The 56502-nt window shown below is 62.7% G+C and carries 51 protein-coding genes and 2 pseudogenes (2 of these 53 only partly in view); 17 read left to right on the top strand and 36 right to left on the bottom strand.

All coding sequences use genetic code 11. The annotated features are described in order from the left end of the window. Nucleotides 1-19: pseudogene (locus ACF8C6_RS16340) on the top strand (cache domain-containing protein) (its annotated part extends 551 nt beyond the left edge of the window); the annotation flags it as partial. Nucleotides 20-133: 114 nt separating this feature from the next. Then, nucleotides 134-1132, top strand: a pseudogene (locus tag ACF8C6_RS16335) (methyl-accepting chemotaxis protein); the annotation flags it as partial. 111 nt (nt 1133-1243) lie between these two features. On the opposite strand, the gene ACF8C6_RS16330 reads toward ACF8C6_RS16335, so the two are convergent. Further along, nucleotides 1244-2554 (bottom strand): hypothetical protein, encoded by a 1311-nt coding sequence (locus tag ACF8C6_RS16330; RefSeq protein WP_392500239.1) that lies wholly within the window; start codon nt 2552-2554, stop codon nt 1244-1246. Between the two features lie 328 nt (nt 2555-2882). Between ACF8C6_RS16330 and ACF8C6_RS16325 the strand changes: the two genes are divergently transcribed. Beyond that, nucleotides 2883-3941, top strand: a complete 1059-nt coding sequence (locus ACF8C6_RS16325; protein ID WP_392500238.1) for an AI-2E family transporter — start codon at nt 2883-2885, stop codon at nt 3939-3941. Between the two features lie 47 nt (nt 3942-3988). On the opposite strand, the gene nuoN is transcribed toward ACF8C6_RS16325, so the two are convergent. From nuoN to ACF8C6_RS16205, 24 genes are all read right to left on the bottom strand, one after another. Further along, complete coding sequence (gene nuoN, locus ACF8C6_RS16320; RefSeq protein WP_392500237.1) at nt 3989-5467, bottom strand: NADH-quinone oxidoreductase subunit NuoN; 1479 nt, start codon at nt 5465-5467, stop codon at nt 3989-3991. A 9-nt stretch (nt 5468-5476) separates the two neighbouring features. Continuing rightward, complete coding sequence (gene nuoM, locus ACF8C6_RS16315) at nt 5477-7006, bottom strand: NADH-quinone oxidoreductase subunit M (RefSeq protein WP_392500236.1); 1530 nt, start codon at nt 7004-7006, stop codon at nt 5477-5479. Nucleotides 7007-7019: 13 nt separating this feature from the next. After that, nucleotides 7020-8867 carry an NADH-quinone oxidoreductase subunit L gene (nuoL, locus tag ACF8C6_RS16310; RefSeq protein WP_392500235.1) on the bottom strand — a complete coding sequence of 616 codons (1848 nt, stop codon included), beginning with the start codon at nt 8865-8867 and terminating at the stop codon, nt 7020-7022. After that, nucleotides 8864-9172 carry an NADH-quinone oxidoreductase subunit NuoK gene (gene nuoK, locus ACF8C6_RS16305; RefSeq protein WP_076429156.1) on the bottom strand — a complete coding sequence of 103 codons (309 nt, stop codon included), beginning with the start codon at nt 9170-9172 and terminating at the stop codon, nt 8864-8866. Before nuoK ends, nuoL begins: the two co-directional genes overlap by 4 nt. Continuing rightward, entirely contained in the window at nt 9169-9678 is a 510-nt protein-coding gene (gene nuoJ / locus ACF8C6_RS16300; RefSeq protein WP_392500234.1) for an NADH-quinone oxidoreductase subunit J, read from the bottom strand. The genes nuoK and nuoJ overlap by 4 nt, the downstream gene beginning before the upstream one ends. Nucleotides 9679-9688: 10 nt before the next feature. Next, nucleotides 9689-10237 (bottom strand): NADH-quinone oxidoreductase subunit NuoI, encoded by a 549-nt coding sequence (gene nuoI, locus ACF8C6_RS16295; protein ID WP_341691062.1) that lies wholly within the window; start codon nt 10235-10237, stop codon nt 9689-9691. Nucleotides 10238-10249: 12 nt separating this feature from the next. Next, nucleotides 10250-11242 (bottom strand): NADH-quinone oxidoreductase subunit NuoH, encoded by a 993-nt coding sequence (gene nuoH, locus ACF8C6_RS16290; protein WP_277690363.1) that lies wholly within the window; start codon nt 11240-11242, stop codon nt 10250-10252. Next, complete coding sequence (gene nuoG / locus ACF8C6_RS16285) at nt 11239-13977, bottom strand: NADH-quinone oxidoreductase subunit NuoG (protein ID WP_392500233.1); 2739 nt, start codon at nt 13975-13977, stop codon at nt 11239-11241. The genes nuoH and nuoG overlap by 4 nt, the downstream gene beginning before the upstream one ends. Nucleotides 13978-14063: 86 nt before the next feature. Next, the gene (nuoF, locus tag ACF8C6_RS16280; protein ID WP_392500232.1) at nt 14064-15416 is read right to left on the bottom strand and encodes an NADH-quinone oxidoreductase subunit NuoF; all 1353 of its coding nucleotides are present in this window, start codon (nt 15414-15416) and stop codon (nt 14064-14066) included. Then, entirely contained in the window at nt 15413-15913 is a 501-nt protein-coding gene (gene nuoE, locus ACF8C6_RS16275) for an NADH-quinone oxidoreductase subunit NuoE (RefSeq protein WP_392500231.1), read from the bottom strand. Before nuoE ends, nuoF begins: the two co-directional genes overlap by 4 nt. A gap of 4 nt (nt 15914-15917) precedes the next feature. Beyond that, nucleotides 15918-17699: an NADH-quinone oxidoreductase subunit C/D gene (gene nuoC / locus ACF8C6_RS16270; protein WP_392500230.1), complete on the bottom strand. Its 1782-nt coding sequence runs from the start codon at nt 17697-17699 to the stop codon at nt 15918-15920. A 55-nt stretch (nt 17700-17754) separates the two neighbouring features. Next, a complete protein-coding gene (locus ACF8C6_RS16265) occupies nt 17755-18432 on the bottom strand; it encodes a NuoB/complex I 20 kDa subunit family protein (RefSeq protein WP_392500229.1) in 678 nt (225 codons plus the stop codon). A 10-nt stretch (nt 18433-18442) separates the two neighbouring features. Further along, nucleotides 18443-18856, bottom strand: coding sequence for an NADH-quinone oxidoreductase subunit A (locus tag ACF8C6_RS16260; protein ID WP_021700254.1), 414 nt, complete (start codon nt 18854-18856; stop codon nt 18443-18445). Nucleotides 18857-19293: 437 nt separating this feature from the next. Beyond that, nucleotides 19294-20889 (bottom strand): isocitrate lyase, encoded by a 1596-nt coding sequence (locus ACF8C6_RS16255; protein ID WP_392500228.1) that lies wholly within the window; start codon nt 20887-20889, stop codon nt 19294-19296. Between the two features lie 463 nt (nt 20890-21352). Beyond that, on the bottom strand, nt 21353-22162 hold the full coding sequence (locus tag ACF8C6_RS16250; protein WP_392500227.1) for a secretin N-terminal domain-containing protein: 810 nt from the start codon (nt 22160-22162) through the stop codon (nt 21353-21355). Then, entirely contained in the window at nt 22159-22791 is a 633-nt protein-coding gene (locus ACF8C6_RS16245) for a histone acetyltransferase HPA2 (protein ID WP_392500226.1), read from the bottom strand. The genes ACF8C6_RS16250 and ACF8C6_RS16245 overlap by 4 nt, the downstream gene beginning before the upstream one ends. 9 nt (nt 22792-22800) lie before the next feature. Beyond that, nucleotides 22801-23226 (bottom strand): GNAT family N-acetyltransferase, encoded by a 426-nt coding sequence (locus ACF8C6_RS16240; RefSeq protein ID WP_392500225.1) that lies wholly within the window; start codon nt 23224-23226, stop codon nt 22801-22803. After that, nucleotides 23219-24385: a JmjC domain-containing protein gene (locus ACF8C6_RS16235; protein WP_392500224.1), complete on the bottom strand. Its 1167-nt coding sequence runs from the start codon at nt 24383-24385 to the stop codon at nt 23219-23221. Before ACF8C6_RS16235 ends, ACF8C6_RS16240 begins: the two co-directional genes overlap by 8 nt. A gap of 78 nt (nt 24386-24463) precedes the next feature. Continuing rightward, nucleotides 24464-25834, bottom strand: coding sequence for an adenylosuccinate lyase (gene purB / locus ACF8C6_RS16230; protein ID WP_392500249.1), 1371 nt, complete (start codon nt 25832-25834; stop codon nt 24464-24466). A 76-nt stretch (nt 25835-25910) separates the two neighbouring features. Continuing rightward, complete coding sequence (locus tag ACF8C6_RS16225) at nt 25911-26777, bottom strand: DMT family transporter (protein ID WP_392500223.1); 867 nt, start codon at nt 26775-26777, stop codon at nt 25911-25913. 1 nt (nt 26778) lies between these two features. Then, entirely contained in the window at nt 26779-27399 is a 621-nt protein-coding gene (gene hflD, locus ACF8C6_RS16220) for a high frequency lysogenization protein HflD (RefSeq protein WP_392500222.1), read from the bottom strand. Further along, nucleotides 27396-28514 carry a tRNA 2-thiouridine(34) synthase MnmA gene (mnmA, locus tag ACF8C6_RS16215; protein WP_392500221.1) on the bottom strand — a complete coding sequence of 373 codons (1119 nt, stop codon included), beginning with the start codon at nt 28512-28514 and terminating at the stop codon, nt 27396-27398. Before mnmA ends, hflD begins: the two co-directional genes overlap by 4 nt. Before the next feature lie 80 nt (nt 28515-28594). Further along, on the bottom strand, nt 28595-29041 hold the full coding sequence (locus ACF8C6_RS16210) for an NUDIX hydrolase (protein WP_341693203.1): 447 nt from the start codon (nt 29039-29041) through the stop codon (nt 28595-28597). Nucleotides 29042-29125: 84 nt separating this feature from the next. Next, nucleotides 29126-31351 (bottom strand): NADP-dependent isocitrate dehydrogenase, encoded by a 2226-nt coding sequence (locus ACF8C6_RS16205; protein ID WP_392500220.1) that lies wholly within the window; start codon nt 31349-31351, stop codon nt 29126-29128. Nucleotides 31352-31694: 343 nt separating this feature from the next. On the opposite strand from ACF8C6_RS16205, the gene icd reads away from it, so the two are divergent. Further along, nucleotides 31695-32951, top strand: coding sequence for an NADP-dependent isocitrate dehydrogenase (gene icd / locus ACF8C6_RS16200; protein ID WP_277690380.1), 1257 nt, complete (start codon nt 31695-31697; stop codon nt 32949-32951). A gap of 61 nt (nt 32952-33012) precedes the next feature. Here icd and cspD read toward each other — a convergent pair whose 3' ends face one another. Next, on the bottom strand, nt 33013-33276 hold the full coding sequence (gene cspD, locus ACF8C6_RS16195) for a cold shock domain-containing protein CspD (RefSeq protein ID WP_277690381.1): 264 nt from the start codon (nt 33274-33276) through the stop codon (nt 33013-33015). Nucleotides 33277-33506: 230 nt separating this feature from the next. Here cspD and clpS point away from each other — a divergent pair, with 230 nt between their 5' ends. Both clpS and clpA read left to right on the top strand, forming a co-directional pair. Beyond that, nucleotides 33507-33869, top strand: a complete 363-nt coding sequence (gene clpS / locus ACF8C6_RS16190) for an ATP-dependent Clp protease adapter ClpS (protein ID WP_392500219.1) — start codon at nt 33507-33509, stop codon at nt 33867-33869. Nucleotides 33870-33899: 30 nt separating this feature from the next. Beyond that, nucleotides 33900-36170 (top strand): ATP-dependent Clp protease ATP-binding subunit ClpA, encoded by a 2271-nt coding sequence (gene clpA, locus ACF8C6_RS16185; RefSeq protein WP_277690383.1) that lies wholly within the window; start codon nt 33900-33902, stop codon nt 36168-36170. Between the two features lie 70 nt (nt 36171-36240). Here clpA and infA read toward each other — a convergent pair whose 3' ends face one another. From infA to trxB, 4 genes are all read right to left on the bottom strand, one after another. Then, on the bottom strand, nt 36241-36459 hold the full coding sequence (gene infA / locus ACF8C6_RS16180; RefSeq protein ID WP_002553999.1) for a translation initiation factor IF-1: 219 nt from the start codon (nt 36457-36459) through the stop codon (nt 36241-36243). A gap of 165 nt (nt 36460-36624) precedes the next feature. Continuing rightward, a complete protein-coding gene (locus tag ACF8C6_RS16175; RefSeq protein WP_392500218.1) occupies nt 36625-37332 on the bottom strand; it encodes an arginyltransferase in 708 nt (235 codons plus the stop codon). 67 nt (nt 37333-37399) lie between these two features. After that, the gene (gene aat / locus ACF8C6_RS16170) at nt 37400-38080 is read right to left on the bottom strand and encodes a leucyl/phenylalanyl-tRNA--protein transferase (protein ID WP_392500217.1); all 681 of its coding nucleotides are present in this window, start codon (nt 38078-38080) and stop codon (nt 37400-37402) included. A 37-nt stretch (nt 38081-38117) separates the two neighbouring features. Beyond that, nucleotides 38118-39065, bottom strand: a complete 948-nt coding sequence (gene trxB, locus ACF8C6_RS16165; protein ID WP_392500216.1) for a thioredoxin-disulfide reductase — start codon at nt 39063-39065, stop codon at nt 38118-38120. Nucleotides 39066-39274: 209 nt separating this feature from the next. Here trxB and ftsK point away from each other — a divergent pair, with 209 nt between their 5' ends. The 6 genes from ftsK (at nt 39275) to cysG (ending at nt 46851) form a co-directional block, all read left to right on the top strand. Continuing rightward, on the top strand, nt 39275-41680 hold the full coding sequence (gene ftsK, locus ACF8C6_RS16160) for a DNA translocase FtsK (RefSeq protein WP_392500215.1): 2406 nt from the start codon (nt 39275-39277) through the stop codon (nt 41678-41680). 15 nt (nt 41681-41695) lie between these two features. Further along, nucleotides 41696-42322, top strand: coding sequence for an outer membrane lipoprotein chaperone LolA (gene lolA, locus ACF8C6_RS16155; RefSeq protein WP_392500214.1), 627 nt, complete (start codon nt 41696-41698; stop codon nt 42320-42322). A gap of 9 nt (nt 42323-42331) precedes the next feature. Continuing rightward, nucleotides 42332-43654: a replication-associated recombination protein A gene (locus tag ACF8C6_RS16150; protein WP_392500213.1), complete on the top strand. Its 1323-nt coding sequence runs from the start codon at nt 42332-42334 to the stop codon at nt 43652-43654. After that, nucleotides 43651-44025, top strand: coding sequence for a fluoride efflux transporter CrcB (gene crcB / locus ACF8C6_RS16145; RefSeq protein WP_277690390.1), 375 nt, complete (start codon nt 43651-43653; stop codon nt 44023-44025). Before ACF8C6_RS16150 ends, crcB begins: the two co-directional genes overlap by 4 nt. Nucleotides 44026-44114: 89 nt before the next feature. Further along, a complete protein-coding gene (serS, locus tag ACF8C6_RS16140) occupies nt 44115-45395 on the top strand; it encodes a serine--tRNA ligase (RefSeq protein ID WP_392500212.1) in 1281 nt (426 codons plus the stop codon). A 70-nt stretch (nt 45396-45465) separates the two neighbouring features. Then, on the top strand, nt 45466-46851 hold the full coding sequence (cysG, locus tag ACF8C6_RS16135) for a siroheme synthase CysG (protein WP_392500211.1): 1386 nt from the start codon (nt 45466-45468) through the stop codon (nt 46849-46851). On the opposite strand, the gene ACF8C6_RS16130 is transcribed toward cysG, so the two are convergent. The 3 genes from ACF8C6_RS16130 to ACF8C6_RS16120 form a co-directional block, all read right to left on the bottom strand. After that, on the bottom strand, nt 46848-47708 hold the full coding sequence (locus ACF8C6_RS16130; protein ID WP_392500210.1) for a pirin family protein: 861 nt from the start codon (nt 47706-47708) through the stop codon (nt 46848-46850). The genes cysG and ACF8C6_RS16130 overlap by 4 nt on opposite strands. Next, on the bottom strand, nt 47705-48103 hold the full coding sequence (locus tag ACF8C6_RS16125) for an OsmC family protein (protein WP_392500209.1): 399 nt from the start codon (nt 48101-48103) through the stop codon (nt 47705-47707). The genes ACF8C6_RS16130 and ACF8C6_RS16125 overlap by 4 nt, the downstream gene beginning before the upstream one ends. An 85-nt stretch (nt 48104-48188) precedes the next feature. Then, the gene (locus ACF8C6_RS16120) at nt 48189-49079 is read right to left on the bottom strand and encodes a substrate-binding periplasmic protein (RefSeq protein WP_392500208.1); all 891 of its coding nucleotides are present in this window, start codon (nt 49077-49079) and stop codon (nt 48189-48191) included. 87 nt (nt 49080-49166) lie between these two features. Here ACF8C6_RS16120 and ACF8C6_RS16115 point away from each other — a divergent pair, with 87 nt between their 5' ends. Next, the gene (locus ACF8C6_RS16115; RefSeq protein WP_392500207.1) at nt 49167-50189 is read left to right on the top strand and encodes an amidohydrolase family protein; all 1023 of its coding nucleotides are present in this window, start codon (nt 49167-49169) and stop codon (nt 50187-50189) included. A gap of 62 nt (nt 50190-50251) precedes the next feature. After that, the gene (locus ACF8C6_RS16110) at nt 50252-50713 is read left to right on the top strand and encodes a DUF3859 domain-containing protein (protein ID WP_392500206.1); all 462 of its coding nucleotides are present in this window, start codon (nt 50252-50254) and stop codon (nt 50711-50713) included. Nucleotides 50714-50922: 209 nt separating this feature from the next. On the opposite strand, the gene fabB is transcribed toward ACF8C6_RS16110, so the two are convergent. The 3 genes from fabB to ACF8C6_RS16095 all read right to left on the bottom strand — a co-directional run bounded on the left by fabB (nt 50923) and on the right by ACF8C6_RS16095 (nt 54748). Next, the gene (fabB, locus tag ACF8C6_RS16105; protein WP_392500205.1) at nt 50923-52140 is read right to left on the bottom strand and encodes a beta-ketoacyl-ACP synthase I; all 1218 of its coding nucleotides are present in this window, start codon (nt 52138-52140) and stop codon (nt 50923-50925) included. A gap of 11 nt (nt 52141-52151) precedes the next feature. After that, nucleotides 52152-52667 carry a 3-hydroxyacyl-[acyl-carrier-protein] dehydratase FabA gene (gene fabA / locus ACF8C6_RS16100; RefSeq protein ID WP_277690399.1) on the bottom strand — a complete coding sequence of 172 codons (516 nt, stop codon included), beginning with the start codon at nt 52665-52667 and terminating at the stop codon, nt 52152-52154. Between the two features lie 146 nt (nt 52668-52813). Next, nucleotides 52814-54748 (bottom strand): ATP-binding protein, encoded by a 1935-nt coding sequence (locus tag ACF8C6_RS16095; RefSeq protein ID WP_392500204.1) that lies wholly within the window; start codon nt 54746-54748, stop codon nt 52814-52816. 223 nt (nt 54749-54971) lie between these two features. Between ACF8C6_RS16095 and ACF8C6_RS16090 the strand changes: the two genes are divergently transcribed. The 3 genes in view from ACF8C6_RS16090 to sixA are tightly spaced (at most 14 nt apart) and all read left to right on the top strand, a layout consistent with a single transcriptional unit that may run on beyond the window. Then, the gene (locus ACF8C6_RS16090; protein WP_392500203.1) at nt 54972-55994 is read left to right on the top strand and encodes an NAD(P)H-dependent glycerol-3-phosphate dehydrogenase; all 1023 of its coding nucleotides are present in this window, start codon (nt 54972-54974) and stop codon (nt 55992-55994) included. A gap of 14 nt (nt 55995-56008) precedes the next feature. Continuing rightward, complete coding sequence (locus ACF8C6_RS16085; RefSeq protein WP_392500202.1) at nt 56009-56356, top strand: DUF4389 domain-containing protein; 348 nt, start codon at nt 56009-56011, stop codon at nt 56354-56356. Next, a protein-coding gene (gene sixA / locus ACF8C6_RS16080) for a phosphohistidine phosphatase SixA (protein WP_392500201.1) crosses the window boundary here: on the top strand, nt 56353-56502 show its 5' portion. The gene runs 303 nt beyond the window's last position; 150 of the gene's 453 nt are visible here — the first part of the coding sequence; the start codon lies at nt 56353-56355; its stop codon lies beyond the right edge, outside the window. Before ACF8C6_RS16085 ends, sixA begins: the two co-directional genes overlap by 4 nt.

Genomic DNA, 56502 nt, shown 5'->3' with positions numbered 1-56502 from the left:
GGATGGCGTCGAACTGCAGGTGGCCGAGGTCGAGGCCAGCATCGAGGAGCGGGTAAACACCATCCTCACCAGCATCCTGGTGATTGCGCTGATCATGCTGGTGGTGTTTGGCATTATTGGCCTGGCCCTGAGCAATGCCTTCCTGCGTCCGCTGCAGCTGATCAAGGCCAATCTGGACGACATTGCGGCGGGCGAGGGGGATCTGACCCGCCGTCTGCCGGTCACCAGCGATGATGAGTTGGGCCAACTGGCCGGTTCGTTCAACCGTTTCGTCGAGAAGGTGCACGGTCTGGTTCGGCAGATCGCCGAGATGACTGGGCAACTGACCAACCTGGTGGGCGAGGTCGCCGCCCAGGCCCAGCGCTCCGAAGAGGCGATGGAGCGCCAGCGTCACGAAACCGACCAGGTGGCGACAGCGATCAACGAGATGTCCGCCGCAGCACATGAGGTGGCGCGCAGCGCCCAGGGCGCAGCCGAGGCGGCGCAGCAGACCGACACCGAAGGCCAGGCCGCGAAGAAGGTCGTGGACGGCAGTATCGAGCGCATTCACGCGCTGGTGGGCGAAATCCGCGACAGTGGCCAATCACTCGACAGCCTGCAGCAGGACGTACAGTCCATCGTCAGCGTCCTCGACGTGATTCGCTCCATCGCCGAGCAGACCAATCTTCTCGCCCTCAATGCCGCGATCGAGGCTGCCCGTGCCGGCGAGGCCGGGCGTGGTTTCGCCGTAGTGGCCGACGAGGTGCGTGCGCTGGCCAGCCGTACCCAGCAAAGCACCCAGGAAATCCAGGGCATGATCGACCGTCTGCAGCAGGGTACCCAGGCTTCGGTCAGTGCCATGCGCCGTTCCAGCGACGCCGGCGAGACGACCAGCGAGCAGGCCAACCAGGCCGGCGCCTCACTGGATGCCATCGCTCAGCTGATCGGCACCATCAACGCGATGAACGCGCAGATCGCCAGCGCCGCCGAAGAGCAGACCGCCGTCGCCGAGGAAATCAATCGCAGCGTGCACCAGATTGCCGTGGCCGTCGAAAGCGTGGCCGATGAAACCCGTCATGGCGCCGAGACTTCACGCAGCCTGGCGAGCCTGGGGGATCGGTTGGGCAGTCTGGTACGGCAGTTCCGTATCTGATGACGCCGCGATGATGCACAAACGCCCCGTTACATGCGGGGCGTTTGTTTGTGGCGCGCACGAATACCCGGCCTCCGTCATTTGGGCGTGTGCACTTGCCGGCGCCCCCTGCTAGTTCGCTGGGCTTGCTTGTGCTGCTGTAGGCGAGATCAACAGGCGATCTTTCGCCAGCGCCAAGGCCGCGGCGGTCGGTATCTGCACAATCAGAGGATGGTCGGTCACCCGGATTTCCGCCGAGGACACGTTTCTCAGCGACTGGATCGGACCGGTGCCCTCCAGCGGATCATAGATGAGCACAAGAGGCTGCTCAGCGCCGAAGTGGACCATGACCGGCGTCTCCGGGCCCGGGAACTCATCAGGCTCTGCCCACACCAGGATGTTGGTTTCCATATCGCTCTTTTGCACGACGAAGCTTCTGCCGGTTGCGGGCCGACCGCTGGTCGAATACTTGACCAGCGTGGTCGGCGTAAAGGTTCTGGCCTTCTCACCGTCGTCCGCCAGGATCGTGTTCATGTTGTGGATGGCGGTTGCCGCGGGCGTAGGTTGGTTCGTTGTCTTGCTGAACAGTCCCCAACCGTTCCCCTCATCCATCAGCTGGTAGAGGTAGGTGCGGTAGATACCGTTGGCGGCACTGCCAACCAGTAGATTCAGTGTCCAGGAAGCGGCCTGCGCCTCCGAGGTCTTGGGGATCTGGTAGCCGGTTTCCGTGTATACCGCAGGGCCCGCCCCGCTGGGCGTGTTGCCCAGGGCCTTGCTGCGGGCGATCCAGCGTGCGGGCGGCTTGCCATGCAACGGGTAGGGGTGCTGGTTGTTGTAGTGGGAGTAACCGGGGGTGGTGGTCGGGTCAGGCCCTTTGGGAATGCTGCCGGCATCGTAGCCGGTGAAGTAGAACACCTTGGCTTTCTTGAGTACCGGCGATGCCTGTGTCTGCCCATACAGCGATTGCTGGAAGGCCAGGGCCGCATCCAGACCTTTCTGTCCGGTGGGCTCCCATGTCAGCGGGAAGTTGTTGATCTCGTTCGGCCCCTCCACCGCGAATACCGAACCGGGGACAGCCCTTTCCAGCGCGCTGATGTTGTTCAGAAAGGTGGCGATGGTCGTCGGTGAGCGCGTGCCGCCGACGGCGCTGATGAATGTCCACTTCATGCCGGCCTGGGCCAGGTGGGTGTAGTAGCCATAGGCCGGACCGTTCCAGAAGGGATTGAAGCTGTCGCGAACATTGTGGATGCCGAGATAAGCGAGATTGGCGGTCACCATGTCCATCTTCTTGTAGTTGGAGGTGCCCTGGCTGATGTGCAGGTTGACCCCCTGTCTGGCAATGAAGTCTGCGGCGCGCATCGGCGCGGCGCTCGACAGGTTGGCGTCGAGCAGCGTGGCGCCCAGAAGCAGCCCGAGGGCCAGTGTGCGGAGTCGGTTGTTCACGGTTGACCTCCGGAGCATTCACAGTGAAGGCGGTGAGTCAGGCTTACAGGTCTCGGCCTTTGCAGGCTGAAAATGTTCCGCAGTTGTTGTCTTTCTCCGCTGAACGGTGTGTTTTTGAGTTTTCTGCTAGGGCGCAGGTTCAGGCGTTAACGCGTAGCTGCGCCTGGCCGTTTCCGGGTGGCGGCCTCGAGTCGAACACGTGCGGCCGCACGCTCGCATGAGAGTCAAGCACTGCAATGGGCTTCAGGCATCTGCTGGCCGGCAATTAGGCTGCACTTTGCAGGCGATGCGCGGGACTAAGGAGCAACAGTCCTGACCGGGTATTGCCATGTATTCACCGCGTATCGAGCAGAAATCCTTTCTCGCCCTCCTGATTCTAGTGACGCTGGCCTTTGGCTGGATGCTGTTGCCGTACTGGGGAGCACTGTTCTGGGCGGTGGTGCTGGGCGTGCTGTTCGCTCCCTTGCAGCGGCGGCTGGCGCGGCGTTTCGGAGGTCGCGGTAACCTCTCGGCATCATTAACGCTGACAGTGTGTGTGGTGGTGGCGATCTTGCCGGTCACCCTCATCAGCATGGCGCTGGTCAGCGAAGGTTCGGCCATCTACGAGCGTATCGAACAGGGCGAGGTGGACATTGGCGCCTACGTCGAGCGGCTCAAGGATCGGCTTCCCGACATGCTGCAACAGCCGCTCGACCGTATTGGTCTGGGCAACTTCGAGGCGCTGCGCGAGCGTATTGCCCAGGGCGCACTACAGGGCAGCGAGTTTCTCGCGACCAAGGTGTTTGATATCGGCCAGAACACCTTCCAGTTTCTGGTCGGCTTTTTCGTCATGCTCTATCTGTTGTACTTCTTTCTGCGCGATGGTCCAGAGTTGGTGCGTCTGGTACGCACTGCTGTGCCGCTCGAGGATTCGCTCAAGCGCCGGCTGCAGATCAAGTTCACCCGAGTGGTGCGGTCTACGGTAAAGGGCAACTTGCTGGTAGCGGCCATTCAAGGCGCGCTGGGCGGCTTCATATTCTGGCTGTTGGGCATCGGTAGCCCACTGCTTTGGGGGGTGTTGATGACCTTCCTGTCGTTGTTACCTGCAGTCGGCTGCGGATTGGTCTGGGGGCCGGTGGCGTTGTACCTGCTGGCGACCGGCAAGCCGGTGCAGGGTATGACGCTGATCGCGTTTGGTGTGCTGGTGATCGGCTTGGTGGACAACCTGTTGCGACCGGTTCTGGTAGGTAAGGACACGCGAATGCCCGACTACCTGGTGCTCATCTCGACGCTGGGCGGGCTAACCCTGTTTGGCCTCAACGGCTTTGTGATCGGCCCGCTGATCGCTGCACTGTTCATCGCCAGTTGGGATCTGTACCGCATGCGACGGCAGGTGCATTTGCCCTGACTCCGGGCATTAAAAAACCGGCCGGAGCCGGTTTTTTATCGCTGCGATCAGTGCGCGACGGCGACCAGACCGGCTTGCTGCACCAGTTCCAGCAGCGGCTGGGGGTACACGCCGAGAATGAAGGCGAGCAGGGCGACGGCCAATAACATGATGCCGCCGGCGCGCTGGCCCCAGTTGAACGGCGCGTCGTGGCGGGTCAGGCCCGGCTCGACCATGAACAGGGTGACCATCACGCGCAGGTAGTAGAACACACCGATGGCGCTGCCCAGCACCAGGGCACCGAGCAGCCACCACTGCTGCGCCTGCACGCCGGCGGCGACCACGTAGAACTTGCCGATAAAGCCGGCGGTCAGCGGAATGCCGGCCAGCGACAGCATCATCACGGTCAGCACGGCGGTCAGGTACGGGCGGCGCCAGAACAGGCCGCGGTATTCGTACAGGGCATCGGCGTCGCGGCCGCTATAGGGTGTGGACATCAGGGTGATCACGCCAAACGCGCCCAGGCTGGTCAGCACGTAGGTCGCCAGGTATACGCCGATGGCTTCCACGGCCAGGCCCTGGCTGGCGATCAGTGCGATCAGCAGGTAGCCGAAGTGGGCGATGGACGAGTAACCGAGCAGGCGCTTGAGGTTGTTCTGCAATAGCGCCAGCAGGTTACCGAACAGGATCGAGGCGATGGCGATCGCCGTCAGCAAGCCTTCCAGCCAGCCGCCGGCAGCAACCGGGGCGATCTGGTACAGGCGCAGCAGTACGGCGAACACGGCGACCTTGCTGGCGGTGGCGAGGAAGGCGGCGACTGGCGCCGGGGCGCCCTCGTAGACGTCCGGCGTCCACAGGTGGAAGGGTACCAGCGACAGTTTGAAGGCCAGGCCGATCAGCATCATGCCGACACCGATCTGGGCGATCAGGCTGGGCAGTCCACCTTCGGCCAGCTTGGCGCCGATGCCGGCGAAGCTCAGGCTGCCGGACTCGGCGTAGAGCAGGGCCATGCCGAACAGCAGGAAGGCTGAGCCTGCGGCGGACAGCACCATGTACTTGATGCCGGCTTCCAGCGAGCGCTTGTTGAAGAAGGCGTAGGCGATCATGCCGTAGGTCGGTACCGACAGCAGCTCCAGGCCGATAAACAGGCCGGCCAGATGCTGCGCGCTGACCAGTACCAGACCGCCCAGGCCGGACAACAGCATCAGCAGATACAGTTCCTCGCGGTTGCCGGGATAGCCCTGGCGTCCGGATTCACCGCCCAAATAGGCATGGGTCAGGGTGGTGCAGGCCAGCGTTGCGGCCAATACCAGCGCCATGTAGTAGCAGGCGAATTTGTCGATCAGCAGCAGCGGGGTGACCTGGATCGGCGTGACGCCCAGGGCCGGGATGATCGACAGCAGTGCGAGATTCAGGCCTAGCACCGAGAGGATGAAGGCCATGGCATGGTTGCGCTTCCAGGCGATGGCCAGCATTACCACAATGATGGTGGCGCTGGTGACCAGCAGCGGCAGCAGCGCGATGAAGTGTTGAGTCGTCAGTTCCATAGCGCGTGATTACCGGACCGAAGCGAGTTGAGTGAGGGCACCGCTGAACCACTGCTGCACGCCGTGCATGCTGGCAGCGGAGGTGTCGAGCACCGGTTGCGGGTAGACGCCGAGCAGGATCAGCAGCGCGGCCAGGCCGAGCACCATGTACAGCTCGCGGGCTTTCATTGGCTGCAGTGGTTCGGTGGACTTGGCCGGACCGAAGTAGGCGCGGTGGATCATCGCCAGCGAGTACACCGAACCCAATACCAGGCCACAGGCGGCCAGCACGACGATCCACGGCGCGACCGGGAAGCTGCCGATGAGAATCAGGAACTCGCCGATGAAGTTGCCGGTGCCCGGCAGGCCGAGCGCGGCGGCGGCGAAGAATAGGCTGATGCCCGGCAGCCACGGCAGGCGTGCCCAGATGCCGCCCATCTCGCGCATGTCGCGAGTGTGCAGACGCTCATAGAGCTGACCGCAGAGGATGAACAGCGCGGCGGCGGACAGGCCGTGGGCCATCATCTGCACCACCGCGCCCTGCAGGGCGATCTGGCTGCCGGAGTAGATGGCGATCAGCACGAAGCCCATGTGCGAGACGCTGGAGTAGGCCACCAGGCGCTTGATGTCGGTCTGCGCGAACGACAGGAAGGCACCGTAGGCGATGGCGAACACGCCGAGCCACATGGCGATTGGCGCGAACTCCGCCGAGGCATTGGGGAACAGCGGCAGGGCGAAGCGCATCAGGCCGTAGGCGGCGGTCTTCAGCAGGATACCGGCGAGGTCCACCGAGCCGGCGGTCGGCGCCTGGGCGTGGGCATCCGGCAGCCAGGAGTGCACCGGCACCACCGGGAACTTCACCGCGAAAGCGACGAAGAAGCCAAGCATCAGCAGGTATTCGGTGCGTGGTGCCAGTTCGGTCTTCAGCAGGTCGGCGTAGTTGAAGGTGAACACGCCGGTCTGGCTGTAGTGCACGAACACCAGCGCCAGGATCGCCACCAGCATGATCAGGCCGCTGGCCTGGGTGTAGATGAAGAACTTGGTGGCGGCATTGATACGGGTGCGGCCCTTGCTGCCGCTATGACCCCAGAGCGCGATGAGGAAGTACATCGGCACCAGCATCATTTCCCAGAAGAAGAAGAACAGGAACAGGTCCACGGCGAGGAACACGCCGACCACGCCGCCGAGAATCCACATCAGGTTGAGGTGGAAGAAGCCGACGCGGTTCTGGATCTCGTTCCACGAGCACAGCACGGAAAGCACGCCGAGCAGGCCGGTAAGGGCAACCATCAGCACCGACAGGCCGTCCATCGCCAGGTGAATGGTGATGCCCAGACGCGGAATCCAGTCGGCCTTGAACTCGTGGGCCCAGACCGGATCAGCACCCGGTTGCGGGGCCAGGCTGAAGTCGCCGCTGGCCCACAGCCACAGGCCGAGGCCGAACAGCAGGCCCATGGTGATCAGGGCGATCCAGCGCGGCAGGACGGTGCCGAAGCGCTCGCCCTGCCAGCACAGCAGGCCGCCGATAAAGGGAATCAGGATTAGCCAGGGGAGAATCATCAGGCTGTTTTCCTTAACTCAGAAAGAGGATGGCGGCGAGCACCAATACGGCGCCCCCGGCGATCGAAGCGGCATACCAGCGCACCTGACCGGTTTCGCTGCGCACCAGCGCGGCATTGCCGCCACGGGCCAGCGCCGGGATCAGGCCGATGCTGCGGTCGATCGGGTCGCGACCGAGCAGGCGGCAGATCAGCAGGTACGGCTGGACGAAGAGCTTGTCGTAGAGCCAGTCGAAGCCCCAGGCGGCGAACCACCAGGCCGACAGGAAACGACCCGGCGCGCTGGTGGCCACGGCGCTGACGAAGCGGCGCTGACCGAGGAACAGCAGGGCAGCGAGGAGAATGCCGGCCAGGGCGATGGCGCCCGAGGCGATCTCCAGGCTGTGCTTGGCCTCGCCACCGGCATGGCCGATGCTCTGCGGCAGTACCCCGGCCAGCGGCGGGGTGATCAGCGCGCCGACGAAGGTCGACAGCACGATCAGCGTGGCTAGCGGCAGGTTGTGGGCGATGCCGTGACCGGCATGGGCCTCGGTCTTCTGCTCGCCGTGGAAGGCGATGAAGATCAGGCGGAAGGTGTAGATCGAGGTCAGGAACGCACCGGCCAGGCCCGCGTAGAGCAGCTCGCTGTGGCCGCTGGCGAAGGCTTCCCAGAGGATTTCGTCCTTCGAATAGAAGCCGGCGGTGACCAGCGGCAGGGCGGCCAGGGCGGCACCACCGACGACGAAGCTGGCATAGGCCAACGGCAGCTTCTTCCACAGCCCGCCCATCCTGAAGATGTTCTGCTCGTGGTGGCAGGCATGGATCACCGCGCCGGAAGCAAGGAACAGCAGGGCCTTGAAGAAGGCGTGGGTCATCAGGTGGAAGATCGCCGCGTCCCAGGCCTGCACGCCAAGGGCGAGGAACATGTAGCCGATCTGGCTCATGGTCGAGTAGGCGAGGATGCGCTTGATGTCGGTCTGCACCAGGGCGGCGAAACCGGCCAGCACCAGGGTCACGGCGCCGACGATGCCGACCAGTTCGAGAATGTCCGGGGTCAGCAGGAACAGGCCGTGGGTACGCGCGATCAGGTACACGCCGGCGGTGACCATGGTCGCCGCGTGGATCAGCGCCGACACCGGGGTCGGGCCGGCCATGGCATCGGCCAGCCAGGTCTGCAGCGGCAGCTGGGCGGACTTGCCGACAGCGCCGCCGAGCAGCATCAGGGTTGCGATCCACAGCCAGCTGTCACCGGCTACGTATTTCTGCGGCGCCAGCACCATCAGCTCCTGAATGTTCAGGGTGCCGAGATTCAGGAACAGGATGAACAGGCCGATCATCAGGAACACGTCGCCGATACGAGTAACGATGAAGGCCTTGAGCGCCGCGTTACCGTTGGGCACGTGCTTGTAGTAGAAGCCGATCAGCAGGTAAGAGCACAGGCCCACGCCTTCCCAGCCGAAGAACAGCACCAGCAGGTTGTCGCCGAGCACCAGCAGCAACATGCTGAAGATGAACAGGTTGGTGTAGGCGAAGAAGCGCGAGTAGCCCTCTTCACTGCGCATGTACCAGCTGGCGAACAGGTGGATCAGAAAGCCCACGCCGGTGACCACACCCAGCATGGTGGCCGACAGGCCGTCCAGGTGCAGGGTGAAGTTCGGCGCCAGTCCGCCAACATCCATCCACTGCCACAGGGTTTGGCTATAGACCGAGCCGGCCGGCAGCTGGAGGAACTGCAGGATGACCCAGGCGGCGCTCAGCGCGGCCAGACCGACCGAGCCGACGCCGATCACGGCAGCGCTATTTTCCGAAATACGCCCGCGGGAGAAAGCCAGCAGGAACCAGCCAATCAGCGGGAAGAGCAGGGTGAGAAATAGTAGGTTCATCCGCGCATCTCGCTGGCAGCGTCGACATCGAGGGTGTTGAAGCGGCGATACAGCTGCAACAGGATCGCCAGGCCGATACTGGCCTCGGCGGCTGCCAGGGTGATCACCAGAATGAACATCACCTGGCCGTCAGGCTGCACCCAGCGGCTGCCGGCGACGACGAAGGCGAGGGCGGTGGCGTTCATCATCACTTCCAGGCTCATCAGCACGAAGAGGATGTTGCGACGCACCATCAGGCCGATCAGGCCCAGGCTGAACAGCACGGCGGCCAGCGCCAGGCCGTGTTCCAGAGGAATGGCATTCATGCGGTGGGCTCCTTGGCATCGTGGCGGCCCAGGTGGTAGGCGGCGACCAGCGCGGCGAGCAGCAGCATGGAGGCCAGCTCCACGACCAGCAGGTAGGGGCCGAACAGGCTGATGCCGACGGCCTTGGCGTCCACGGTTTCAAGACCGATGGGTGCATTGCTCGGATTGGCGAACAGGGCATACAGCAGCTGCGCCAGCAGCAGGGCGGAAAGAATGGCGGGGCCGGTCCAGATACCCGGTGTCAGCCATTTCCTCTCCTGCTCCACGGCTTCCTGGCCGAGGTTGAGCATCATCACCACGAAGACGAACAGCACCATGATGGCGCCGGCGTAGACGATGATCTCCAGGGCACCGGCGAACGGCGCACCCAGGGCAAAGAAGGTGCAGGCCACGGCCAGCAGGGAGACGATCAGGTTGAGCAGGGCATGTACCGGGTTGGTCCCGGTAATGACCATCACTGTCGAAGCCACGGCAACGCCCGCGGCGAGGTAGAACGCAAATTCCATCATCCTCTCCTTAGGGCAGCAGGCCTTTGACGTTGATCGGTTCGGCTTCGCTCTGCGCGGCGCCTTTCGGCTTGCCGGCGATGGCCATGCCCGACACGCGGTAGAAGTTGTAGTCCGGGTTCTTGCCCGGCCCGCTGATCAGCAGGTCTTCCTTCTCGTAGACCAGGTCCTGACGCTTGAACTCGCCCATCTCGAAATCCGGGGTGAGCTGGATCGCGGTGGTCGGGCAGGCTTCCTCACACAGGCCGCAGAAGATGCAGCGCGAGAAGTTGATACGGAAGAACTCCGGGTACCAGCGACCGTCATCGGTCTCGGCCTTCTGCAGCGAGATGCAGCCGACCGGGCAGGCCACGGCGCACAGGTTGCAGGCCACGCAGCGCTCTTCACCGTCGGGGTCGCGGGTCAGCACGATGCGGCCACGGTAGCGCGGCGGCAGGTATACCGGCTCTTCCGGGTATTGCAGGGTGTCACGCTTGCGGAAGCCGTGACCGAAAATCATCACCAGGCTGCGCAGTTGGGTCCAGGTGCCGTGCACCACGTCCCAGATGTACTTGAACATTGTGTTTTCTCCTTACTGGGCCGCGGCCAGCACGAGCGCGCCGGTCACCAGCAGGTTGATCAGGGTCAGCGGCAGGCAGAACTTCCAGCTGAACGCCATGACCTGGTCATACCGCGGGCGCGGAATCGACGCGCGCAGCAGGATGAAGATCATGATGAAGAAGCAGGTCTTCAGGGCAAACCAGATGAAGGGGATCTGCGGCAGGATGCCGAACGGGCCGTGCCAGCCACCAAAGAACAGGGTCACCAGCAGCGCCGAAATGGTCACGATACCGATGTACTCGCCGACGAAGAACATGCCCCATTTCATACCGGCATATTCGATGTGGTAACCGTCGGCCAGCTCCTGCTCCGCTTCCGGCTGGTCGAACGGGTGACGGTGGGTCACGGCGACGCCGGCGATGAAGAAGGTACAGAAACCGAAGAACTGCGGAATGATGAACCACAGGTTCTCGGCCTGGTAGTCGACGATGTCGCGCATGTTGAACGAGCCGACCTGCGCCACCACGCCCATCAGCGCCAGGGCCAGGAACACCTCGTAGGACACGGTCTGCGCCGAGGCGCGCAGGGCACCGAGCAGGGCGAACTTGTTGGCGCTGGCCCAGCCGGCGAACAGCACGGCATACACCGACAGACCGGCCATGGCGAAGAAGAACAGGATGCCGATGTTCAGGTCCGCCACGCCCCAGGTCGGGGTCACCGGGATGATGGCGAAGGCCATCAGCATGGCGGCGAAGGCGATCATCGGCGCGATGATGAAGATGAACTTGTCGGCGAACGGCGGCGTCCAGTCCTCCTTGAAGAACATCTTGATCATGTCGGCGGCGATCTGAAACATGCCGAACGGGCCTACGCGGTTGGGGCCGTGGCGGTCCTGCCACCAGCCCAGCAGGCGGCGTTCGACGAAGCTCAGCAGCGCGCCACAGACCACCACCACCAGCAGGATGACGATGGCCTTGAGGACGGCGACGATGACGTCGATCAGTTCGGGCGTCAGCCAGCTCATTGCGCGGCCTCCTGGGTTCCTACAAGACCGAGAGCGGTGGCGGTGGCGCCGGCGATGGCCGCGGGGATACCGGCGAAGCCGGCTGGCAGGCCGATCAAACCCGGGGCCAGGTCTTCGCTGACCTTCACCGGCAGGCGCAGGGCCTGGCCGGCGACGGTCAGGCTGATCAGCGCACCGTCGTTGACGCCCAGGCGGTCGGCCTCGGCCTTGGCCAGGGCGACGTAGGCGGGCTGGATGCGTTCCTGCACCGGCGCGGCGCGGGAGGAGTTCTCCTCGCTGCCGAACAGGTGATGCATCGGTACCACCTGCCAGGTGCCCTGAGCCGGTGCGAAGGCGCCCGGCACGGCGAACCAGGCCAGGGTCTTGCCCTGGGACTCGATCAGACGCACGCCAGGGTCGCCGGCACGCAGATGGCCGCCGACTTCGTCCTGGAACTTGTTCCAGGCCTGCGGCGAGTTCCAGCCCGGTGACCAGGCGAACGGAATCTGCTGACGGTCTTCCTTGCTGCCCGAATAGCCTTCCATGGAGAAGGCGAAGGCGGAATCCTGATCCTGCGGCTGACGCGGCTCGTGCACGCTGATGTTGGCGCGCATGGCGGTACGGCCGCTGTAACGCAGCGGCTCGCGCGCCAGCTTCAGGCCCTTGATGCGGAACGAGGCGCTCGGTGCGGCATCGGTGATCGGTGCCAGCACGGAGTTGCTGGCGGCGACGGCGGCTGTGACCTGGTCCAGCTGGGTCCAGTCCACGGCCTTGCCCTGCAGGGTGCTGTGCAGCGCGTGCATCCAGCGCCAGCCCTCGCGCACGAGGATGCTGCTGTCGTAGTAGCTCGGCTCGAACACCTGGAAGAAGCGCTGGGCGCGACCTTCCTGGCTGACCAGGGTGCCGTCGCCCTCGGCGAAGCTGGCGGCGGACAGCACCAGGTGGGCCTTGGCGGTGGTCGCGGTCTGCTGATGGTCGGCGACGATCACTGCCTTGGCGGCGGCCAGGGCGGCATCGACCTTGGCTGCGTCGGCGCGGCGGTACAGGTCGTTTTCCAGCACGATCACGGCGTCGGCTTGGCCTGCGGTCAGCGCTTCCAGGGCAGCGTCGACCGAATCACCACCCAGCAGGGCCAGGCCCATGCTGTTGGCCTCAGGCACCACCAGGCTGATGGAGGCATTCTTCTCGCGGTTCTTCAAGGCCTGGGCGATGTTGGCCGCGGCCTCGACGATGCTCTTCTCGCCCAGCGAGGCGCCGCTGACGATCAGCGGGCGCTTGCCGGCCAGCAGCGCGTCGGCGATCAGTTGCACCAACTCCATGGCCTCGTCGTCCAGGCCGGTGACGGCCGGGGCGCTCGGGTCGATGGCGTGGGCCACGGCAAAGCCGATGCGCGCCAGGTCGGCGGGTGCTGCGTGCACGCAGGCTTCGGCGACGTCGTCGAGGCGAGTGGCGTCGACGCTGGCGATGAACAGCGGGTTCAGCGCGTCCTGAGCGACGTTCTGCACCGCAGCCATGTGCCAGTCCTGGATCTTCATCGAGGCGGCGATTTCGGTGGCCTTGCCCTTGACCGACTGGCGCAGGGCCAGGGCGATGCGCGCGGCGGTCTGAGTCAGGTCTTCACCGAGGACGAACACGGCGTCGTGGTCTTCGATCTCGCGGATCGACGGCACCGGCAGCGGGCCGTTCTGCAGCACGTCGCGGATCAGGCGCAGGTTATCCAGCTCGGCTGCGCCGATGCCGCTGTAGAAGTTGGCTTCGCCAACCAGTTCGCGCAGGGCGTAGTTGCCTTCCAGGCTGGCGCGCGGCGAGCCGATGCCGATCACGCGCTTGCCCTTGAGCAGCTCGGCGGCCTTGTCCAGCGCGGCGTCGATGCCCAGCTTGGTTTCGCCGCCGCTCTTATCAAGAAGCAGGGGCTGGCGCGGACGGTCGTCACGGTTGGTGTAGCCGTAGCCGAAGCGGCCGCGGTCGCACAGGAAGTAGTGGTTCACCGAGCCGTTGAAGCGGTTCTCGATGCGGCGGATCTCGCCGTAGCGCTCGCCGGGGCTGATGTTGCAACCGCTGGAGCAGCCATGGCAGATGCTCGGGGCGAACTGCATGTCCCACTTGCGGGTGTAGCGTTCGGAGTGGGTCTTGTCGGTGAACACGCCGGTCGGGCAGACCTCGGTGAGGTTGCCGGAGAACTCGCTCTCCAGAACGCCGTCCTCGACGCGGCCGAAGTACACGTTGTCGTGCGCGCCATAGACGCCCAGGTCGGTGCCGCCGGCGTAGTCCTTGTAGTAGCGCACGCAGCGGTAGCAGGCGATGCAGCGGTTCATCTCGTGGGAGATGAACGGGCCGAGCTGCTGGTTCTGGTGGGTGCGTTTGGTGAAGCGATAGCGGCGCTGGTTGTGGCCAGTCATCACCGTCATGTCCTGCAGGTGGCAGTGACCGCCTTCCTCGCACACCGGGCAGTCGTGCGGGTGGTTGGTCATCAGCCACTCGACGACGCTGGCGCGGAAGGCCTTGGACTCTTCGTCGTCGATGCTGATCCAGGTGTTGTCGGTCGCCGGCGTCATGCAGGACATGACGATGCGGCCGCGCTTGTCGTTCTCGTCGGTGTACTGCTTCACCGCGCACTGGCGGCAGGCGCCGACGCTACCGAGCGCCGGGTGCCAGCAGAAGTAGGGGATGTCGAGCCCGAGAGACAGACAGGCCTGCAGCAGGTTGTCCGCCCCATCGACTTCGAAATCTTTGCCGTCTACGTGGATAGTGGCCATGGTTCAGGTTTCTTCTTTACCCGCCGAAGCAGGCTTGGCTAATGGAATCACGGTTGCTTCGCGGCCTTGGCCGCGAGGCCAATGCTTCAGGCCGGCGCGAACTGCGCGGCGGCCGGTGCCAGAGTGGCCGAGCTGGATACGCCAGCCTCGAACTCCGGACGGAAATATTTGATCGCACTACCCAGCGGTTCGACGGCACCCGGTGCATGGGCGCAGAAGGTCTTGCCGGGGCCGAGGAAGTTGACCAGGCCGAGCAGGGTGTCGATGTCCTGCTGGGTGCCTTGCTTGTTTTCCAGGGCGCGGAGGATCTTCACGCTCCACGGCAGACCGTCTCGGCATGGGGTACACCAGCCGCAGGACTCGCGGGCGAAGAACTCTTCCATGTTGCGCAGCAGCGAGACCATGTTGACCGAGTCGTCCACGGCCAGGGCCAGGCCGGTACCCATACGGGTGCCGACCTTGGCGATGCCGCCGGCGAACATGGCTGCGTCCAGGTGCTCGGGCAGCAGGAAGCCGGTACCGGCGCCGCCGGGCTGCCAGCACTTCAGCTTGTAGCCGTCACGCATGCCGCCGGCATAGTCCTCGAACAGCTCGCGGGCCGGGATGCCGAACGGCAGCTCCCACAGGCCGGGGTTCTTCACCTTGCCGGAGAAGCCCATGAGCTTGGTGCCCATGTCTTCGCTGCCCGGGCGGGCCAGGGTCTTGTACCAGTCCACGCCGTTGGCGACGATCGCCGGCACGTTGCACAGGGTCTCGACGTTGTTCACGCAGGTCGGCTTGCCCCACACGCCGACGGCGGCGGGGAAGGGCGGCTTGGAGCGCGGGTTGGCGCGGCGACCTTCGAGGGAGTTGATCAGCGCGGTTTCTTCACCGCAGATATAGCGCCCTGCACCGGTGTGGACGAACAGCTCGAAGTCGAAGCCGCTGCCGAGGATGTTCTTGCCCAGCAGGCCGGCGGCCTTGGCCTCGGCGATGGCGCGATTGAGGTTGGCCGCCGCGTCGACGTACTCGCCGCGCAGGAAGATGTAGCCGCGGTAGGCCTTGAGCGCGCGCGCGGAGATCAGCATGCCTTCCACCAGCAGGTGCGGCAGCTGCTCCATGAGCAGGCGGTCCTTCCAGGTGTTTGGTTCCATTTCATCCGCATTGCACAGCAGGTAACGGATGTTCATGGATTCGTCGGCCGGCATCAGGCCCCACTTCACGCCGGTGGGGAAGCCCGCACCGCCGCGGCCCTTGAGGCCGGAGTCCTTGACCGTCTGCACGATGTCGGCCTGGGCCATTTCGCTCAGGGCCTTGCGCGCGGCGGCGTAGCCGTTCTTCGCCTGGTACTCCTCCAGCCATACCGGCTGGGCGTCGTCACGCAGGCGCCAGGTCAGCGGATGGGTCTCTTCGCTACGGGCGATGCTGTTGGCCGGGCCTACGGAAGTCAGGGTCTTCATGCGTAGTTCTCCAGCAGCTGGGCGATGCCACTGGCATCGAGGTTGCCGAAGGTGTCGTCGTCGATCATCACCGCCGGGGCCTTGTCGCAGTTACCCAGGCAGCACACCGGCAGCAGGGTGAAGCGGCCGTCGGCGGTGGTCTGGCCGGGAACGATGCCGAGCTTGTCCTTGAGGCTGCCGAGCAGGTTCTCGTGGCCGCCGATGAAGCAGGTCATGCTGTCGCACACGCGGATCACGTGGCGGCCGACCGGCACGCGGAAGATCTGGCTGTAGAAGGTGGCCACGCCCTCGACGTCGCTGGCAGGGATGCCAAGGATATCGGCGATGGCGTAGATGGCGCCGTCCGGCACCCAGCCGCGCTGCTTCTGCACGATCTTCAGGGCTTCGATGGACGCCGCACGCGGGTCCTCGTAGTGGTGCATTTCATGTTCGATGGCGTCGTACTCGGCCTGGCTGAGTTCGAAGCGGTCGGTTTGGATCAGATCAGTTTGGCTCATGTGATTAACGGTCCACGTCGGCCATAACGAAGTCGATGCTACCCAGGTAGGCGATCAGGTCCGCGATCATGCTGCCGCGGATCACCGAGGGGATCTGCTGCAGGTGCGGGAAGCTGGGCGTCCGGATGCGCGTGCGGTAGCTCATGGTGCTGCCGTCGCTCGTCAGGTAATAGCTGTTGATGCCCTTGGTCGCCTCGATCATCTGGAAGCTTTCGTTGGCCGGCATGACCGGGCCCCACGAGACTTGCAGGAAGTGGGTGATCAGGGTCTCGATGTGCTGCAGGGTGCGCTCTTTCGGCGGCGGCGTAGTCAGCGGGTGATCCGCCTTGTACGGGCCTTCCGGCATGTTGCGCAGACACTGGTCGATGATACGGATGCTCTGACGCATCTCCTCGACGCGGACCATGCAGCGGTCGTAGGCGTCGCCGTTATGCGCCAGCGGCACTTCGAATTCGAAGTTCTCGTAGCCGGAGTACGGGCGCGCCTTGCGCAGGTCGAAGTCCAGACCGGTAGAGCGCAGGCCGGCGCCGGTGACGCCCCATTCCAGCGCCTCTTTGGTGTTGTACTGGGCAACACCGATGGTACGACCCTTGAGGATGCTGTTCTGCAGAGCGGCCTTGGTGTACTCGTCGAGGCGCTTGGGCAGCCAGTCGACGAATTCCTTGACCAGCTTGTCCCAGCCGCGCGGCAGGTCATGAGCGACGCCACCGATGCGGTACCAGGCCGGGTGCAGGCGGAAGCCGGTGATGGCCTCGATTACCTTGTAGGCGCGCTGGCGGTCGGTGAAGGTGAAGAACACCGGGGTCATGGCGCCGACGTCCTGGATATAGGTACCCAGGAACAGCAGGTGGCTGGTGATGCGGAAGAACTCGGCGAGCATCACGCGGATAAAGTCGACGCGGTCCGGCACCTTGATTCCGGCCAGCTTCTCGACCGAGAGCACGTACGGCAGGTTGTTCATCACCCCGCCGAGGTAGTCGATACGGTCGGTGTAGGGGATGAAGCTGTGCCAGGACTGGCGCTCGGCCATTTTCTCGGCGCCACGGTGGTGGTAGCCGATGTCCGGTACGCAGTCGATGATCTCTTCGCCGTCCAGCTGCAGGATGATGCGGAACGCACCGTGCGCGGACGGGTGGTTCGGCCCGAGGTTGAGGAACATGTAGTCCTCGTGCTCGCCGTGGCGTTTCATGCCCCAGTCTTCCGGCTTGAAGCGCGCGGCTTCTTCTTCCAGCTGCTGTTTTGCCAGGGTCAGGCTGAACGGATCGAATTCGGTGGCGCGCGCCGGGTAGTCCTTGCGCAGCGGGTGACCTTCCCAGGTCGGCGGCATCATGATGCGGGTCAGGTGCGGGTGGCCCTGGAAGGTGATGCCGTACAGGTCCCAGACTTCGCGTTCGTACCAGTTGGCGTTGGGCCAGATGCTGGTGACGGTCGGGACGTTGAGATCGCTTTCCTTGAGCGCGACCTTGATCATGATGTCGCTGTTACGCTCGACCGACATCAGGTGGTAGAACACAGTGAAGTCGGCGCCCGGCAGGCCGCGGCGCTGGGTGCGCAGGCGCTCGTCGACGCCATGCAGGTCGTACAGCATGACGTAGGGGCGCGGCAGGTTGCGCAGGAAAGTCAGCACGTTGATCAGGCGATCACGGGCGACCCACAGCACCGGCATGCCGGTGCGGGTGCTCTGGACGGTGAAGGTCTCGGCACCGAAACGGGAGTTCAGTTCGACGACCACGTCCTGGTCATCGGCCTTGTAGGGTGGAACGGACAGAATGCTGTCTGCAGTCATGGTCTCGATCGCTATCGGCGGTATACGGCATCAGTGAGCAGGCACGGGCGCCGGCTCACACTTCGTCGGGGCTGCGCAGGTTGGTGACAGCGATGCGCTCGGCGCGGCGCTGCTCTTTCTGCGACGGCATGTCGGCACGGTAGATGCCTTGGTCGCCAACGACCCAGGACAGCGGGCGACGCTCCTGGCCGATCGACTCCTGCAGTAGCATCAGCCCCTGCAGAAAGGCTTCGGGACGCGGCGGGCAACCGGGAATGTAGACGTCCACCGGCAGGAACTTGTCGACGCCCTGGACGACCGAGTAGATGTCGTACATGCCGCCAGAGTTGGCGCAGGAGCCCATGGAGATCACCCACTTGGGTTCCAGCATCTGTTCGTACAGGCGCTGAATAACGGGAGCCATCTTGATGAAGCAGGTGCCGGCGATGACCATGAAGTCGGCCTGGCGTGGTGACGCACGAATGACTTCGGCACCGAAGCGCGCGATGTCGTGCGGCGCGGTGAAGGCCGTGGTCATTTCCACGTAGCAGCAGGATAGACCGAAGTTGTACGGCCACAGGGAGTTCTTGCGACCCCAGTTCACCGCACCGTTGAGCACATCTTCAAGCTTGCCCATGAAGATGTTCTTGTGGACCTCATCCTCTAGCAGTGGATCGGCTACGGTCTCCCGCGAGCCGATCGGATACTGCTCGTTCGGAGCATCCGGATCGATCCGTGTAAGTTTGTATTGCATCGCCAAAGCCTCATTGTTTTAGCTTCGCCTGCCGATTGCGACGGCCTTCGGGCGCCCAGTCGAGCGCGCCTATACGCCAAAGATAGACAAGACCTGCCAACAGAATTGCTATGAAAACTGTAGCTTCGATCAGACCGGCCCAGCCGCTTTCGCGTACCGAGACTGCCCAAGCGAAGAGAAAGAGGGCTTCAACGTCGAAGATCACGAAGAGCATCGCGACCAGATAGAACTTTGCCGAAAGGCGTAGACGGGCACTGCCTACGGGCAGCATGCCGGATTCGAAGGGGTCATTCTTGCTGCGGCCCCAGGCCTTGCTACCCAGAAGGCTGGACAGGCCAAGCATGAAGGCGATGAGCCCGAAGACTCCGAGCAGGAATACAGCGAAAGCCCAGTTATGGGACATGGTCGTTACCGCATCAGGCATGCCGGTTCTCCTTGGGGAAGGGACGGCTTCTTTTAATATTCGCTGCAGCCTGTAGCGACTGCATCGAGGAGTAGTGTGGACGCGATTTTATGCCCCTGCGCCCATGTAAGTAAATTTTTCCGAATAAAAAAATGAACGCGAATGCGTCATTTTGTTTTCGATATAAACAACTACAGCGAGTTAGTACTGCCTAATTAGCGCCCGGCAAAGCCGGAACGACTGGTGGCCACGCAGATACCTCTGATTCTTGGGTATTTCCCAGGAAAGTTGTCGTCGAAAATTGTTTACAGCGGCATCGTCAAGGTTCCGACAAGTGAGCGGGGCGTGGCGAGCGGCGATCCAGTAGCGGCTTAATTGCCCTGGAATGACAAAGCCCCGGCACTGCTGCCGGGGCTTTGCTTGATTACACCTGCGGCGAGCCGCAGAGCCGGTTCCTGTTAGTGGAACTGGTTCATGGTGTTGTCTTTACCGCTGGCCTTCAGAGCCGCTTCGCCAGCGAAGTACTCTTTGTGGTTGTCGCCGATGTCGGAGCCAGCCATGTTCTGGTGCTTGACGCAGGCGATACCCTGACGCAGTTCCTGACGCTGAACACCTTTCACGTAGGCCAGCATGCCCTGGTCGGCGAAGTAGCCTTTGGCCAGGTTGTCGGTCGACAGAGCAGCGGTGTGGTAGGTCGGCAGGGTGATCAGGTGGTGGAAGATGCCGGCGTGGGCCGAGCCGTCACGCTGGAAGGTGCGGATCTTCTCGTCAGCAACCTGAGCCAGTTCGGTCTCGTCGTACTCGACGCTCATCAGCTTGGAGCGGTCGTAGGCGGAAACGTCCTTGCCTTCGGCTACGAACGCGTCGAATACCTGCTGGCGGAAGTTCAGGGTCCAGTTGAAGGACGGGCTGTTGTTGTACACCAGCTTGGCATTCGGGATGACCTGACGGATGCGGTCAACCATGCCCTTGATCTGGCCAACGTGCGGCTTCTCGGTTTCGATCCACAGCAGGTCAGCGCCGTTCTGCAGGCTGGTGATGCAGTCCAGTACGCAGCGGTCTTCGCCGGTGCCAGCGCGGAACTGGAACAGGTTGGACGGCAGACGCTTGGGACGCAGCAGCTTGCCTTCGCGCTTGATCACAACGTCGCCGTTGCCCAGAGCGTCTTCGGAGACTTCTTCGCAATCCAGGAAGGAGTTGTACAGGTCGCCCAGGTCGCCCGGCTCTTTGGTCACGGCGATCTGCTTGGTCAGGCCAGCACCCAGGGAGTCGGTACGAGCAACGATCACGCCGTTGTCGATACCCAGTTCCAGGAAGGCGTAGCGAACGGCAGCGATCTTGGCGAGGAAGTCGGCGTGCGGAACGGTCACTTTGCCGTCCTGGTGGCCGCACTGCTTCTCGTCGGAAACCTGGTTTTCGATCTGGATGCAGCAAGCACCCGCTTCGATCATGCGCTTGGCCAGCAGGTAGGTGGCTTCCGGGTTACCGAAGCCAGCGTCGATGTCGGCGATGATCGGTACGATGTGGGTCTCGTAGTTGTCGATCTGGTTCTGGATCTCGGCAGCCTTGGCGCTGTCGCCGGCTTCGCGAGCGGCGTCCAGGGCGGTGAACAGCAGATCCAGTTCACGGCTGTCAGCCTGACGCAGGAAGGTGTAGAGCTCTTCGATCAGGTCGGAGACGGCAGTCTTCTCGTGCATCGACTGGTCCGGCAGCGGGCCGAAGTCGGAGCGCAGGGCGGCAACCATCCAGCCGGACAGGTACAGGTAACGCTTGTTGGTGGTCTTCAGGTGCTTCTTGATCGAGATCAGCTTCTGCTGACCGATGAAGCCGTGCCAGCAGCCCAGGGACTGGGTGTAGACGGACGAGTCGGCGTCGTACTCGGCCATGTCCTTGCGCATGATGTCAGCGGTGTACTGAGCGATTTCCAGACCGGTCTTGAAGCGGTTCTGGGCGCGCATACGAGCGACGGACTCGGGGTTGATCGCGCTCCAGCTGCTGCCGTACTGCTCTTTCAGGGCGGCTACAGCCTTGATGTCGTTTTGATATGCGGACATGGTCAATCCTTCAAAGTATGAGTGTGGTACCGACTTCCCACCCAGAACCACCGTGCAAGAACTCTTGCAGTGTTGCGGGCGACACACGACGAAACTTCGAGATATTGACGGGACGAGAGTGCAGCAGAGGAGGGGAGACAGCCGCTCGTAGATCAGTTGGTGCGGCACTTGTCGGCTCGTGGATGCCGGTAGGCGCTGCGGGTGCTGGTCTGCGGTTTGGCTGATAACGCTTGGCTTCCCCGTCCCTCAGGACAACTTTCGTTCCAGTCGCAACCTCGTTGAAACGCCTTGTGGGCTGTTAGAACACGGACCGGTCCGAATGGTGTTGCGGACGCGGTCTGGAGGCTCTTTTCAGAGCCCCTGGCTAGCGGGAGCGGGGCCATGATGCGCTTTCAAACGGGCGTTCGTCAAACGTTTTGTAGTGTCTTTTCGTCGCAACTACATAATTGGGGTGCGCGCATTGTCAGTCCAGGGCCTCTACCTTGATGCGCATGCTCATGTCATTGCTGCCCTGTGTGGAGTAACGGCGCAGTACATCGCTGTCGTTGCCTTGGCTCTGCTGGCTGATGCCGCCCAGGTTGATCCACTCGCCCAGGCGACCACTGACTCGGGTATCGGTACTTTGCGTGTCGATCACGCCCGGCTGGTAGCGGTTAACCCGATCATTGTTGCTGTTGATGCTGACGTGAACGATGTCGCCGCTCAGGTTGGCGGTGACGTAGAAGCCCTGGCTGACATTGCGGTACTGGGTGTTCTGGTAGACCTGGCCGTAAGGGCCTACGCTGGTGCTGGTCAGTGGCACGCTCTGACCGACCTGGATCAGTGCCGGATAACCTTCGGTGGCCTGGATCTGCTGAGTGCCGCCGCTGCGGCTGTTGGTGGAGCGGCGAATGATGCGAGCCTGGTCGCGGCCCTGTACCTCACCTCGGCCGACGATTACTTCGGCGTCGCCTGCACTGATGCTGCCGTCCACGCGGTAGCCGCTGCCACTGTCCAGGGTCTGCTCGCTGGTGTCGACACTGATCAGCAGGCGGCGTGGGGCCTGGTCCAGTTGGCCGAGCAGGTCGCGGATTTCGGCGATCTTGTCGGGCGAGGCATTTACCATCAGCTGGTTGCCATAGGCGCTGGCTTTGCCCTGGCCGTCCAGGGCTGCCTGTACCAGCGGTAGTACCTCGTCGGCCATGCGGTAGTTGAGCTGAATCAGCTCGGTGGCGGCGGGTAGGGGCAGGCTGAAGGCGAGCAAGTAAGCGAGCAGGCAGGCGCGCAGTTTCATAGCAGGAAGCTCCGCAGGTCTGGATCGGAAAGACTGGCATCCCAGGCTTGGTCGAACTGCGCTTGGCGTTGGCGCACGCGGCCGGGATCGTTATACAGGGCGTAGCCTGCATAGTGCTCGGGCGTCTCGCGCAGCAACAGGCCACGATCATCTGCCAGCAGATAGGCGCTTTCGTCGCCGGGGTGGTCAGGGTTGATCTTGCGGATCTGCAGGTTGCTGGTAATGCGCTGAGCCAGATTGAGTAGACGATGCCCCAGCTTTACGGGCTTGGCGACGTCTCTGAGCAGGATGCGCAGCCGGTTCTTCGGGCTGGCCAGGAGAAACTGAGTGCAGGCTTCTTGCACGCTACTATGGCTATACAGCCAGGCCTCAAGGTCCGGACTGTGGATGCACAGGTTGAAGCGGGCTTGCTGCAGCAAGGCCAGTGCGTGGGCCTGAACTTGTTCCGGGCGACTAAAACGCTCCAGATTGGCATGGGTGCCAAGCAGGAAGGGCGCAGGTTCACGGGGCTCGCTGGCGATGCCTGGCTGGTTCTGCGGGTTGTGCACAGCAAAACGCCCCGGCGACTGGAACTCGATGGCCGGTAATTCCGGTTCGTTCTCGTCGGGCGGGGCGTTCGTTTCGCTCATGCTGCTTTCCTAGTGGCTATGGCGCACCATCATCACATGCGGGATGCCGGCTTCGAGGTACTCGTCGCCCTCGATGTGAAAGCCCAGGCGTTCGTAGAAGGCGGCAGCGTGTACTTGTGCGCTGAGCTTCTGTACATGCTGGCCGCGTGCTTCGGCGAACTCAATGGCGGCCTGCATCAGGGCATCGCCGACCTTGAGGCCACGCCAGTCCTTGAGTACCGAAACCCGACCGATTTGCCCGTCAGCCAACAGGCGCGCCGTACCGATCGGATAATCGCCCTCACAGGCGAGGAAGTGGACGGCCTCGCTGTCTTCGTCATCCCATTCGAGCTCTGCCGGAACGGCTTGTTCCGCGATGAAGACTGCTTCGCGGATGCGTCGCAGGTCGGCGTTGTCCTTCTGCCAGTGGGCCAGGCGGACGTGAATCTCACTCATCAGCAAACTCCAAACTTCCTTGCTGGACCAGTTCACGCACCAGTGTACGCCCGTCTTCGTCAGCCAACCATGGTGCGAGGTTTTCGCCGTGCAGTGCTTCGGCGGCGCACACTAGACGCAGCAGTTCCTTGAGGTGCGCCGGCAGCAAACGGCTCTGGCCGCTGGCGAACAGCACCAGGCCGACGTCCACTTCGCTCCAGGCCAGGCGGGCGCTGGGGTTGCGCACCAGCACCGCACCATCTTCGAGGGCGGCGAGGAAATCCGCTTCCTCGATCTCCGGGCCGCTGACCAGTTCCGGGTAGCGCGGCTCGGTCATGAACTGGCCGAACCAGGTCAGCAGCAGGCGCTCGTCGCTCATGTGTTCGGTCAGCAGTGACTTGAGGCGGTCGAGGGCGTCCTGCTGGATTTGGTGCGGGTCGCCAACCGGCGCCATGCCGGCGTCGCTGTAGCGCTCCTCGTCCGGCAGGAACTGGGCAAGGAAGTCGGTGAAGTGGGTCAGTACCTCGGCAGCGCTGGGGGCGCGGAAGCCGACCGAGTAGGTCATGCAGTCGTCTTCGGCGATGCCGTAGTGGGCCAGGCGCGGCGGCAGGTAAAGCATGTCGCCCGGTTCCAGCACCCATTCGTCGGTCTGCTCGAAGTCGGCCAGGATACGGAGGTCGGCGTGCTGCAGCAGTTTGCTGTCGGCATCGCACATCTGGCCGATCTTCCATCGGCGCTGGCCTTCGGCCTGCAGGAGGAACACGTCGTAGTTGTCGAAATGCGGGCCGACACTGCCGCCCGGCGCGGCGAAGCTGATCATCAGATCATCGATGCGCCAGCTGGGCAGGAAGCCGAAGTCCTTGAGCACGTCGGCCACTTCCGGCACGAACTGGTCGACGGCCTGCACCAGCAGGGTCCAGTCGCGCTCCGGCAGCTGGCTGAAGGCGTCCTCGGCGAAGGGGCCGCGGCGCAGCTCCCAGGGATGGGCGCCATGCTCCAGTACCAGGCGCGATTCGACTTCCTCTTCCAGGGCCAGGCCGGCCAGTTCGTCGGCGGTAATCGGGCTTTCGAAGCCGGGGATGGCCTGACGTACCAGTAGAGGCTTCTGTTGCCAGTAGTCGCGCAGGAACTCGCGAGGGGTGAGGCCGCCCAGCAGCTGCAGAGGAGTATCAGGATTCATGGCTAAGCCCTTGAAAGAGATGAAATGGCTAAAACAAAAACGCCCGGCTCAGCCGGGCGTTATGGAGGCTGGTGGCGCTCAGACGCGCTTGGCCTGGGCGACGGCGTTGCCGATGTAGCGGGCCGGGGTGAGCTGCTTGAGCTCCTCCTTGGCGGCTGCCGGCATGTCCAGGCCGTCGATGAAGGCGAGCAGGGCGTCAGGGCTGATGCCCTTGCCGCGGGTCAGCTCCTTGAGCTTCTCGTAGGGATTCTCGATGGCGTAGCGGCGCATCACGGTCTGGATCGGCTCGGCCAGGACTTCCCAGCAGGCATCCAGGTCTTCGGCGATGCGCGCTTCGTTCAGCTCCAGCTTGCCGATGCCCTTGAGGCTGGCTTCATAGGCGATGACGCTGTGGGCGAAGCCGACACCGAGATTGCGCAACACGGTGGAGTCGGTCAGGTCGCGTTGCCAGCGGGAGATCGGCAGCTTGCTGGCCAGGTGCTGGAAGATCGCGTTGGCAATGCCCAGGTTGCCTTCGGAGTTCTCGAAGTCGATCGGGTTGACCTTGTGCGGCATGGTCGAGGAGCCGATCTCGCCGGCCACGGTCTTCTGCTTGAAGTAGCCGAGGGAGATGTAGCCCCAGACGTCACGGTCGAAGTCGATGAGGATGGTGTTGAAGCGGGCGATGGCGTCGAACAGCTCGGCGATGTAGTCGTGCGGCTCGATCTGGGTGGTGTAGGGGTTCCACTGCAGGCCCAGGTCGCCTTCGATGAACTGCTTGGCATTGGCCTCCCAGTCGATCTGCGGGTAGGCCGACAGGTGAGCGTTGTAGTTGCCCACGGCGCCGTTGATCTTGCCGAGTAGCGGCACGGCGGCCACTTGAGCGATCTGGCGCTCAAGGCGGTAAACCACGTTGGCCAGTTCCTTGCCCAGGGTAGTCGGCGAGGCAGGTTGACCGTGGGTGCGCGACAGCATCGGCACGCCGGCGAACTTGACGGCCAGCTCGCGGATGGCACCGGCGATCTGCTTCATCAGCGGCAGCAGCACAGCGTCGCGGCCTTCGCGCAACATCAGGGCGTGGGACAGGTTGTTGATGTCCTCGCTGGTGCAGGCGAAGTGGATGAACTCGCTGACTGCGGCCAGTTCCGGCAGCTTGGCGGCCTGCTCCTTGAGCAGGTACTCCACGGCCTTGACGTCGTGGTTGGTGGTGCGCTCGATCTCTTTCACGCGCTCGGCGTGTTCGATGGCGAAGTTCTCGGCCAGCTCGTTGAGCAGGGCATTGGCCTCGGCGGAGAAGGGCGCGACCTCGGCAACGCCTTCATGGGCGGCCAGGCGCTGCAGCCAGCGGACTTCGACCATCACGCGAAAGCGGATCAGGCCGTATTCGCTGAAGATCGGGCGCAGGGAGCTGGTTTTGCCGGCGTAGCGGCCATCGACGGGGGAAACCGCGGTGAGCGAGGAGAGCTGCATGGAGGCGTTCTCGGACAGGTCGGTCAACGAAAAGGGCGCACATCATACACGATGTCGCTGAGGGTGGCCCGTCCGCTTAGCGCGAAGGCGTGCGAGTGATCGAGAGCAGGCTGGCGGCAAAGATCAGGGCGGCGCCCGTCAGGGACAGGAGGTCCGGTGTCTCACCCCAGCGCAGCCAGGCGATTACCCCGCCAAAGACGATGGCGAGGTACGCAAAGGGGCCGATCAGCCCTGGCGGGGCCAGGCCATAGGCCTTGGACATGACGATCTGGCTCACGGTGGCGAGCAGGCCGATGGCCAGCAGCAGGCCCAGTTGGTGCTGACTCAGCGGTTGCCAGGCCCAGGTAAGCGGCACGGCGGAGATCAGGGCGCTGAAGAGCGAGAAGTAGAAGACGATGCGAAAAGCCGGCTCGCTGTCGCTCATCTCACGGATGGAGACGAATGCCAGTGCGGCCAGGATGCTGGCGGCGAGGCCAATGAGGGCCTGAGTGTCGAGTAGCGCTTCGCTGGGCTTGGCCACCATTAACACGCCCACCAGGCCGATAGCGGTGGTCATCAGCATGCGTTTGGTCAGGGGTTCCTTGAGCAGCCACCAGGCCAGTACGGGGGTGAACACCGGCGCCGAGTAGGTGAAGAGCATGGCGTCGGCCAGTGGCAGGTGGGCGAGGGCATAAAAGAAGCAGTACATCGCTGCCAGGCCGTAGGTGGTGCGCCACAGGTGCGACTTGATGCGCCCGGTCTTCAGCGGGCCGGTGCCCTTGAGCAGCACCAGAGGCAGGAAGAACAGCACGCCGACCAGGTTGCGGAAGAACACCACCGATTCGTTGTTGACCCCGCTGGAGACCTCGCGGATTCCCACGCCCATCAGCGAGAACAGCAGGGCAGAGAGCGCCAGCAGCAGGGCGCCCTGCATGGGCTTCATGCTGCGACTGGGCAAGCTCATATCAGCCCCGTAGCAGCGGGTAGAGTTCCTTGAGTAGCTTGCCGCGACTGAACACCAGTTGCCAGCGATGGCCGCCGAGCTGGCGCCACAGGCGAGCCGAGCGAATGCCGGTCAGCAGCAGGGCGCGTACCTTGGCGGCAATGGCGGGCTGCTGGAGAAAACGCATGTCGCCCTGCACCTGGATACGCTGGCGGAACGTACTGATGGTGTCCTGATAAAGGCCGCCGCAGGCCGCCACCACGTTGTCGTGGGTGATGCCGAAATGCTCAACCTGGTTATGGATTTGGTCCAGGCGGCTGGCGATTACCTGCAGCAGGTCGTCGCGCTTGGCCAGTTGGCGCTCCAGGCCAAGCAGCGCCAGGGCATAACGCAGCGGTTCGCGCTGCAGACTGGCCGGACTGCGCTCCAGCGCGCCGACCAGGGCCTTGTAACCTTCGCGCAGGTTGAGATCGTCGCCGCCGTAGACGTCCAGCGTACTTTTCGGATCGCGCACGAGCAGGCTGCCGAGCAGGCAGCCGACCTGGGCTTCTGGCGCCTGGCCGGTGCGGGCCAGTTTGTCCACCAGGGTGGCCGCCTCGAAGACGGCGGAAAGAGCGATCAACTGTTCCTGGATCGGATTCATGCCTGCGGAGCTCCCTCGGCGCAAGGTTCGGCAACTTCGATCACGCCGCCCCCCAGACAGATTTCACCGTCGTAGAACACCACGGACTGGCCTGGAGTGACGGCGCGTTGCGGCTCGTCGAACGTCGCGCGGTAGCCGTGCTCGGTCTTCTCCAGGGTGCAGGCCTGGTCGGCCTGGCGATAGCGTACCTTGGCTGCAAGACGGCGCGGGCTGGACAGGTCGACAGGGTTGACCCAGTAGATGTCCGAGGCCAGCAGGGCGCGGGAGAACAGCCAGGGGTGATCATTGCCCTGGCCGACGATCAGTACATTGCGCTTCAGGTCCTTGTGCAGCACATACCAGGGCTCGTCGCCGGCGTTTTTCATGCCGCCGATACCCAGGCCCTGGCGCTGGCCGATGGTGTGATACATCAGGCCTACATGACGGCCGATCACCTGGCCTTCGGTGGTCTCGATATCACCCGGCTGGGCCGGTAGGTACTGCTTGAGGAAATCACTGAAGCGGCGTTCACCGATGAAGCAGATGCCGGTCGAGTCCTTCTTCTTGGCGGTGGCCAGCTCGTATTTTTCGGCAATGGCACGCACCTGCGGCTTTTCCAGCTCTCCGACCGGGAACAGGGTGCGGCCGATCTGCTCGCCGCCGACGGCGTGCAGGAAGTAGCTCTGGTCCTTGTTCGGATCGAGGCCCTTGAGCAGCTCACTACGGCTGTCGACATCGCGGCGGCGCACATAGTGGCCGGTGGCGATCAGGTCGGCGCCCAGGGAGAGGGCGTAGTCGAGGAAGGCTTTGAACTTGATCTCGCGGTTGCACAGGATGTCCGGGTTCGGCGTACGTCCAGCCTTGTACTCGGCGAGGAAATGCTCGAACACGTTGTCCCAGTATTCCGCGGCGAAGTTGGCGGTGTGCAGCTTGATGCCGATACGGTCACACACGGCCTGGGCGTCGGCCAGATCGTCCATGGCGGTGCAGTATTCGGTGCCGTCATCCTCTTCCCAGTTCTTCATGAACAGGCCTTCCACCTGATAGCCCTGTTCGAGCAGGAGAAGGGCGGAGACGGAGGAGTCGACGCCGCCGGACATGCCGACGATCACTCGGGTATTGGCTGGTTCGCGCATGGGAATGGTGATGGCTGACTGCGGAAAGCTGGCGATTCTATCAGGAGCGGATGCCGTGCGGCGAATCAGGCTGAGCCGCGCTAGGCCGGATCGCGGATCAGGCTGAGGCTATGGCGCTCGCCTGCCAGGTAGTCGTCGATGCAGCGCAAAACCAACTCGCTACGCCAGCGCTCGGGCTGGGCGGCCAGCTCTTCGCGGGTCAGCCATTGCGGGCCGATGATGCCCTCGTCCAGTGGTGATTCTGGCAGATGGCGCAGCGGCTTGGCGGCGAAGCATACGCGCTGGTAAGTCACGCCGTTGCTGGGGGCGGTGTACAGGTAGATGCCCGTGACGGCGGTCAGCTCCACTTCCCAGCCGGTTTCTTCGAGGGTTTCGCGCAGTGCGGCCTGCAGCAGGCTTTCGTCAGCCTCCAGATGGCCCGCAGGTTGGTTGAAGACGGCCTTGCCGTCGCTCAGCTCCTCGACCAGTAGGAAGCGGCCCTGGTCTTCTACGACGGTGGCGACGGTGATGTGGGGATTCCAGCTCATGTTGAAGCTCCTTGAGTGCGTGGCGTCATGCTGTAGAAACGAAAACCCCGGCGCAAGGCCGGGGTTTCGTCGAAACGGCTGGACTTAGTGGCTCAGTGAGTCGATTGCCGCATTGAAGGTGGCGCTGGGGCGCATGACCTGGCTGGTCAGCTCCGGGTTGGAGCGGTAGTAGCCGCCAATATCGACGGCCTTGCCCTGGGCGCCGTTCAGTTCGGCAACGATGGTCGCCTCCTGCTCGGTCAGGGTCTTGGCCAGCGGGGCGAAGTGCGCCTTGAGTTCGGCGTCATCGTTTTGCGCGGCCAGGGCCTGGGCCCAGTACATAGCCAGATAGAAGTGACTGCCACGGTTGTCGATATCGCCGACCTTGCGCGCTGGGGACTTGTTGTTGTCCAGCAGTTTGCCGGTCGCTTCGTCCAGGCACTTGCCGAGGACTTTGGCCTTGGCGTTGTTGGTCTTGATGCCTTCCTCTTCGAAGGAAACGGCCAGAGCCAGGAACTCGCCCAGCGAATCCCAGCGCAGGTAGTTCTCTTCGATCAGCTGCTGCACGTGCTTGGGGGCCGAGCCGCCGGCACCGGTTTCGTACATGCCGCCGCCGGCCATCAGTGGGACGATGGACAGCATCTTGGCCGAGGTGCCCAGTTCCATGATCGGGAAGAGGTCGGTCAGGTAGTCGCGCAGGACGTTGCCGGTCACCGAGATGGTGTCCAGGCCACGCAGCTGGCGCTCCATGCTGGTGCGGATGGCTTCGTTGTAGCCCTTGATGCTGATATCCAGGCCGCTCAGATCGTGGTCCTTGAGGTATAGCTCGACTTTCTTGCGCAGCTCGTTGTCGTGGGCGCGCTCCGGATCCAGCCAGAAAATGGCCGGGGTGTTGGACTGGCGGGCGCGGGTAACGGCCAGCTTGACCCAGTCGCGGATCGCGGCGTCCTTGGTCTGGCAGGCGCGCCAGATGTCGCCTGCTTCCACTTCGTGCTGCATCAGCACGCTGCCGTCGTCGGCGACGACGCGCATCGTGCCGCTGGCAGTCAGTTCGAAGGTCTTGTCGTGAGAGCCGTATTCCTCGGCTTTCTGCGCCATCAGGCCGACGTTCGACACGCTGCCCATGGTGGTGGGATCGAAGGCGCCGTTGGTTTTGCAGAAGTTGATCATTTCCTGGTAGATGCGCGCATAGGTGCTTTCCGGCATTACCGCTTTGGTGTCTTTCTGCTTGCCGTCCTTGCCCCACATCTGGCCGGAGTTACGGATCATCGCCGGCATGGAGGCGTCGACGATCACGTCGCTTGGGATGTGCAGGTTGGTGATGCCCTTGACCGAGTCAACCATCGCCATTTCCGGGCGGTGACTGTAAACCTCGTGGATGTCGTGAAGGATTTCTTCCTGCTGCGAGGCCGGCAACGACTTGATCTTGTCGTAGACGCTGCTGATGCCGTTGTTCGGGTTGACGCCCAGTTCCTTGAATAGCTCGCCGTACTTGTCGAAGACATCCTTGTAGTAAACGGTCACGGCGTGGCCGAAAACGATCGGGTGGGAGATCTTCATCATGGTCGCCTTGACGTGCAGGGACCACATGACACCGGTTTCCTTGCAGTCCTGCAGGGTCTTTTCGAAGAAGGCACGCAACGCCTGGCAGCTCATGAACATGCTGTCGAGGACTTCGCCTTCTTGCAGGGACAGGGTCTTCTTGACTTCGACCTTGCCATCCTTGCCGACGAACTCAATGCGCACGTCACCGGCCTTGGCCATGGTGATGGACTGCTCGCTGGAGAAGAAGTCGCCGCCGCGCATGTAGTCGGCGTGCGAGCGCGAAGCCATATTCCACTGGCCCATGCTGTGCGGGTGCTTGCGGGCGTACGCTTTGACGGCGGCAGGGGCGCGGCGGTCGGAGTTACCTTCGCGTAGTACCGGGTTCACTGCGCTACCGAGCACCTTGGCGTAGCGGGCGCGGGTGTCTTTTTCTTCTTCGCTCTGCGGGTCTTCCGGGTAATTCGGAATGTCGTAGCCCTGGGCCTGCAGCTCGGCGATGGCGCCTTTCAGCTGGGGTACTGAGGCACTGATGTTCGGTAGTTTGATGATATTGGCTTCGGGAGCGGTTGCCAGACGGGCCAGGTAGGCCAGATCGTCTTCGATGGCTTTGTCACCGAGTTTGTCAGTGAAAGCGGCGAGGATGCGGCCTGAAAGAGAGATGTCGCGGGTTTCGACGTCGATATCGGCAGAGGCGGCAAAGGCTTTGACGATGGGCAGTAAGGAGTAGGTGGCGAGGGCTGGGGCTTCGTCGGTGAAGGTGTAGGTAATCTTCGAACGATTGGACATCTACTATGACTCTCTTCTTTGCTGGGCGCGCACAGAGTCTCGATACGCCTTGGTGAGCGCTTTCGTCCGGCTCGGCGAGCCAGCATCGAGATTTGCCGCGGGGATATTGGGGCGCCAGTAGAGCGATGTGCCTCCAGACCAGGGTGATGGCCAGGCGGCAGCGAGGGGAGAGTCTGGTCCCAGACTGCTCGGACCTCGAGACTGTTAGGTCATCCGAGAAGTATACCATTACTCAAGTCCGGGTAGCGCGGTCGGTCTTTTTAGACCATTGCAGAGGTGGTTGAGCCCTGCCAGCTAGGCTAGGCTAGATGGTCACGAGCGAGTCACTCACAAGGAGCCCAACATGGGATACCAGAAGATCCAGGTGCCTGCGAACGGCAGCAAGATTACTGTCAACGCAGATATGTCCCTGAACGTGCCGAACAACCCGATCATCCCTTTTATTGAGGGCGATGGTATCGGTGTCGACATCAGTCCGGTCATGATCAAGGTCGTCGATGCGGCCGTCGAAAAAGCCTATGGCGGCGAGCGCAAGATCGCCTGGATGGAAGTCTACGCCGGCGAAAAAGCCACTCAGGTATACGATCAGGACACCTGGTTGCCGAAAGAAACCCTGGAAGCCGTGCGTGACTACGTCGTTTCCATCAAGGGGCCGCTGACTACCCCGGTTGGCGGTGGTATTCGCTCGCTTAACGTGGCGCTACGTCAGGAGCTTGACCTTTATGTCTGCCTGCGTCCGGTGCGTTGGTTCGAAGGTGTGCCGAGCCCGGTGAAGAAGCCTGGCGACGTTGACATGACCATCTTCCGCGAGAACTCCGAAGACATCTATGCCGGCATCGAGTGGAAAGCCGGCTCCCCTGAGGCCGAGAAGGTCATCAAGTTCCTGAAGGAAGAAATGGGCGTCACCAAGATCCGTTTCGATCAGGACTGCGGTATCGGCGTCAAGCCGGTCTCGAAAGAGGGTACCAAGCGTCTGGTGCGCAAGGCTCTGCAGTACGCGGTCGACAACGATCGTAGCTCCATGACCATCGTGCACAAAGGCAACATCATGAAGTTCACCGAAGGTGCCTTCAAAGATTGGGGCTATGAAGTAGCTCGCGACGAGTTCGGTGCCGAGTTGCTGGATGGCGGCCCTTGGATGCAGTTCAAGAACCCGAAAACCGGCAAGACCATCGTGGTCAAGGATGCCATTGCCGACGCCATGCTGCAGCAGATTCTGCTGCGTCCGGCCGAGTACGACGTGATCGCCACCCTGAACCTGAACGGCGACTACCTGTCCGACGCCCTGGCGGCGGAAGTGGGCGGCATCGGTATCGCTCCGGGTGCCAACCTGTCCGACACCATTGCCATGTTCGAGGCGACTCACGGCACCGCGCCGAAGTATGCCGGTCAGGACAAGGTGAACCCGGGCTCCGTGATCCTCTCTGCCGAGATGATGCTGCGCCACATGGGCTGGACCGAAGCTGCCGACCTAATCATCAAGGGCACCAATGGCGCCATCGGTGCCAAGACCGTGACCTATGACTTCGAGCGTCTGATGGATGGCGCCAAGCTGCTGTCTTGCTCGCAGTTCGGCGATGCCCTGATCGCGCACATGTAAGTGATTAGTGGTCACAAAAAAGGCCGGTCAACTGACCGGCCTTTTTATTGGATCGCTCTTTTCAGGCTTCTATCGGAGTGCTTTGCGGCATACTGGTGGCTGCCGGGGATTCACTGGTTGCCAGAGCCGAGCTGATATTGACTGCATGCAAGCCTTTCGGGCCCTGCACAATATCGAACTTGACCGCTTGGCCGGCCTTGAGAGTCTTATAGCCGTCCATCTGGATAGCCGAGTAATGGGCGAACAGGTCCTCATCTCGGCCGTCGGCCACGATGAAACCGTAGCCCTTGGCGTTGTTGAACCACTTGACCTTACCGCTAAGCATGCTGACATCCCTCTGCAAAGGACTCCATCACTGGAGTATCATCCACTTCAGCCCCACGCCCGACTTCGGCCTTGATGGCACGAGCCGCGGAGCCCCGATACCCAAGGTGGGTATTCACTGTTTGTAACACCGTTTCATCTTTAGTCAAGGTGCTAGGACGGGCGGCTGCGAAGCCTGTCAAAATACGTCTAGCATCACCTTCCGACCGACCCAGACGCATTCAGTTCAGCATGCTTTCATGTAGCCAGATTCGACTAACATTCAATCAGGATCGACCGGATGCCCATGAGGATGATTCCTCTGGATTGGCGGTGCAGGAGGCGAAGCCCGCGTTGCAGGCTCCGCCGATGTATAAGGTTCTGATGTTTAACGATGATTACACCCCCATGGATTTCGTGGTCGAAGTGCTGGAGGTGTTTTTTGGAATGAATCGTGAGCAGGCTACCAAGGTCATGCTGACGGTTCATACCGAAGGAAAGGCAGTGTGTGGACTGTTTACCCGTGATATCGCAGAGACCAAGGCAATGCAGGTCAACCAGTACGCCCGGGATAGCCAGCATCCGCTACTCTGTGAGATAGAAAAGGACGACTGAAGTCGTCCCGCTTGGGCAAGAGGTGAAGCTATGTTGAATCGAGAGCTGGAAGTCACCCTCAATCTGGCCTTCAAGGAGGCACGTGCCAAGCGCCATGAATTCATGACGGTCGAGCACCTGCTGCTGGCTTTGCTGGATAACGAGGCCGCAGCAACCGTGTTGCGCGCCTGCGGTGCGAACCTCGACAAGCTGCGGCACGATCTTCAGGAGTTCATCGACTCCACCACGCCGCTCATCCCTCAGCACGATGAAGAGCGTGAAACGCAGCCTACGCTCGGCTTTCAGCGCGTCCTGCAGCGTGCGGTCTTCCATGTGCAAAGCTCCGGCAAGCGCGAGGTCACTGGCGCCAACGTGCTAGTGGCGATCTTCAGTGAGCAGGAAAGCCAGGCTGTATTCCTGTTGAAGCAGCAAAGCGTTGCGCGTATCGACGTGGTCAACTACATCGCCCATGGCATTTCCAAGGTGCCCGGCCATGTCGATCACAGCGAGAGCGAGCAGGAGATGCAGGATGAGGAGGGCGGCGAGTCTTCTACTTCCGGCAATCCACTGGATGCCTATGCCAGCAACCTGAATGAGCTGTCGAGGCAAGGCCGGATCGATCCGTTGGTTGGTCGTGAACATGAGGTTGAGCGCGTCGCGCAGATTCTGGCCCGTCGACGCAAGAACAACCCCTTGCTGGTGGGTGAGGCGGGTGTCGGTAAGACGGCAATTGCCGAAGGTCTGGCCAAGCGTATCGTCGATGGACAGGTACCCGACCTGCTGTCGGAAAGCGTGGTTTACTCCCTCGATCTGGGTGCATTGCTGGCCGGCACCAAGTATCGCGGCGACTTCGAGAAGCGTTTCAAGGCGCTGCTCAACGAGTTGCGCAAGCGTCCGCACGCCATCCTGTTCATCGACGAAATTCACACCATCATTGGCGCCGGCGCTGCGTCTGGCGGCGTGATGGATGCATCCAACCTGCTCAAGCCGCTGCTGTCTTCGGGTGAGATTCGTTGCATCGGCTCGACCACATTCCAGGAGTTTCGCGGCATCTTCGAGAAAGATCGCGCTTTGGCGCGTCGCTTTCAGAAGGTCGATGTTACCGAGCCTTCGGTGGAGGATACCGTCGGTATTCTCAAAGGGCTCAAGGCGCGTTTCGAGCAGCATCACCATATCGAGTACAGCGACGAAGCGCTGCGTGCGGCAGCCGAGCTGGCTGCTCGCTATATCAATGATAGACACATGCCGGACAAGGCAATCGACGTGATCGATGAGGCGGGCGCGTATCAGCGCCTGCAGCCGGAGGAGAAGCGCGCCAAGCGCATCGAGGTTGCTCAGGTCGAGGATATCGTGGCGAAGATCGCTCGGATTCCGCCGAAGCATGTCAGCAGTTCCGACAAGGAACTACTGCGCAACCTGGAGCGCGATCTCAAGTTGACCGTGTTCGGTCAGGATGCGGCGATCGACTCGCTGTCCACGGCCATCAAACTGTCTCGCGCCGGCCTCAAGGCGCCGGACAAGCCGGTTGGCTCCTTCCTCTTCGCCGGCCCTACCGGGGTTGGCAAGACCGAAGTGGCGCGCCAGCTGGCCAAGGCCATGGGCATTGAGCTGGTGCGCTTCGATATGTCCGAGTACATGGAGCGCCACACCGTGTCGCGCCTGATCGGTGCGCCGCCCGGTTATGTTGGATTCGATCAGGGCGGTCTACTCACCGAGGCCATCACCAAGCAGCCGCACTGTGTGTTGCTGCTGGATGAGATAGAGAAAGCCCACCCGGAGGTCTTCAATCTGCTGTTGCAGGTGATGGATCACGGTACGCTGACCGACAACAATGGGCGCAAGGCGGACTTCCGCAATGTGATCCTGGTCATGACCACCAATGCCGGTGCTGAAACGGCAGCTCGTGCCTCCATCGGTTTCACTCAGCAGGATCATTCCACCGATGCTATGGAAGTGATTAAGAAGAGCTTCACGCCGGAGTTCCGTAACCGACTGGATACCATCATCCAGTTCGGCCGGTTGAGTCACGAGACCATCAAGAGCATCGTCGACAAGTTCCTGACCGAGCTGCAGGCGCAACTGGAGGACAAGCGGGTACAGCTGGAAGTCAGTGATGCGGCGCGTGGCTGGCTGGCCGAGCGTGGCTACGATGTGCAGATGGGCGCCCGCCCCATGGCGCGGTTGATTCAGGACAAGATCAAGCGGCCGTTGGCCGAGGAGATTCTGTTCGGGGAGCTGGCCGAGCATGGCGGTGTGGTGCATGTCGATCTCGAGAACGGCGAATTGCATTTCGAGTTCGAGACCACGGCAGAGCCTGCTTGATGGATAGAGCGTTAACGAAAACGCCCGGCATTGCCGGGCGTTTTTGCATTCGGATTCCGCTTTGTGGGAATCAGCGGGCGCGGTAGGTGATGCGGCCCTTGCTCAGGTCGTACGGCGTCAGTTCGACGCGGACCTTGTCGCCAGTCAGAATGCGGATGTAGTTCTTGCGCATCTTGCCGGAGATGTGCGCGGTAACGACGTGCCCGTTTTCCAACTCCACACGGAACATGGTGTTGGGCAGGGTGTCGACGACAGTACCTTCCATTTCGAAGCTGTCTTCTTTCGACATGCAGTAAAGCCCTCGGTATCCAAAAGATTGGCCCGGCGCGTGGTGCCCGAGCAAAAGCGGCGTGCATTGTGCCCGAAAACGATATGTAACGCCAAGTGGCTGGCGGGTCGGGAAACGCCTGGCTGTCGCTCAAAGGTCGTTTGTGGGGGCTGAGTTACCCGGCGCTCAAGTCAGGATGGTCCAGCGTTGGTTGACGAAAAGCTCGATGGGGCGGTACTGGGTCTTATAGTTCATCTTTCGGCAGTTCTTGATCCAATAGCCCAGGTAGACAGCCTGCAGGCCAAGGCGTGCGGTTTCGCCAATCTGCCAGAGGATGGCAAAGCGGCCGAGGCTGCGCTTTTCTTCGAGCGGGTCGTAGAAGGTGTATACGGCCGAAAGACCGTTCGGCAAGAGATCGGTTACAGCGATGGCAACCAGGCGACCTGACAGGCGGAACTCGTAAAAGCGGGCGAAGGGGAGGTCACGTACCAGGAAGGTGCTGAACTGCTCGCGGCTCGGCGGGTACATGTCACCATCGGCGTGGCGCTGCTCTATGTAGCGCACATAGAGGTCGTAGTATTCCTCGCTGAACGCAGGCCTTACCGAGGTCACCTGAATGTCGGCGTTGCGTTTGAGAATGCGCTTTTGTTGGCGGTCGGGGATGAACTGATCGGCAGGGATGCGCGCCGGAATGCAGGCCGTGCAGCGCTGGCAGTGGGGGCGGTAGAGGTGGTCGCCGCTGCGGCGAAAGCCCATCTCTGAAAGCTCAGCATAGACCTGCACATCCATAGGCTGGCTGGGATCGAGGAACAGGGTAGTCGCCTGCTCTTCGGGCAGATAGCTGCATGGATGTGGCTGAGTGGCGTAGAACTTGAGACGAGCCAGCTCGGTCATGGTCAACCCTCGGGAAACCCCTTGGGCAAGTGTATGACAGCATTCCGGTGGCTACCACCGGGGCATCTCAGGTGCGCCAGTTGGCTGTGCTAGGTTGATCCAGGAAGCGGTGTAGATAATCGGCAAACTCGCCGCGCGGAATCGGGCGGGCGCCGAAGCTGTGCAGGTGATTGGTCGGCATCTGGCAGTCGATCATGGCGAAATCCCATTCGTGAAGCTTTCCAACCAGCGTGGCAAAGCCGACTTTGGAGGCGTTATCGACGCGGCTGAACATGGACTCGCCGAAAAACAGTCTTCCCATGGCCAGGCCATAAAGGCCGCCGACCAGCTGCTCGCCATCCCGGACCTCAACAGAGTGGGCGTGTCCGAGTCGGTGCAGCTCGATATAAGCGTCCTGCATGTTGCGGGTGATCCAGGTGCCGTCGGCGTAGTCGCGAGGTGCAGCGCAGCCTTGGATGACGCCGGCGAAATCTGTGTCGAAGGTGACGTGAAACCGCTGTTGGCGCAGTAGCTTGGCCAGGCTGCGCGACAGGTGGAATTCTTCCGGAAATAGCACTGTGCGTGGGTCGGGCGACCACCAGAGCAGCGGTTGTCCTTCTGCAAACCAGGGAAAACAGCCATGCCGATAAGCCGCAATGAGGCGTGCGGCTGACAGGTCTCCGCCAGCTGCTAGCAGGCCTTCGGGTTCCCTTAGCGCCTTGTTTAGCGGTGGGAACTCCAGTGAGTCGCGTTGCAGCCAGGTCAGCATGGCGGGTAGGGCAGGTGTAATGACCCGCCCTCTGTCCTTAGGCGTCGAGGTATTTCTCGGCGTCCAGCGCGGCCATGCAGCCGGCGCCTGCCGAGGTGATGGCCTGGCGATAGACATGATCGGCCACGTCGCCAGCAGCGAAAACGCCTTCGATGCTGGTGGCGGTGGCATTGCCCTCGCTTCCGCCCTGGACCACCAGATAGCCGTCGCGCATCTCCAGCTGCCCGTTGAACAGGTCGGTGTTCGGCTTGTGGCCGATGGCAATGAAGACGCCCGCCAGTTGCAGCTCCTGAGTGCTGCCGTCTGCGGTGCTCTTGAGGCGTACACCAGTGACGCCGGTGTTGTCGCCGAGTACTTCGTCGAGGGTGTGGTTCCAGTGCAGGCGTACATTGCCGTTGGCGGCTTTGTCGAACAGCTTGTCCTGCAGGATCTTCTCCGAGCGCAGTTTGTCGCGGCGGTGGATCAGGTGTACTTCCTTGGCGATATTCGACAGGTACAGGGCTTCTTCGACGGCGGTGTTACCGCCGCCAACCACGCAGACCACCTGGTTGCGATAGAAGAAGCCGTCGCAAGTCGCGCAAGCGGAAACGCCCTTGCCGGCGAAGGCTTCTTCGGAGGGCAGGCCGAGATACTGAGCGCTGGCGCCGGTGGCGATGATCAGTGCGTCGCAGGTATAGGTGCCGCTATCGCCCTTGAGGGTGAAGGGCTTGCTTTGCAACTCGGCGGTGTGGATGTGGTCGTAGACGATCTCGGTATCGAAACGCTCGGCGTGTTCCTGCATGCGCTGCATAAGCGCTGGGCCAGTCAAGCCATGGACGTCACCCGGCCAGTTGTCGACTTCGGTGGTGGTGGTCAGCTGGCCGCCGGGCTGGATGCCGGTGATAACAACGGGCTTGAGGTTGGCGCGGGCAGCGTAGACGGCGGCGGTGTAACCGGCCGGGCCGGAGCCCAGAATGATCAGGCGTGAATGCTTGACTTCGCTCATAAAAAGACCTCATAAGCCTTTGTCACAAAAGAGAATGCATGCTCCAATTGAGCCGCACGTAAGGGATTGCCAAGTATCCTACCCGATGCAAGGGAGGCCGGCAAAACGACGCCGCGCCTAGCGTGATACCTGTAAATTTGTACAATGGTCGCGCCTTTTCGTGTTCCGCCTATCGCCAATCGCGCCCCGGGCGCAGGAATGACCGCGTTTTGAAGAATTCCAGCACAACTGCTCAGGTCCCGGCCTGGCGCCAGCACTTGCAGTACCGCCTCAAAGAGGGTGCGCTGATCGCCCTGGGAGCGCTCTGCCTGATCCTGTGGATGGCTCTGCTGACCTACAACCAGAACGATCCGGGTTGGAGTCACACCAGCAGCTCCGCGCAGGTACACAATGCGGCAGGGCGCGCAGGTGCCTGGTTCGCCGATATCCTGTTTATGGCGCTCGGCTACTTCGCCTACATTTTTCCGCTGCTGCTGGCCGTCAGGACCTGGCAAGTATTCCGCGCCCGGCATCAGCCGTGGCAGTGGAACGGCTGGATGTTCTCCTGGCGCCTGATCGGTCTGGTGTTCCTGGTGCTGGCAGGCGCGGCGCTGGCCGATATTCACTTCCAAGACAACAGTGGTCTGCCGGCATCCGCCGGCGGTGCCCTGGGTGAGAGTCTCAGCGCTCTGGCTGTCGGCGCATTGAATATTCAAGGCAGCACCTTGCTGTTCCTGTCACTGTTCCTCTTCGGCCTGACGGCGTTCACCGACCTGTCGTGGTTCAAGGTGATGGACCTGACTGGCAAGATCACCCTCGATCTGATCGAGTTGGTGCAGAGCCTGATCACTCGCTGGTGGGAAGCCCGTGTGCAGCGCAAGCAACTGGTCGCCCAGCTGCGCGAAGTCGATGAGCGAGTCATCGAGGTTGCCGCTCCCATCGTGTCCGACCGACGCGAACAGGCGAAGGTCAAGGAACGTCTGATCGCTCGGGAAGAGTCCCTGAACAAGCACATGAGCGAGCGCGAGAGCCGCCCGGCGCCGACGATTGCACCACCGCCACCGCCCAAGGCGGTGGAGCCGAGTAAACGTGTACTCAAGGAAAAGCAGGTTCCGTTATTCGAAGATGCTGCGGTAGCAGGCACGCTGCCGCCAATTTCCATCCTCGATGTGGCCGAGAAAAAACAGAAGAGCTTCTCCCCCGAGTCCCTGGAGGCGATGTCGCGCTTGCTGGAGATCAAGCTCAAGGAGTTCGGTGTTGAGGTGGTGGTCGAGTCCGTGCATCCGGGCCCGGTGATCACGCGTTTCGAGATCCAGCCGGGCGTAGGCGTCAAGGTCAGCCGGATTTCCAACCTGGCTAAGGACCTGGCCCGTTCGTTGGCAGTGATCAGCGTGCGGGTGGTCGAGGTCATTCCCGGCAAGACCACGGTCGGCATCGAGATTCCCAACGAGGACCGCCAGATCGTGCGCTTCTCCGAGGTGCTGTCGTCCAACGAGTACGACGACGCCAAGTCGCCGGTCACCCTGGCGCTCGGCCACGATATTGGCGGCAAGCCGATCATCACCGATCTGGCGAAAATGCCGCACTTGCTGGTAGCTGGTACCACTGGCTCCGGTAAGTCGGTCGGGGTCAACGCCATGATCCTGTCGATCCTGTTCAAGTCCACGCCGGAAGAGGCGCGGATGATCATGATCGACCCGAAGATGCTCGAACTGTCCATCTACGAAGGCATCCCGCACTTGCTGTGCCCGGTGGTGACCGACATGAAGGAGGCCGCCAATGCCCTGCGCTGGTCGGTGGCCGAGATGGAGCGCCGTTACAAGCTGATGGCGGCCATGGGCGTGCGTAACCTGGCCGGCTTCAATCGCAAGGTGAAGGATGCCGAGGAGGCCGGCACACCATTGTCCGATCCGCTGTACAAGCGTCAGTCGATGGAAGACGAGGCGCCGCTGCTGAAGACTCTGCCGACCATCGTGGTGGTGGTCGACGAATTCGCCGACATGATGATGATCGTCGGCAAGAAGGTCGAAGAGCTGATCGCTCGAATCGCCCAGAAGGCGCGTGCCGCCGGTATCCACCTGATCCTCGCCACCCAGCGCCCCTCGGTGGACGTGATCACTGGCCTGATCAAGGCCAACATCCCGACCCGCATGGCGTTCCAGGTGTCCAGCAAGATCGACTCGCGCACCATTCTCGACCAGGGTGGCGCCGAGCAACTGCTGGGCCACGGTGACATGCTCTACCTACCGCCCGGCACTGGCTTGCCGATTCGCGTGCACGGCGCCTTCGTCTCCGACGACGAAGTGCACCGCGTGGTCGAGGCCTGGAAGCAGCGTGGCGCGCCGGATTACATCGAAGACATCCTCGCCGGCGTTGAAGAGTCCGGCAGCGGCTTCGAGGGTGGTGGCAGCGGAGAGGGCAGTGAGGGCAGCGAGGAAGACCCGCTGTACGACGAGGCCGTCAACTTCGTGCTGGAAAGCCGTCGCGCCTCCATCTCTGCCGTGCAGCGCAAGCTGAAGATCGGCTACAACCGCGCCGCGCGCATGATTGAAGCGATGGAAATGGCGGGCGTAGTCACGCCAATGAACACCAATGGCTCGCGCGAGGTCATAGCGCCAGGGCCTTCCCGAGACTGACGAAAGAGGATTTCCATGCGCCTGATTCGCATGCTGCTGCTGGCCGCGCTGGCCTGCAGCCCCGTATTTGCCCATGCCGACGACGAGGCCGCGGTCAAGCGCCTGACTGGCTTGCTCGACCAGGCGCAGACTCTGAGCGGGCGCTTCTCCCAGCTGACCCTCGATGGCTCTGGCACCCAGTTGCAGGAAACCTCCGGGCAGATGGCGCTCAAGCGTCCTGGCCTGTTCCGCTGGCACACCGATGCACCACAGGAGCAGCTGCTGGTGTCCAACGGCCAGAAAGTCTGGCTGTACGACCCGGACCTGATGCAGGTGACCATCCAGACCCTGGATCAGCGCCTGACCCACACCCCGGCGCTGCTGCTCTCCGGTGACGTGTCGAAGATTCGCGAGAACTTCGAAATCACCCACAAGGAAGGCGGCGATGTGGTCGACTTCATCCTCAAGCCCAAGGCCAAGGACAGCCTGTTCGACAACCTGCGCCTGTCTTTCCGCAAGGGCGTGATCAACGACATGCAGCTGATCGACAGCATCGGTCAGCGCACCAACATCCTGTTTCTCGGCGTGAAGATGAACGAGAAGCTGGATGCCGGTCTGTTCGACTTCCAGGTGCCGGAAGGCGCCGACGTCATCCAGGAATAAGGAATTCTGGTGGACCTGTTCCGTGCCGCGCCTGTCGCCCAGCCTCTGGCTGCGCGCTTGCGCGCCACCAGCCTGGAGGAATACGTCGGCCAGGAGCACGTGCTGGGCCACGGCAAGCCGCTGCGCGAGGCCCTGGAGCAGGGTGCGCTGCACTCGATGATCTTCTGGGGCCCGCCCGGGGTCGGCAAGACCACCCTGGCCAAGCTCCTGGCCCAGGTTTCCGAGGCGCATTTCGAGACGATTTCCGCCGTATTGTCCGGTGTGAAGGAAATCCGCCAGTCGGTAGAGGTGGCCAAGCAGCAGGCCGCCCAGTACGGCCGCCGCACCATCCTCTTCGTCGACGAGGTGCACCGCTTCAACAAGAGCCAGCAGGACGCCTTTCTGCCCTATGTCGAAGACGGCACGCTGATCTTCATCGGCGCCACCACCGAGAACCCCTCGTTCGAGCTGAATAACGCGCTGCTGTCGCGAGCTCGCGTGTACGTGCTCAAGAGTCTCGACGAGGAGGCCATGCGCAAGCTGGTGGCGCGCGCACTGGGCGAGGACAAGGGACTCGGCAAGCGCAACCTGTCGTTGCCCGAAGAGAGCTTCCAGATCCTGCTGGCCGCCGCCGATGGCGATGGCCGGCGCCTGCTCAACCTGCTGGAGAACGCCGCCGACCTGGCCGAGGACGGTGACGAGATTGGGCCTGAGTTGCTGCACAACCTGCTGGGCGACAGCCGGCGCCGCTTCGACAAGGGGGGCGAGGCCTTCTACGACCAGATTTCCGCGCTGCACAAATCGGTGCGCGGCTCCAATCCGGATGCGGCGCTGTACTGGTATGCACGCATGATCGACGGTGGCTGCGATCCGCTGTACCTGGCGCGGCGCGTGGTGCGCATGGCCAGCGAGGATATCGGCAATGCCGATCCGCGGGCCTTGACCCTGTGCCTGAATGCCTGGGATGTGCAGGAGCGTCTGGGCAGCCCGGAGGGTGAGCTGGCGGTCGCTCAGGCCGTGGTGTACCTGGCTTGCGCGCCGAAGAGCAACGCGGTGTACATGGGCTTCAAGGCCGCCCTGCGCGATGCAGCCGAGCACGGTTCGCTGGAGGTGCCGCTGCACCTGCGCAATGCGCCGACCAAGTTGATGAAGCAGCTTGGCTACGGCGACGAGTATCGTTATGCCCATGACGAGCCGGAGGCATACGCCGCCGGGGAGGACTATTTCCCTGAACAGTTGCAGCCGCAGCGCTACTACGACCCGGTGCCGCGTGGGCTGGAGCTGAAAATTCGCGAGAAGCTGCAGCGCCTGGCTGAGCTCGACCGCCAGAGCCCGAGGAAACGGCGCACATGATCAAGGTTGTGCTGGCGGTTGCAGCCGGAGGCGCCCTGGGCTCATGCCTGCGTTTTTGGGTTTCCCATTGGGTGGCTGCCCAGGCCCCGCGTCATTTCTATCTGGCGACCCTGGCGGTAAACCTGATCGGTTGCCTGGCCATCGGCTTTCTGGCCACCTGGTTCCTGACCCGTACCGATCTGCCGCTGGCACTGCGCACCGGTATCCTGACCGGGGTGCTGGGTGGTCTCACCACTTTCTCCAGTTTCAGCCTGGAAGTGCTGCGCCTGCTGGAGCAGGGGCGCTGGGGCATGGCACTGGGGTATCTGCTCACCAGTGTGGTGGGTGGCCTGCTGGCGGCCTGGCTCGGCATGAGCCTGGCGCGCAATTAAGGCTCGGCTTGCCGGTCCTAAGTCCGTAAACTGCGCAGCATCGTCAACCGACCCTGCGTCGTTTCATTTTGATTCGTTGAGAGAGTTACATGCTCGATTCCAAACTCGTCCGTGGCCAGCTCGAAGAAGTGGCCGCCCGCCTGGCTACTCGTGGTTTTCAACTGGATGTTGCGCGCTTCGAGGCGCTCGAAAGCCAGCGCAAATCGGTACAGACCCGTACCGAACAGCTGCAGGCCGAGCGCAATGCCCGTTCCAAGTCTATCGGTCAGGCCAAGGCGCGTGGCGAGGACATCGCACCGCTGCTGGCGGAAGTCGACAAGATGGGCAGCGAGCTGGAAGAGGGCAAGCGCGAGCTGGACAGCATCCAGACCGAACTCGACAACCTGCTGCTGAACATCCCCAACCTGCCGCACGAGTCGGTGCCGGTGGGCGAGGACGAGGACGGCAACGTCGAAGTGGCGCGCTGGGGCACGCCGCGCAGCTTCGATTTTGAAATCAAGGATCACGTCGCCCTCGGCGAGCAGCATGGCTGGCTGGACTTCGAGACCGCCGCCAAACTGTCCGGTGCCCGTTTCGCCCTGCTGCGCGGCCCCATCGCCCGTCTGCACCGTGCCCTGGCCCAGTTCATGATCAACCTGCACACCGGCGAGCACGGCTACGAAGAGGCCTACACCCCGTACCTGGTACAGGCCCCGGCGCTGCAGGGCACCGGTCAGCTGCCGAAGTTCGAGGAAGACCTGTTCAAGATCAGCCGCGAGGGCGAGGCGGACTTCTACCTGATCCCGACTGCCGAGGTGTCGCTGACCAACATCGTCTCCGGCGAGATCCTCGATGCCAAGCAGCTGCCGCTGAAGTTCGTCGCCCATACCCCGTGCTTCCGCAGCGAGGCCGGTGCTTCCGGTCGCGACACTCGCGGCATGATTCGTCAACACCAGTTCGACAAGGTCGAGATGGTGCAGATCGTCGAGCCGAGCAAATCCTTCGATGCGCTGGAAGGCATGACCGCCAACGCCGAACGCGTGCTGCAGCTGCTCGAACTGCCGTACCGCAAGCTGGCGCTGTGCACCGGCGACATGGGCTTCAGTGCTGTGAAGACCTACGACCTGGAAGTCTGGGTGCCGAGCCAGGACAAGTACCGCGAAATTTCCTCCTGCTCCAACTGCGGCGACTTCCAGGCCCGTCGCATGCAGGCGCGCTACCGCAACCCGGAGACCGGCAAGCCGGAACTGGTACACACCCTCAATGGCTCCGGCCTGGCAGTGGGGCGTACCCTGGTGGCGGTGCTGGAGAACTACCAGCAAGCCGACGGCAGCATCCGCGTGCCAGAGGTGCTGAAACCGTACATGGGCGGGCTGGACGTGATCGGCTGAGCCGATGACGGAGGCACGATGCGGGGTGGCGAGGGCCGCCCCGTTTTTTTACCTGCGACGAGAGTGAGTCATGGATTTCCTACCGCTGTTCCATAAGCTTCAAGGCCGCCTGGTGCTGGTTGTCGGCGGCGGTGAGGTGGCGCTGCGCAAGGCGCGCCTGCTGGCCGATGCCGGTGCGCGCCTGCGGGTGGTGGCGCCGGCCATTCGTGACGAGCTGCAAGCCATGGCGGGGGCAGGTAATTGTCTGCTGCGCGGCTACCAGAGTGACGATCTGCAGGACGTGGTCTTGGTGATCGCCGCGACGGATGACGAACCGCTCAACGCGCGTATCTCGGCCGAGGCCCAGGTGCGGGGTGTACCGGTCAATGTGGTGGATGCGCCGGCGCTGTGCAGCGTGATTTTCCCGGCCATCGTCGATCGCTCGCCGCTGATCGTAGCGGTCACCAGCGGTGGTGATGCGCCGGTACTGGCACGGCTGATCCGCGCCAAGATCGAAACCTGGATTCCGGCCACCTATGGTCAGCTGGCCGGGCTGGCCAAGCGCTTCCGCGCCCAGGTCAAGGCTCTGTTGCCCGATGTGCAGCGCCGTCGGGTGTTCTGGGAAGAGGTATTCCAGGGGCAGATTGCCGAAAGCATGTTTGCCGGCAAACCGGCAGAGGCGCAGCGTCTGCTGGAGGAAAAGATCGCCGGCGGCCGGGAGCAGTTTCTCGGTGAGGTTTATCTGGTTGGCGCAGGCCCGGGCGATCCCGACCTGCTGACCTTCCGCGCCCTGCGTCTGATGCAGCAGGCCGACGTGGTGCTCTACGACCGCCTGGTGGCGCCGGCCATCATCGAACTGTGCCGGCGCGATGCCGAGCGCATCTACGTAGGCAAGCAGCGCGCCGAACATGCCGTGCCGCAGGAGCAGATCAACCGTCGTCTGGTGGATCTGGCCAAGGCCGGCAAGCGCGTGCTGCGCCTGAAGGGCGGCGATCCGTTCATCTTCGGGCGTGGCGGCGAGGAAATCGAGGAGCTGGCCGCCGAAGGCATTCCCTTCCAGGTGGTACCGGGGATCACGGCGGCGTCGGGTTGCGCAGCCTATGCGGGCATCCCCTTGACCCACCGCGACCATGCACAGTCGGTACGCTTCGTCACCGGCCATCTCAAGGACGGCAGCTGTGATTTGCCCTGGACCGATCTGGTAGCGCCGGGGCAGACCCTGGTGTTCTACATGGGCCTGGTAGGGCTGCCGCAGATCTGCAGCGAGCTGATTGCCCACGGGCGCGGCGGCGATACGCCTGCGGCGCTGGTGCAGCAGGGCACCACGCAGAATCAGCGGGTATTCACTGGCACCCTGGCCAGCCTGCCGCAGCTGGTGGCCGAGCATGAAGTGCATGCGCCGACCCTGGTGATCGTCGGTGAGGTGGTGCAGCTGCGCGACAAGCTGGCCTGGTTCGAAGGCGCGCAGGCACTCTAGCGCGGCAGTTCTATGCGCGCGGTTTCCCCGGGTACCTTCGGCCAATCGCCGTTCGCCCAGTCCCGCTTGGCGCGCTCGAGCAGGGCCGCGTCAGTGGCGACGAAGTTCCAGTACAGGCGCCGCGGCCCCAGCGGCTCACCGCCGATCAGTGCCAGGTGACATTCGCCGCAGGCGCTGAGCAGCAGTTCTTCGCCTTCCGGCAGCACGGCTAGGCTGCGCTGCGGCAGGTCGGTGTCCTCCAGTCTGGCCTCACCCTCGATCAGATACAGCGCCCGCTCGCGGTGCTCGGCAGGGATCAGCAGGCTGGCGCCCGCTTGCAGCTTGAGCTCGGCATACAGGGTGGGCGAGTGCATGGGAACGGGTGACTCCAGGCAGAAGCCTGAGCCGGCGATCAGGGTGATCTGTACACCCATGGATTCGCTGCGCGGCAGACTGGCTGCCGGGTGGTGGCTATAGCTTGGCTCGCCTTCCTCGCGCGCCTGCGGCAGGGCCAGCCAGACCTGCAGGCCATGCAGGCGCGAGCCGCTCCGCCATAAGTGCTGCGGGGTGCGCTCGACGTGAGCGACGGCACGCCCGGCGGTCATCCAGCTGACGTCGCCGGGCTTCACCACCTGGTCGGAGCCGAGGCTGTCCTTGTGCTGCAGCTCGCCCTCGAACAGATAGGTGAGGGTAGACAGGCCGATATGCGGGTGCTGGTTGATGTTCAGGCCGCTGCCAGGGGCATAGGCCTTGCCCAGGATATGGTCGAAGAATACGAAGGGACCGATGCTGCGGCACTTGGCGTTGGGCAGCGGACGCAGGATGGGCTGGCCGGAAATATCCTCGGCTTTGGGCTGGATCAGCAGCAGCTTGCTCATGTGTCGTTGCTCAGGCGGGTCTCCACCTGGACCTCGGTGCTGGTCATCAGTTTGTGGATCGGGCATTTGTCGGCGATGCGCAGCAACTGCTGGCGCTGGCTGTCGTCCAGGGCACCATGCAGGTCCAGTTCGACGTGGAGTCGGTACAGGCCCTGGCGCTCCTGGCTGTCGTCGCGAGCGACGCGCACGTCGAGACTGTCCAGCGGCAGACCCTTCTGCTTGGCATAGAGCATCAAAGTCAGCGCCTTGCAGGCTCCCAGGGCGGCATCGAAGAGGTCGTGGGGCTCGGGGCCGGAATCAGTGCCGCCAAAGGATTCGGGGACATCGGTGAGTAGCTGATGCTCGCCGATTGTGATGCTGTGACGCAGGCCTGACTCGGTGCTGATGCGGATCATGCTGGCTCCCAAAAGATGCTAGGCGATTGCTCAATCCTAGCCCATGCATCGCTCTACCATCGCCGCCAGACGCTGTTGGCGGCGGCTAAGGCGCGCCTGCAGGCTGGTACCAGAGTTCAGTGCGGTTGAAAGGGGTTTGTTCCGGCAGGTCCGGATTGTCCAGTTCGATTACCCGGCGTTTCGCCAGTCGGGCGCGCTCCAGCGTGGCGCCATGGTGCTGCTGGAACAGCCGCTCGAAGCTGCCATCGGCGAGCATGCTTTCCAGGCCGCGCTCGATGGTCTCGGCCAAGTCGGCTCGGGCGCGAGAGGTGAAGAAGTAGAAGGCGGTGGGGTAGTGAAGGACGATATGTTCGTCGACCGCCAGCTTGAGTCCGGCACTTTCGGCTCGCGCCTGCTCGTCCCAGACGACTACCACCTCGCGGGGGAAGAGGTCGAAGCGCCCCGCGTCGAGCATGCGAAACAGGCTGTCGTAGCTCTGGCTGGTGAGCACCTGCAGGCCGTTGCTGCGCAGGATGCGCGTATCGGGCCAGTCGGCGCGCTGACCGATGCGCAGTGGTTTGAGATCGGCCAGGCTGCGGGTGCGGCTGAGCCAGCGACGATCCTCGGCGCGTACCAAAGGGATGCGCCAGCCAATCAGGCCGCGATAAATCGGAATGCGGATGGGCAGCAGGATATCCTCGCGCGCCTTGCTGGTCATGGCCCACATTACCTGTACCCGGCCGTCGTTGTGCTCCAGCGATTGTTCTGCACGGCTCTGGGTCATGCTTTGGGGCGAGGGCTGCAGAAGATGCTCGGTACCGCTCTTGTCCAGAGCCATTTGCAGCAGCTCCACCACATAAGCCTCGGGGTCGACTCCGTCGGAATGCAGTGGATAGGTCAGTGACTCGGCTGCACTGGGGGTTATGTAGAGCAGGGCGAGCAACAGGGCTAGGCGGCAGGTAGGCATGTGCAGGGTTCGCCGGACGATGACGCTCATGATGGCCTCTGTGCGGGCACATGGCCAGTGAACGGTAATGAGGCTTTGGCGGTCTACTCTTGCTCAACACGCCAGGGAGAGACGCCGTTGCCTATCCGTCACCTACTGTTCGCTGCTTTGGTCGGCCTGCTTGCCCCTCTGGCCGAGGCCCGCGAGTACCGTTTCAGCGATGCCCATCTGCACTACGTGGACTTCTTTCAGGAGTCCGAAGGCATGACGCCGTTGCTGGAGGCCATGGCGGCCGGCAATATCGATCACGTCATGATCAGCGGCATTTCGGTGGCCAAGAAATGGCACGAGGATGAGCCCAAGCGCCCGCGCTACTATGCCGGCGACGATGCGGGTGCGTACTGGTACAGCGCCACGGATGTGCAGATTGCTGCTGCGCTCAAGCGACTGCCGGCCGAGCAGCGCGAGCGGTTCCATCCATTCCTCACCGGCTTCAACCCTACGGACAAGAACGCCGATGCCCATGTACGGCGCATGCTGGAGCTGGACCCGGGGCTCTGGCAGGGCATCGGCGAGGTGTTCACCCGGCATGACGACCTCACGGCGCTGATCTACGGCGATACGCCGCGGGCCAACAACGAAGCGATGGCACGCATCTACCACCTGGCGGCCGAATATGACCTGCCGGTGATGCTGCACAGCAACATCACTTCCAAGCGCGAGCGCAATCCGCTGTACCTGGAAGAGATCGAGGAGCCGCTGCGCAATCACCCGCATGTGCGCTTCATCTGGGCTCATGCCGGCACCAGCATGGAAATCCATCGCCACCAGCAGAAGCTGGACTTTCTTCTGCCGACCCTCACGCGCATGCTCGACGAGTATCCGAACCTGTATATCGATTTGTCCTGGACCGTGTTGCGGCCCTACCTGCTGGATGCCGAAGGCCGCCCCGACGAAGGCTGGCTGCAGCTGGTGCGCAGCTATCCGGCACGTTTCATGATCGGCTCCGACGTGGTAGGGCGTTTCGACGGGCTCGGCCAGTATCTCGACGATTTTCGGCCGTTCCTCGATGCGCTGCCGGAAGAGGTGGCGCGGCAGGTGGCTCGCGACAATTTCCTCGCCGTGCTGCCGCGCAAGCGTCAGGCCGAGTTGCGCGACTGATTGTCATCAGCCTGTAACCGCGGCGTCATAGCCTTCGCGCCATCCCAAACAAGGAGCGCGAGATGAAATTTTCGAATCTGTTTATGGCGGTACTGACCCTGGCGTCGGGATTGGCCATGGCCGATGTACAGGTGCAAGGGCCCGTGGAGTACGGGGTCTTTACCGCTCAGATCAAGGACCCACAGCCGGGCGAGCGCATCCTGGCGCGCGCCAACCAGCCGATCGAGCAGACTACCGAGGTGCCGGCCCGCCTGGGCACCAAGTTCGGCGTGCGCTACCAGCTGGTCGGCAAGCAGGAAACCGATACCCCGCTGACCCTGCTGTATTTCACCCCAGGCCTGATCGGCCCCGACGGTAAGCGCCAGGACAAGATCGAGCTGCAGCAGAAACTGGTACCGGGCGCGCCGCTGGACGTGATGGCTTTCGAGTTCACCGAGCACTATGAAGTGGTGCCGGGCGAGTGGCAGTTCATGGTCTTTCAGGGTGACCGCAAGCTGGTGGATCAGCGCTTCAATGTGCGCTGAGTGCCATAGCCGCCTGCTTGGCGGTTTTTACGGTTCGCCAAGACTCACGCTCGAAGCATCCAAACCGGTGCGTTTGGCCCTGTCACAAGGTCAAGCGGACAGTCACTTCGGTGCTCGGCGTAGTAGGCTTGAGTCGTGCTCGCTTGCAAAGCAGAGCATTGGCAAAACGAAAACGGCGCCCGTAGGCGCCGTTTTCATTCCCCGCAGAATCAGCCCTTATAGCGCTGTAACACCAGGGTGGCATTAGTGCCGCCGAAGCCGAAGCTGTTGCTCATCACGGTGTTGATCTCGGCGTTCTCGCGGGTCTGGCGCAGGATCGGCAGATCGGCTACTTCCGGGTCCAGCTCGTCGATGTTGGCCGAGCCGGCGATGAAGTTGCCTTCCATCATCAGCATGCAGTAGATCGCTTCCTGCACGCCGGCGGCACCCAGGGAGTGACCGGACAGACTCTTGGTGGAGCTGATGGCCGGGGCCTTGTCGCCGAATACCGCGCGAACACCTTTGATCTCCGCGACGTCGCCAACCGGGGTCGAGGTGCCGTGGGTGTTCAGGTAGTCAATGGGTGCGTTGACGGTGGCCAGCGCCTGCTGCATGCAGCGGATGGCGCCTTCACCGCTCGGGGCAACCATGTCGTAGCCATCGGAAGTAGCGCCGTAGCCGACGATTTCTGCGTAGATCTTGGCGCCGCGCTTGAGGGCGTGCTCCAGTTCTTCGACCACCACCATGCCGCCGCCGCCAGCGATGACGAAGCCGTCACGCTGGGCATCGTAAGCACGAGAGGCTTTTTCCGGGGTTTCGTTGTACTGGGTGGAGAGGGCGCCCATGGCGTCGAACAGGCAGCTCTGGCTCCAGTGCTCTTCCTCGCCGCCGCCGGCGAAGACGATGTCCTGCTTGCCCAGTTGGATCTGCTCCATGGCGTGGCCGATGCAGTGCGCGCTGGTGGCGCAGGCGGACGAGATCGAGTAGTTCACGCCCTTGATCTGGAACGGCGTGGCCAGGCAGGCCGACACGGTGCTGCCCATGGTCCGGGTCACGCGGTATGGGCCGATGCGCTTGACCCCTTTCTCACGCAGGGTGTCGACGGCTTCCATGATGTTCAGGGTGGAGGCACCGCCGGAACCGGCGATCAGGCCGGTGCGTGGGTTGGAGACTTGTTCGGGCGTCAGGCCGGCGTCGGCGATCGCTTGCTCCATGGACAGGTAGGCATACGCCGCCGCATCCCCCATGAAGCGCAGAGTCTTGCGGTCGATCAGCTCTTCGAGGTTCAGGTCGACGGTGCCGCTGACCTGGCTGCGCAGGCCCATCTCGGCATAGCTGGGGTTGGCGCGAATGCCCGCTTTGCTGGCACGCAGGTTGGCGGAAACGGTGTCTTTGTCATTGCCCAGGCAGGAAACGATACCCAGACCGGTGATCACGACGCGACGCATACGGATGTCCTTCAGAAACTGTCGGTAGAGGTGAACAGACCCACGCGCAGGCCTTCGGCACTGTAGATCTCGCGGCCATCGACGGCCACGCTGCCGTCGGCGATGCCGAGGATCAGGGAGCGGTTGATGGTGCGCTTGATGTGGATGTTGTAGGTGACTTTCTTGGCGGTCGGCAGCACCTGGCCGAAGAATTTAACCTCTCCGGAGCCCAGTGCACGGCCGCGGCCAGGGTTGCCCTGCCAGCCGAGGTAGAAACCGACCAGCTGCCACATGGCATCGAGACCCAGACAGCCCGGCATTACGGGGTCGCCTTCGAAGTGACAGCCAAAGAACCAAAGATCCGGGGTGATATCGAGTTCGGCGACGATTTCGCCCTTGCCGTATTTACCGCCGGTGTCACTGATATGGACGATGCGATCCATCATCAGCATGTTGGGGGCGGGCAATTGCGCATTACCAGGGCCAAACAGTTCGCCGCGGCTGCAGGCGAGCAATTCTTCCCGGGAATAGGCGTTTTGCTGGGTCATGCGAACTCCTCAATGATCCCCTTTCCGGGGGCTTAAGCTGTACCGCGTATGTTCTTGTGCTGCGGCAGACTAGTCGTAGACTGTTGCGCCTTGGTGAAAGTCACAGGGTTTTGTGAACACTTGTAAACCCGAAGTCATGCGTCAGTTCACCCTTCGCCCGACTCTAGCACCCCCACACGATTGGAGCTGTGTTTGCCCAGCCAGCGCAGCAACATGCGTTCGAGGTCTGCACGTTTGAAAGGCTTGGCCAGGTAATCGTTCATGCCGGCCTGCAAGCAGGCCTCACGATCGCCCTGCAGGGCATTGGCGGTCAGGGCGATGATTGGCGTGCCGCAATGCGGCGAGTTATGCCGAATCTGCCGAGTCGCCTCATAGCCGTCGAGCAGTGGCAGGCGGCAGTCCATCAGTACTGCAGCGAAGCGCCGGGCATCGAACTGCTGCACGGCCTGGGCGCCATCGCTGACCAGTACGACGCGATAGCCGAGGCTGCGCAGCATGGCTTCTATCACGGTCTGATTCACCGGGTTGTCTTCGACTAACAGTACCTCCTGGCCTGCCCCTGAGGGGCCGTCCGACATTTCATGCAACATTTCATCAGGCCGCTGGGCGCTGAAGGGCAGAGGAATTTCCAGGGTAAATACCGAGCCTATGCCTTCCTCGCTATCGGCATGCAGGGTACCGCCCATGCGTTCTGCCAGAGTGCGAGCGATGGACAGACCGAGACCGGTGCCGCCATAGCGACGGGAAATCGAGGTATCAGCCTGCTGGAAGGCATCGAACATGCGCTCCAGACGCTGCGGTGCGATACCAATGCCACTGTCGTGGACGGCGCAGGTTAGCCAGAGCACCTCGTTGTCCAGCGGCTGCCAGCGCACCTCGATGCGGATACCGCCTTCCTCTGTAAATTTCAGGGCGTTACCCAGCAGGTTGACCAGAATCTGCCGGATACGGGTCGGGTCGCCTTGCACCTCCAGACGCTCCAGGCCTTCCTGGGCGTCCAGGCGCAGGCGCAGGCCGCGTTGTTGGGCGCTGTGCTGGAACACCTGGATGGACCCTTGCAGCAGATCCTGCAGATTGAAGGGGATTAGCTCCAGCTCCAGGGCGCCGCGTTCGATGCGGGAGAAGTCGAGAATATCGTTGATCACCTTAAGCAGGTGCTCGGTGGACTCGGTGGCCAGCGCGGCGTATTCGGCCTGCTCCTGGCTCATCTCGGTGGTTTCCAGCAGCTGCAGCATGCCCAGCACGCCATTCATCGGTGTGCGCAGTTCATGGCTCATCATCGCCAGGAAGTCGGATTTGGCCCGGCTGGCCTGTTCGGCCTGTTCGCGGGTCTGGATCAGTTGCTGCATGGCCTCCTGTTGCTCGCGGCTGGCGTGCTGGAGTGCGGCGGCCAGGCTGTTGATGTGGCGCGCCAGATCGCCAAGCTCACCGCTGTCGTTTTCTGCCAGGTGAGTGTCATAGCGCCCGGCTTTGATGCCTTGCAGGGCCTTGCCCATGGTGCTTAGGGGTTGTGCCAGTCTTCGAGCAAGCTGGCGGGCGAGCAGGAAGGTCAGCAGCAGGGCGCCGAGGGCCAGGATGGTGGCTTTCAGCAAAATGGCCTGCTGGCGGCTAGTGAAAGCCTCGTCGGACATGCCCACGACGACTCGCCCCAGATACTCGCCGTCGGTCTTCAGCACCGTGCTGGCTGGTTCGCTGAGGTCATCATCCTGTAACGGGCGTTGTAGCCGAATGGGGGCATGGAAGATTTCCACATGCGCGGTAGGTGCACTCCCGCTCTGTTCGACGTAGACAAGGATATTCTCGTTGCGGTCGCGCACTTCCAGGAAGCGCACATGTGGGTTTTTCAGGGTGGCACGCAGCAGGCCTTCGATCGCCTGTGGATTGTCGGTAAGTACGCCGTGTTCTGCAGCGGGGGCCAGTTGGTCGGCGATCAGTTGGCCGGTGTGATTCAGCTCTTGGCGCAAATCCTGCAGTCGCGAGTAGGTGAAGAAGCCTGTGAGCAATAGAGTCAACAGCAGGGCAGGGCCGACGCTGATCAGTTGGGTGCGGGTGTGGATATCCCAGTTGCGCCCGAAAGTCATTGACGCTCGTTCTCCTTGAGCCGGCATGGGCTTTTCTGGTGCAGGCGAGAGGTTCTGTTTAAGCGTTGCATGTTAACCGAGGCGTCTGTGTTTGCCAGTGCGCATCCCTGGCTTCTGTGTCGCGATACACCTTTGGCCGCTGCGGTGAATTCGGGCTGGCCGCTCGGCCAAGGCTTCGTGATAATGCCGGCATTCGCCAGTGATGGCCCGTTATGGAAGTCCTATGACCGAGCAACAACCCGTTGCAGTGCTGGGCGGTGGCAGCTTCGGCACCGCTATTGCAAACCTTCTGGCCGAGAATGGCCAGCGCGTCCTGCAGTGGATGCGTGATCCCGAGCAGGCTGCGGCGATGCGCACCCTGCGGGAAAATCCGCGTTACCTCAAAGGCATCAGGCTTCACGATGGCGTTGAGCCTGTCGCTGACCTGGAGTCGACGCTGGCGGCCTGTGAACTGGTCTTCGTCGCCATTCCCTCCTCGGGCCTGCGTCAGGCCCTACAGCCGGTGGCTGACGCCCTGGCGGGTAAGCTGTTGGTGAGCCTGACCAAGGGCATCGAACCCAAGAGCTTCAAGTTAATGAGCCAGATCATTGCCGATGTCGCGCCGCTGGCCCGTATCGGTGTGCTGTCCGGGCCGAATCTGGCGCGCGAAATTGCCGAGCATGCGCTGACGGCCACGGTGATCGCCAGCGAAGATGAGGAACTCTGTCAGCGAGTGCAGCAGGCCCTACATGGCGGCACTTTCCGCGTGTATGCCAGCAACGACAGCTTTGGTGTCGAGCTGGGCGGTGCCCTGAAGAATGTCTATGCGATCATCGCCGGAATGGCCGCCGCGCTGGGCATGGGTGAGAACACCAAGAGCATGCTGATTACTCGGGCCCTGGCCGAGATGACCCGTTTCGCCGTCACCCTGGGCGCCAACCCCATGACGTTCCTTGGCTTGGCTGGGGTGGGGGATTTGATCGTCACGTGCTCCTCGCCGAAGAGCCGCAATTTCCAGGTCGGCCACGCTCTGGGCGAGGGGCTTTCGCTGGAGGAGGCGGTGGAGCGCCTCGGCGAGGTTGCCGAGGGAGTCAATACACTCAAGGTGTTGAAAACCAAGGCCGAAGAGTTGCAGGTCTACATGCCGCTGGTGGCAGGTCTGCATGCCATCCTGTTCGAGGGACGCACCCTGGCTCAGGTGATCGAGGTGCTGATGAGTGGCGACCCGAAGACCGACGTAGACTTCATTTCTCCCAGCGGATTCTGAAAGAGGAAAGTGGCATGACTGAAGAGAACAAGGTGCTGGAGCGCGAATCCATCGGTTTGCGCGTTCTGTGGATGGTGATCTTCGCCATCGTCTGGCAGCTGGCGGAAATCGTCCTGGCCGTAGTGGTGATCGTGCAGCTTGGTTATCGCGTGTTCTACGGTGCGCCCAGCGGCAGCCTGCAGGGCTTTGGCGACAGCCTCAGCCAGTACCTGCAGCAAATCGGCCGCTTCGGCACCTTCAACAGCGAAGAGAAGCCTTGGCCGTTCGCCGATTGGCCGGCACCGCGCGCGCCCGAGGACAACGAGCCGCACAGCATCCCGCCAGCGCCGCACCCAGTGCGTGACGAAGAGCCCAAGTTGTGACGCTCTGGCTGCTGCGCCACGGCGAAGCTGAGCCGCGAGCGCGCAGCGATGCTGAGCGGCCGCTGACCGAGCGCGGCCGCAGAGAGGTACGCAAGGCTGCCGAGCGTCTGCGTGGCTGCGAGCTGGCGCATATTCTGGTCAGCCCC

Origin of the sequence: Pseudomonas sp. zbq_18, from assembly GCF_043102245.1 — a bacterium.
Lineage (GTDB): Bacteria > Pseudomonadota > Gammaproteobacteria > Pseudomonadales > Pseudomonadaceae > Aquipseudomonas.
Note: the sequence above shows the minus strand (reverse complement) of the source record. Positions and strands in the feature narration are given on the sequence as shown.

Coding starts and splice junctions, on each gene's coding strand:
- mnmA (WP_392500221.1), bottom strand. CDS start 28,514: ATGCGCGAACCAGCCAATACCCGAGTGATCGTCGGCATGTCCGGCGGC.
- aat (WP_392500217.1), bottom strand. CDS start 38,080: ATGCTGACCTGGCTGCAACGCGACTCACTGGAGTTCCCACCGCTAAAC.
- ACF8C6_RS16130 (WP_392500210.1), bottom strand. CDS start 47,708: ATGAGCAAGCTGCTGCTGATCCAGCCCAAAGCCGAGGATATTTCCGGC.
- clpA (WP_277690383.1), top strand. CDS start 33,900: ATGTTGAATCGAGAGCTGGAAGTCACCCTCAATCTGGCCTTCAAGGAG.
- infA (WP_002553999.1), bottom strand. CDS start 36,459: ATGTCGAAAGAAGACAGCTTCGAAATGGAAGGTACTGTCGTCGACACC.
- ACF8C6_RS16110 (WP_392500206.1), top strand. CDS start 50,252: ATGAAATTTTCGAATCTGTTTATGGCGGTACTGACCCTGGCGTCGGGA.
- ACF8C6_RS16175 (WP_392500218.1), bottom strand. CDS start 37,332: ATGACCGAGCTGGCTCGTCTCAAGTTCTACGCCACTCAGCCACATCCA.
- lolA (WP_392500214.1), top strand. CDS start 41,696: ATGCGCCTGATTCGCATGCTGCTGCTGGCCGCGCTGGCCTGCAGCCCC.
- ACF8C6_RS16325 (WP_392500238.1), top strand. CDS start 2,883: ATGTATTCACCGCGTATCGAGCAGAAATCCTTTCTCGCCCTCCTGATT.
- nuoH (WP_277690363.1), bottom strand. CDS start 11,242: ATGAGCTGGCTGACGCCCGAACTGATCGACGTCATCGTCGCCGTCCTC.
- ACF8C6_RS16235 (WP_392500224.1), bottom strand. CDS start 24,385: ATGAATCCTGATACTCCTCTGCAGCTGCTGGGCGGCCTCACCCCTCGC.
- cspD (WP_277690381.1), bottom strand. CDS start 33,276: ATGCTTAGCGGTAAGGTCAAGTGGTTCAACAACGCCAAGGGCTACGGT.
- nuoG (WP_392500233.1), bottom strand. CDS start 13,977: ATGGCCACTATCCACGTAGACGGCAAAGATTTCGAAGTCGATGGGGCG.
- fabA (WP_277690399.1), bottom strand. CDS start 52,667: ATGACCCAGCAAAACGCCTATTCCCGGGAAGAATTGCTCGCCTGCAGC.
- serS (WP_392500212.1), top strand. CDS start 44,115: ATGCTCGATTCCAAACTCGTCCGTGGCCAGCTCGAAGAAGTGGCCGCC.
- ACF8C6_RS16090 (WP_392500203.1), top strand. CDS start 54,972: ATGACCGAGCAACAACCCGTTGCAGTGCTGGGCGGTGGCAGCTTCGGC.
- nuoL (WP_392500235.1), bottom strand. CDS start 8,867: ATGAACCTACTATTTCTCACCCTGCTCTTCCCGCTGATTGGCTGGTTC.
- purB (WP_392500249.1), bottom strand. CDS start 25,834: ATGCAGCTCTCCTCGCTCACCGCGGTTTCCCCCGTCGATGGCCGCTAC.
- ACF8C6_RS16255 (WP_392500228.1), bottom strand. CDS start 20,889: ATGTCCGCATATCAAAACGACATCAAGGCTGTAGCCGCCCTGAAAGAG.
- nuoF (WP_392500232.1), bottom strand. CDS start 15,416: ATGAAGACCCTGACTTCCGTAGGCCCGGCCAACAGCATCGCCCGTAGC.
- ACF8C6_RS16210 (WP_341693203.1), bottom strand. CDS start 29,041: ATGAGCTGGAATCCCCACATCACCGTCGCCACCGTCGTAGAAGACCAG.
- ACF8C6_RS16240 (WP_392500225.1), bottom strand. CDS start 23,226: ATGAGTGAGATTCACGTCCGCCTGGCCCACTGGCAGAAGGACAACGCC.
- nuoM (WP_392500236.1), bottom strand. CDS start 7,006: ATGATTCTCCCCTGGCTAATCCTGATTCCCTTTATCGGCGGCCTGCTG.
- nuoN (WP_392500237.1), bottom strand. CDS start 5,467: ATGGAACTGACGACTCAACACTTCATCGCGCTGCTGCCGCTGCTGGTC.
- ACF8C6_RS16260 (WP_021700254.1), bottom strand. CDS start 18,856: ATGCCTGATGCGGTAACGACCATGTCCCATAACTGGGCTTTCGCTGTA.
- ACF8C6_RS16225 (WP_392500223.1), bottom strand. CDS start 26,777: ATGAGCTTGCCCAGTCGCAGCATGAAGCCCATGCAGGGCGCCCTGCTG.
- clpS (WP_392500219.1), top strand. CDS start 33,507: ATGCTTTCATGTAGCCAGATTCGACTAACATTCAATCAGGATCGACCG.
- ACF8C6_RS16125 (WP_392500209.1), bottom strand. CDS start 48,103: ATGATCCGCATCAGCACCGAGTCAGGCCTGCGTCACAGCATCACAATC.
- nuoK (WP_076429156.1), bottom strand. CDS start 9,172: ATGAATGCCATTCCTCTGGAACACGGCCTGGCGCTGGCCGCCGTGCTG.
- icd (WP_277690380.1), top strand. CDS start 31,695: ATGGGATACCAGAAGATCCAGGTGCCTGCGAACGGCAGCAAGATTACT.
- ACF8C6_RS16265 (WP_392500229.1), bottom strand. CDS start 18,432: ATGCAATACAAACTTACACGGATCGATCCGGATGCTCCGAACGAGCAG.
- ACF8C6_RS16120 (WP_392500208.1), bottom strand. CDS start 49,079: ATGAGCGTCATCGTCCGGCGAACCCTGCACATGCCTACCTGCCGCCTA.
- trxB (WP_392500216.1), bottom strand. CDS start 39,065: ATGAGCGAAGTCAAGCATTCACGCCTGATCATTCTGGGCTCCGGCCCG.
- ACF8C6_RS16205 (WP_392500220.1), bottom strand. CDS start 31,351: ATGTCCAATCGTTCGAAGATTACCTACACCTTCACCGACGAAGCCCCA.
- ACF8C6_RS16245 (WP_392500226.1), bottom strand. CDS start 22,791: ATGAGCGAAACGAACGCCCCGCCCGACGAGAACGAACCGGAATTACCG.
- cysG (WP_392500211.1), top strand. CDS start 45,466: ATGGATTTCCTACCGCTGTTCCATAAGCTTCAAGGCCGCCTGGTGCTG.
- hflD (WP_392500222.1), bottom strand. CDS start 27,399: ATGAATCCGATCCAGGAACAGTTGATCGCTCTTTCCGCCGTCTTCGAG.
- nuoC (WP_392500230.1), bottom strand. CDS start 17,699: ATGACTGCAGACAGCATTCTGTCCGTTCCACCCTACAAGGCCGATGAC.
- fabB (WP_392500205.1), bottom strand. CDS start 52,140: ATGCGTCGCGTCGTGATCACCGGTCTGGGTATCGTTTCCTGCCTGGGC.
- nuoJ (WP_392500234.1), bottom strand. CDS start 9,678: ATGGAATTTGCGTTCTACCTCGCCGCGGGCGTTGCCGTGGCTTCGACA.
- ACF8C6_RS16250 (WP_392500227.1), bottom strand. CDS start 22,162: ATGAAACTGCGCGCCTGCCTGCTCGCTTACTTGCTCGCCTTCAGCCTG.
- nuoE (WP_392500231.1), bottom strand. CDS start 15,913: ATGAGCCAAACTGATCTGATCCAAACCGACCGCTTCGAACTCAGCCAG.
- ACF8C6_RS16085 (WP_392500202.1), top strand. CDS start 56,009: ATGACTGAAGAGAACAAGGTGCTGGAGCGCGAATCCATCGGTTTGCGC.
- crcB (WP_277690390.1), top strand. CDS start 43,651: ATGATCAAGGTTGTGCTGGCGGTTGCAGCCGGAGGCGCCCTGGGCTCA.
- nuoI (WP_341691062.1), bottom strand. CDS start 10,237: ATGTTCAAGTACATCTGGGACGTGGTGCACGGCACCTGGACCCAACTG.
- ACF8C6_RS16095 (WP_392500204.1), bottom strand. CDS start 54,748: ATGACTTTCGGGCGCAACTGGGATATCCACACCCGCACCCAACTGATC.